General features: G+C 35.9%; 49 protein-coding genes (1 of these 49 running past the window's edge). 28 read left to right on the forward strand and 21 right to left on the reverse strand.

The window, feature by feature from the left end; all coding sequences use genetic code 11:
• Positions 1-296 precede the first annotated feature (296 nt).
• Positions 297-1,223 (reverse strand): tyrosine-type recombinase/integrase, encoded by a 927-nt coding sequence (locus ACLHG9_RS11850; protein WP_410221712.1) that lies wholly within the window; start codon positions 1,221-1,223, stop codon positions 297-299.
• Between the two features lie 471 nt (positions 1,224-1,694).
• Positions 1,695-4,184, reverse strand: a complete 2,490-nt coding sequence (locus ACLHG9_RS11855) for a M14 metallopeptidase family protein (RefSeq protein WP_410221713.1) — start codon at positions 4,182-4,184, stop codon at positions 1,695-1,697.
• Positions 4,185-4,267: 83 nt separating this feature from the next.
• Here ACLHG9_RS11855 and murF point away from each other — a divergent pair, with 83 nt between their 5' ends.
• Positions 4,268-5,569 (forward strand): UDP-N-acetylmuramoyl-tripeptide--D-alanyl-D-alanine ligase, encoded by a 1,302-nt coding sequence (gene murF, locus ACLHG9_RS11860; RefSeq protein WP_410221714.1) that lies wholly within the window; start codon positions 4,268-4,270, stop codon positions 5,567-5,569.
• Positions 5,570-5,750: 181 nt separating this feature from the next.
• Here the strand turns inward: murF and ACLHG9_RS11865 are convergent, their stop codons facing one another.
• Genes ACLHG9_RS11865 through ACLHG9_RS11880 form a run of 4 tightly spaced genes read right to left on the reverse strand, consistent with a single transcriptional unit; the run spans position 5,751 to position 9,915 of the window.
• Entirely contained in the window at positions 5,751-6,935 is a 1,185-nt protein-coding gene (locus ACLHG9_RS11865; protein ID WP_410221715.1) for a thioredoxin family protein, read from the reverse strand.
• A gap of 4 nt (positions 6,936-6,939) precedes the next feature.
• Complete coding sequence (locus tag ACLHG9_RS11870; RefSeq protein WP_410221716.1) at positions 6,940-7,401, reverse strand: gliding motility lipoprotein GldH; 462 nt, start codon at positions 7,399-7,401, stop codon at positions 6,940-6,942.
• Complete coding sequence (locus ACLHG9_RS11875; RefSeq protein WP_410221717.1) at positions 7,394-8,764, reverse strand: stage 0 sporulation family protein; 1,371 nt, start codon at positions 8,762-8,764, stop codon at positions 7,394-7,396. The genes ACLHG9_RS11870 and ACLHG9_RS11875 overlap by 8 nt, the downstream gene beginning before the upstream one ends.
• A 2-nt stretch (positions 8,765-8,766) precedes the next feature.
• Positions 8,767-9,915, reverse strand: coding sequence for an ATP-binding protein (locus ACLHG9_RS11880; RefSeq protein ID WP_410221718.1), 1,149 nt, complete (start codon positions 9,913-9,915; stop codon positions 8,767-8,769).
• Positions 9,916-10,102: 187 nt separating this feature from the next.
• On the opposite strand from ACLHG9_RS11880, the gene ACLHG9_RS11885 reads away from it, so the two are divergent.
• The 3 genes from ACLHG9_RS11885 (at position 10,103) to aspS (ending at position 14,793) form a co-directional block, all read left to right on the forward strand.
• A complete protein-coding gene (locus ACLHG9_RS11885) occupies positions 10,103-10,534 on the forward strand; it encodes a MarR family winged helix-turn-helix transcriptional regulator (RefSeq protein WP_410221719.1) in 432 nt (143 codons plus the stop codon).
• A 26-nt stretch (positions 10,535-10,560) separates the two neighbouring features.
• On the forward strand, positions 10,561-12,975 hold the full coding sequence (locus tag ACLHG9_RS11890) for an outer membrane beta-barrel protein (protein ID WP_410221720.1): 2,415 nt from the start codon (positions 10,561-10,563) through the stop codon (positions 12,973-12,975).
• Between the two features lie 72 nt (positions 12,976-13,047).
• Complete coding sequence (aspS, locus tag ACLHG9_RS11895) at positions 13,048-14,793, forward strand: aspartate--tRNA ligase (protein ID WP_410221721.1); 1,746 nt, start codon at positions 13,048-13,050, stop codon at positions 14,791-14,793.
• Positions 14,794-14,846: 53 nt separating this feature from the next.
• On the opposite strand, the gene ACLHG9_RS11900 is transcribed toward aspS, so the two are convergent.
• A complete protein-coding gene (locus ACLHG9_RS11900; RefSeq protein WP_410221722.1) occupies positions 14,847-15,296 on the reverse strand; it encodes a GNAT family N-acetyltransferase in 450 nt (149 codons plus the stop codon).
• Positions 15,297-16,151: 855 nt separating this feature from the next.
• Between ACLHG9_RS11900 and ACLHG9_RS11905 the strand changes: the two genes are divergently transcribed.
• The 8 genes from ACLHG9_RS11905 (at position 16,152) to ACLHG9_RS11940 (ending at position 27,867) form a co-directional block, all read left to right on the forward strand.
• Positions 16,152-17,357, forward strand: a complete 1,206-nt coding sequence (locus ACLHG9_RS11905) for a HEAT repeat domain-containing protein (protein WP_410221723.1) — start codon at positions 16,152-16,154, stop codon at positions 17,355-17,357.
• 92 nt (positions 17,358-17,449) lie between these two features.
• Positions 17,450-18,847: a glycosyltransferase family 2 protein gene (locus ACLHG9_RS11910; protein ID WP_410221724.1), complete on the forward strand. Its 1,398-nt coding sequence runs from the start codon at positions 17,450-17,452 to the stop codon at positions 18,845-18,847.
• Positions 18,828-21,701 carry a tetratricopeptide repeat protein gene (locus ACLHG9_RS11915; protein WP_410221725.1) on the forward strand — a complete coding sequence of 958 codons (2,874 nt, stop codon included), beginning with the start codon at positions 18,828-18,830 and terminating at the stop codon, positions 21,699-21,701. The genes ACLHG9_RS11910 and ACLHG9_RS11915 overlap by 20 nt, the downstream gene beginning before the upstream one ends.
• Positions 21,702-21,704: 3 nt before the next feature.
• Positions 21,705-23,837 carry a DUF4838 domain-containing protein gene (locus ACLHG9_RS11920; RefSeq protein WP_410221726.1) on the forward strand — a complete coding sequence of 711 codons (2,133 nt, stop codon included), beginning with the start codon at positions 21,705-21,707 and terminating at the stop codon, positions 23,835-23,837.
• Positions 23,838-23,847: 10 nt separating this feature from the next.
• A complete protein-coding gene (locus tag ACLHG9_RS11925; RefSeq protein ID WP_410221727.1) occupies positions 23,848-24,399 on the forward strand; it encodes a DUF1573 domain-containing protein in 552 nt (183 codons plus the stop codon).
• Positions 24,400-24,474: 75 nt separating this feature from the next.
• Positions 24,475-26,994 carry a glycoside hydrolase family 9 protein gene (locus ACLHG9_RS11930; protein ID WP_410221728.1) on the forward strand — a complete coding sequence of 840 codons (2,520 nt, stop codon included), beginning with the start codon at positions 24,475-24,477 and terminating at the stop codon, positions 26,992-26,994.
• A 67-nt stretch (positions 26,995-27,061) separates the two neighbouring features.
• The gene (locus tag ACLHG9_RS11935) at positions 27,062-27,247 is read left to right on the forward strand and encodes a hypothetical protein (RefSeq protein WP_410221729.1); all 186 of its coding nucleotides are present in this window, start codon (positions 27,062-27,064) and stop codon (positions 27,245-27,247) included.
• Positions 27,248-27,288: 41 nt separating this feature from the next.
• Positions 27,289-27,867, forward strand: a complete 579-nt coding sequence (locus ACLHG9_RS11940; RefSeq protein WP_410221730.1) for a DUF2911 domain-containing protein — start codon at positions 27,289-27,291, stop codon at positions 27,865-27,867.
• A gap of 17 nt (positions 27,868-27,884) precedes the next feature.
• Here ACLHG9_RS11940 and ACLHG9_RS11945 read toward each other — a convergent pair whose 3' ends face one another.
• The 4 genes from ACLHG9_RS11945 to ACLHG9_RS11960 all read right to left on the reverse strand — a co-directional run bounded on the left by ACLHG9_RS11945 (position 27,885) and on the right by ACLHG9_RS11960 (position 29,967).
• Positions 27,885-28,373, reverse strand: coding sequence for a hypothetical protein (locus ACLHG9_RS11945; RefSeq protein WP_410221731.1), 489 nt, complete (start codon positions 28,371-28,373; stop codon positions 27,885-27,887).
• A gap of 5 nt (positions 28,374-28,378) precedes the next feature.
• Positions 28,379-28,960: an RNA polymerase sigma factor gene (locus ACLHG9_RS11950; protein WP_410221732.1), complete on the reverse strand. Its 582-nt coding sequence runs from the start codon at positions 28,958-28,960 to the stop codon at positions 28,379-28,381.
• Between the two features lie 47 nt (positions 28,961-29,007).
• Complete coding sequence (locus ACLHG9_RS11955) at positions 29,008-29,337, reverse strand: DMT family transporter (RefSeq protein ID WP_410221733.1); 330 nt, start codon at positions 29,335-29,337, stop codon at positions 29,008-29,010.
• Positions 29,338-29,400: 63 nt separating this feature from the next.
• Positions 29,401-29,967 (reverse strand): Crp/Fnr family transcriptional regulator, encoded by a 567-nt coding sequence (locus ACLHG9_RS11960; protein WP_410221734.1) that lies wholly within the window; start codon positions 29,965-29,967, stop codon positions 29,401-29,403.
• 148 nt (positions 29,968-30,115) lie between these two features.
• Between ACLHG9_RS11960 and ACLHG9_RS11965 the strand changes: the two genes are divergently transcribed.
• The gene (locus tag ACLHG9_RS11965) at positions 30,116-30,472 is read left to right on the forward strand and encodes a DUF6249 domain-containing protein (protein ID WP_410221735.1); all 357 of its coding nucleotides are present in this window, start codon (positions 30,116-30,118) and stop codon (positions 30,470-30,472) included.
• A 160-nt stretch (positions 30,473-30,632) separates the two neighbouring features.
• Positions 30,633-32,033 (forward strand): DUF4932 domain-containing protein, encoded by a 1,401-nt coding sequence (locus ACLHG9_RS11970; RefSeq protein ID WP_410221736.1) that lies wholly within the window; start codon positions 30,633-30,635, stop codon positions 32,031-32,033.
• Between the two features lie 8 nt (positions 32,034-32,041).
• Here ACLHG9_RS11970 and ACLHG9_RS11975 read toward each other — a convergent pair whose 3' ends face one another.
• Genes ACLHG9_RS11975 through ACLHG9_RS11985 form a run of 3 tightly spaced genes read right to left on the reverse strand, consistent with a single transcriptional unit; the run spans position 32,042 to position 34,159 of the window.
• Positions 32,042-32,470 carry a hotdog fold thioesterase gene (locus ACLHG9_RS11975; protein ID WP_410221737.1) on the reverse strand — a complete coding sequence of 143 codons (429 nt, stop codon included), beginning with the start codon at positions 32,468-32,470 and terminating at the stop codon, positions 32,042-32,044.
• Positions 32,467-32,970, reverse strand: a complete 504-nt coding sequence (locus ACLHG9_RS11980; RefSeq protein ID WP_410221738.1) for a DinB family protein — start codon at positions 32,968-32,970, stop codon at positions 32,467-32,469. The genes ACLHG9_RS11975 and ACLHG9_RS11980 overlap by 4 nt, the downstream gene beginning before the upstream one ends.
• Positions 32,951-34,159: a sensor histidine kinase gene (locus tag ACLHG9_RS11985; RefSeq protein ID WP_410221739.1), complete on the reverse strand. Its 1,209-nt coding sequence runs from the start codon at positions 34,157-34,159 to the stop codon at positions 32,951-32,953. The genes ACLHG9_RS11980 and ACLHG9_RS11985 overlap by 20 nt, the downstream gene beginning before the upstream one ends.
• Positions 34,160-34,274: 115 nt before the next feature.
• On the opposite strand from ACLHG9_RS11985, the gene gltX reads away from it, so the two are divergent.
• The 9 genes from gltX to ACLHG9_RS12030 all read left to right on the forward strand — a co-directional run bounded on the left by gltX (position 34,275) and on the right by ACLHG9_RS12030 (position 44,163).
• Positions 34,275-35,780, forward strand: a complete 1,506-nt coding sequence (gene gltX, locus ACLHG9_RS11990) for a glutamate--tRNA ligase (RefSeq protein ID WP_410221740.1) — start codon at positions 34,275-34,277, stop codon at positions 35,778-35,780.
• A 98-nt stretch (positions 35,781-35,878) separates the two neighbouring features.
• On the forward strand, positions 35,879-36,706 hold the full coding sequence (locus tag ACLHG9_RS11995; RefSeq protein WP_410221741.1) for a neutral zinc metallopeptidase: 828 nt from the start codon (positions 35,879-35,881) through the stop codon (positions 36,704-36,706).
• A gap of 210 nt (positions 36,707-36,916) precedes the next feature.
• Complete coding sequence (locus tag ACLHG9_RS12000; RefSeq protein ID WP_410221742.1) at positions 36,917-38,032, forward strand: response regulator; 1,116 nt, start codon at positions 36,917-36,919, stop codon at positions 38,030-38,032.
• 12 nt (positions 38,033-38,044) lie between these two features.
• Positions 38,045-41,608 carry a response regulator gene (locus tag ACLHG9_RS12005; protein ID WP_410221743.1) on the forward strand — a complete coding sequence of 1,188 codons (3,564 nt, stop codon included), beginning with the start codon at positions 38,045-38,047 and terminating at the stop codon, positions 41,606-41,608.
• 17 nt (positions 41,609-41,625) lie between these two features.
• Positions 41,626-41,988, forward strand: a complete 363-nt coding sequence (locus ACLHG9_RS12010; RefSeq protein ID WP_410221744.1) for a response regulator — start codon at positions 41,626-41,628, stop codon at positions 41,986-41,988.
• 1 nt (position 41,989) lies between these two features.
• Entirely contained in the window at positions 41,990-42,814 is an 825-nt protein-coding gene (locus tag ACLHG9_RS12015) for a CheR family methyltransferase (RefSeq protein ID WP_410221745.1), read from the forward strand.
• Complete coding sequence (locus ACLHG9_RS12020; protein WP_410221746.1) at positions 42,811-43,386, forward strand: chemotaxis protein CheB; 576 nt, start codon at positions 42,811-42,813, stop codon at positions 43,384-43,386. Before ACLHG9_RS12015 ends, ACLHG9_RS12020 begins: the two co-directional genes overlap by 4 nt.
• A gap of 2 nt (positions 43,387-43,388) precedes the next feature.
• Positions 43,389-43,754: a response regulator gene (locus tag ACLHG9_RS12025; RefSeq protein WP_410221747.1), complete on the forward strand. Its 366-nt coding sequence runs from the start codon at positions 43,389-43,391 to the stop codon at positions 43,752-43,754.
• 34 nt (positions 43,755-43,788) lie between these two features.
• Positions 43,789-44,163, forward strand: coding sequence for a hypothetical protein (locus ACLHG9_RS12030; RefSeq protein WP_410221748.1), 375 nt, complete (start codon positions 43,789-43,791; stop codon positions 44,161-44,163).
• 58 nt (positions 44,164-44,221) lie between these two features.
• Here ACLHG9_RS12030 and ACLHG9_RS12035 read toward each other — a convergent pair whose 3' ends face one another.
• Both ACLHG9_RS12035 and ACLHG9_RS12040 read right to left on the reverse strand, forming a co-directional pair.
• The gene (locus ACLHG9_RS12035) at positions 44,222-46,657 is read right to left on the reverse strand and encodes a TonB-dependent receptor domain-containing protein (protein WP_410221749.1); all 2,436 of its coding nucleotides are present in this window, start codon (positions 46,655-46,657) and stop codon (positions 44,222-44,224) included.
• 251 nt (positions 46,658-46,908) lie between these two features.
• Positions 46,909-48,579, reverse strand: coding sequence for a dipeptidyl-peptidase 3 family protein (locus ACLHG9_RS12040; RefSeq protein ID WP_410221750.1), 1,671 nt, complete (start codon positions 48,577-48,579; stop codon positions 46,909-46,911).
• An 83-nt stretch (positions 48,580-48,662) separates the two neighbouring features.
• Here ACLHG9_RS12040 and ACLHG9_RS12045 point away from each other — a divergent pair, with 83 nt between their 5' ends.
• Complete coding sequence (locus tag ACLHG9_RS12045; RefSeq protein WP_410221751.1) at positions 48,663-49,517, forward strand: N-acetylmuramoyl-L-alanine amidase; 855 nt, start codon at positions 48,663-48,665, stop codon at positions 49,515-49,517.
• Positions 49,518-49,563: 46 nt separating this feature from the next.
• On the opposite strand, the gene ACLHG9_RS12050 is transcribed toward ACLHG9_RS12045, so the two are convergent.
• The 3 genes from ACLHG9_RS12050 to ACLHG9_RS12060 are packed head-to-tail and all read right to left on the reverse strand — an operon-like array spanning position 49,564 to position 50,819.
• The gene (locus ACLHG9_RS12050; RefSeq protein ID WP_410221752.1) at positions 49,564-49,812 is read right to left on the reverse strand and encodes a DUF6952 family protein; all 249 of its coding nucleotides are present in this window, start codon (positions 49,810-49,812) and stop codon (positions 49,564-49,566) included.
• Between the two features lie 48 nt (positions 49,813-49,860).
• Positions 49,861-50,169, reverse strand: coding sequence for a thioredoxin family protein (locus tag ACLHG9_RS12055; RefSeq protein ID WP_410221753.1), 309 nt, complete (start codon positions 50,167-50,169; stop codon positions 49,861-49,863).
• Between the two features lie 17 nt (positions 50,170-50,186).
• Positions 50,187-50,819 (reverse strand): peroxiredoxin, encoded by a 633-nt coding sequence (locus ACLHG9_RS12060; protein WP_410221754.1) that lies wholly within the window; start codon positions 50,817-50,819, stop codon positions 50,187-50,189.
• Between the two features lie 318 nt (positions 50,820-51,137).
• Here ACLHG9_RS12060 and ACLHG9_RS12065 point away from each other — a divergent pair, with 318 nt between their 5' ends.
• A complete protein-coding gene (locus ACLHG9_RS12065; protein WP_410221755.1) occupies positions 51,138-51,638 on the forward strand; it encodes a Crp/Fnr family transcriptional regulator in 501 nt (166 codons plus the stop codon).
• A 57-nt stretch (positions 51,639-51,695) separates the two neighbouring features.
• Positions 51,696-52,256, forward strand: a complete 561-nt coding sequence (locus tag ACLHG9_RS12070) for a DinB family protein (RefSeq protein WP_410221756.1) — start codon at positions 51,696-51,698, stop codon at positions 52,254-52,256.
• A gap of 137 nt (positions 52,257-52,393) precedes the next feature.
• Here the strand turns inward: ACLHG9_RS12070 and ACLHG9_RS12075 are convergent, their stop codons facing one another.
• Both ACLHG9_RS12075 and ACLHG9_RS12080 read right to left on the reverse strand, forming a co-directional pair.
• Positions 52,394-54,763 carry a prolyl oligopeptidase family serine peptidase gene (locus tag ACLHG9_RS12075; RefSeq protein ID WP_410221757.1) on the reverse strand — a complete coding sequence of 790 codons (2,370 nt, stop codon included), beginning with the start codon at positions 54,761-54,763 and terminating at the stop codon, positions 52,394-52,396.
• Positions 54,764-54,856: 93 nt separating this feature from the next.
• The gene (locus ACLHG9_RS12080) at positions 54,857-56,026 is read right to left on the reverse strand and encodes a hypothetical protein (protein ID WP_410221758.1); all 1,170 of its coding nucleotides are present in this window, start codon (positions 56,024-56,026) and stop codon (positions 54,857-54,859) included.
• A 101-nt stretch (positions 56,027-56,127) separates the two neighbouring features.
• Here ACLHG9_RS12080 and ACLHG9_RS12085 point away from each other — a divergent pair, with 101 nt between their 5' ends.
• Together ACLHG9_RS12085 and ACLHG9_RS12090 are read left to right on the forward strand one after the other, a co-directional pair.
• Positions 56,128-57,528 carry an aldehyde dehydrogenase family protein gene (locus ACLHG9_RS12085; protein WP_410221759.1) on the forward strand — a complete coding sequence of 467 codons (1,401 nt, stop codon included), beginning with the start codon at positions 56,128-56,130 and terminating at the stop codon, positions 57,526-57,528.
• A 53-nt stretch (positions 57,529-57,581) separates the two neighbouring features.
• On the forward strand, positions 57,582-57,671 hold the 5' portion of the coding sequence (locus ACLHG9_RS12090; protein ID WP_410221760.1) for a DUF6265 family protein. The gene runs 321 nt beyond the window's last position; 90 of the gene's 411 nt are visible here — the first part of the coding sequence; its start codon is at positions 57,582-57,584; its stop codon lies off the right edge, out of view.

Here is a 57,671-nt window from a genome sequence, read left to right on the forward strand (position 1 = left end):
CTTTCTTGTGCCATTGCCGTGGTGGCAACGAACAAAAGAATGAACAAACTTTGTAGAAGTTTTTTCATAAATTAATAAAATTTAGGTTAGTTAATAATTAATTAATAGGCTAATATAAATACATTCAAGATGTAACACAAATTTTATTTAACATTTTTTAACGCAAATAAGGAGAGATTAAGAATAAAAATCAAAGTTTCTTATTCTTTTTCTTTACACGTAACTGTTAATAATGATTAGAGCATTACTAGCTCTGTCAAAGCTCTAGGTTATCTATAATATAAACCAATATGTATCTATTTTAAAGCTCTCAACATTTGATCAATACACTTTTTCTTTTGCTCTAGGTTAGGATGTACATATAAATTTAAGGTAGTGTTGATATTAGAATGCCCCAATAAAGCACTAACTGTTTTATAATCACACCTACTCTCAATACATCTTGTAGCAAAACTATGTCTCAGTCCATGGAATTTCAGATTAGGCATACCCAATTCCTTCATAAAGCTTTTGTAATAATTCATATACGTCCTTGGCTCTGTAGGCCTTGAGCTATTACTAAGTACAAAAAAAGAATTATTAATAACTTTTTTAATTGGCTTTAGCATTTTCAATAAATCCTTACTTATAGGAATATCTCTATTTGAATTTTTGGTTTTAGGAGCATCTAATATAAGCTCAGTCTTGCGAGATCCTTCTTCTATTACGTAAATTCTTTGCAAAGTTCTTCTAATTCTTATAACTTCAGCATCAGTATCAATATCCTCCCAAGTAAGTCCACAGATCTCACCAATTCGCATACCTGCACTTAAACATATATATACTCCTAAATTTTTGAATGTAAAATGTTCTTTAATATGCTGCATAATCTTTCTTTGGTTTGAACGGCTCAACACTTCAATCTTACCCTGCTCTCTTTGCGTTGGAAATCTAATTTCTAAAGGCCTACTTTCAAGCCATTTATTCTTCGCACCAAATTTTAGCACCATTTTTAAAACGATTAAAATATCTTTAATTGTTTTCTGACTCAGCCCTTCGTCTAATTTTTTTAACACAAAAGCTTGTACATGTGCCTCTTCAATATCGTACAGGTCTCCAAATTCGGGCAATAAATGATTTTCAATCAAAAGCGCATAGATAGAAAAACTTGATTTTTTCACATACTGCTTTTTGTCTGTTTTCCATAAACCGATCACTTCTGAAATTCTTTTTTGTTCATTCATAAAATCTACTTTTTAAATTACGTACTAATCTTAAAAAATAAGGAGAGACAGTTTCTTATTTATAAACGAAGATAAATAGCATTTTTAAGACATTTAAACAAACATCAAGATCCTATTATTATTTATGCCTTTATCCCTATGAGAATATCTCATAGGGATAAAGGCTGTTCTTAAGACAATGCGAACACTAACTTAATATTAAATTGTTCGAACAAAGCTTAAAGGATAATATTTTTTGAGACATTTTAAAAAACTTACAAGTGTGTAAGCAAACTAGAAAATAAAGATTTTTTTTTGTACAAACAGGACATATTATTAAGTTTTAGCAAAGATATTACTCTTTCATATCGAGAAAGAAGGAGTCATTAGCTTGTCTGACCAAAAGTTTAAGGAAAAATGATTAATTAGGTTTTTAAGTTATAACTACATTATATGGAAAGATTTCTTCATGAATTTCTATTGTTGTTCATATTAAAACAAGAATATTCCATTTGCCCATATTTGTTTGCCAGCTTCCCAGAAATTTCTAAACAAACTGTTGGTAGCCATATAAATAACTGTTCCTTTACCTACAGATTGTGTGCGATAAAGAGCTCCGCCCGAAGATAATTTATTTTTAACTGTCTGACCGGCAATACCAGAGGTATAACTGTCTGTTTTTAAAACCCCTACATTAAAGACATCATTAGAAATTTCATAGAGTTTATCGTCCGTTTTTAAAGTATAGTAGTCCTTACCTAATCCAAAAGTAAGTGGATGTGTATCGTCCATATAAACTTTATAGATAGCCCCAGGTATAGCATTATCAAAATCGTCCTGCTCTCTCTTACCATATGTAGACATACCTGTACTTTGGGTTTTATTTGTTTGAGCAACAGACTTTAGTTTGATATTATAAGGCTTTTTCTCTACAAAAGAATTAATGGCATCTTCAACAAGGACAAGCTTTCCGCCAGCATTAATCCATGGCAATAGTTGTTCTGCGATCTTATCATTATAGTTTCCATCAGGCAAAATAAGTGTATTGATATTGCTTTTATCCATATACGGCAAGCTCTGAAAGTTAACCACCAATAAAGGATAGTTAAGCTCTGTTTCGAAGAAATGCCAGATTTCTCCCAAAGATTGAGAGGTTGCCTCTGGCCCGGCTACAACAGCCACCTTAGGAGCTGTTAATAAAGGATAACCTGAAGAACCAAAATCCTTTCCTTTTTCTATGCGGCTTGACGTTAAAATATAACTACTTGCTTTATGCTCTGCAAAAAATGCACTCATAACATTATCAAGACTTTTGATGATCTTTTCATTTTCAGCTCTCAATACAATCAATGAGCCAGCCTTATGTAAAACCCCATCAGCCATAAATGCCTGTTCAGCCATCCTTACCTTAATGCCATTCTTCTGCAAAGCAATTAGTATTTTTGCATCATTGACCGACTGCCATGGCAAAACCCAGGCATAAGGCCTTTGGTCTTGTTTCTTTTCAGTTTGTTTGTTTATATATAGTTCTTTATGGGTGCCCTCTATCTTTTCTTTTAAGGCATAAGCATTTAAATTATAAGCAAATGGCAGCGCCCAAGCGGTTATATCATATGTATTAGAATCTGTTATTTTAGTTTGAGGTTCAAAAAGTACTGTAGCCAATACAGACTGTGGCTGATATACATTCACGACCAAGTCATTACGCTCAAGTTTAAAGTTCTCGCTCTTTTTAGTCCCAAAATTGTATCCGGTTAAAGATCTGTTACCGCCATAAGTAAATTCTATATGATTCTTTTTTAACAGATTGGCCAACTGCTCTAACCTGTATAAATTATCTGCTTTAATTACATAGCTTTTATAGTTGCTATTAGGGTTTGTATTATTCTTTTCAAAAAACAGCTTATATTCGGCCAGCAGCTTATCGGCATATTTAGAACTAATTTCAATGGTAGAAAGAGAAGTAGTAAAATGATGTGCTATCCGGTCTTTTAATCTAAGTGTATCACCATCATTGGTAATTACGCCCAGTCCAGCCCTAATACCTCCTTGCTCATAGGTCATCCCTATTGCTCCGTTATATAAAGGATAAGTATCGCCATAAGATGGATATAAAAGGTCAAATCTTTCTTTCGTAAAATACCTCCAGCCATTCTCATCAAAGTATTTAGCGTTGTTCTGTCCCGCAATAACCTGAAATTCTTTTTGCCAGCTGGTAACCTGTTCATGTACCGGTTCTGCTGCCGGGGCAAAATAATAGGGTTCATTAAAGCTCTGTTCGTGAAAATCAACATGAACCTGGGGCAACCACTTATGGTATTGCATCAGCCTTTGCTGAGTCTCTTTTTGTGTTTGCCATGACCAGTCTCTATTTAAATCAAAGTAATAATGATTGGTACGTCCTCCCGGCCAAGGCTCTGTATGTTCTCTTGCAGAAGGATTTAGGTCTGGTGGAGTAGAGCTTACACTATTAAAATAATTCACATAACGTTCACGACCATCAGGGTTTAGACAAGGATCTATGATTATAACCGTATTCTGAAGCCAGTTTTTAATTTGCGGGTCTTTTGCTTGCACTAAAGTATAAAGCACTTTCATTGCCGTTTCTGTTGAACTGGCTTCATTTCCATGGACATTATAACTTAGCCAAACAATCACAGGCTGTTTTTTATTAGGAGCGATGGCGCCTTTTTGAGTTAAAGAAAGGTTTTGCTTACGAATTTCTTCCAATCTGTCGATGTTTTCTTTGGACGAGATATAGGTTAAGATTAAGCTTCTTCCTTCATAAGTCTTCCCATAATCTTCTACTTTTACGTTTTCTGCGTTTTTAGCCACATATTTAAAATAATCGACCACCTTTTGATGGTTCGTAAAATGTTCACCTAAATGATATCCCAGAAAATCATCCGGACTTTGCATCTGGGCACTGGCAACATTTGCAATAAAAAGCAGGGAAACCGAAAACAGTAAAATAGACTTCATAATTTTTTTGTTTATCAATATTACTAAAAGAATATTTTATTTCTTTGCTTCATTTGTAATTTTACCGTATCAAAAACTCTAACATGCACAACATTACATCGCTTTATCAGATTTACCTGAAACATCCAAAAATCTGTACAGATACCAGGCTTATTAGCGAAAACTGTATCTTTTTTGCCTTAAAAGGAGAAAATTTTGACGGAAATACCTTTGCAGAAAAAGCGCTGGAAATGGGTGCAGCTTATGCGGTCATTGACAATCCTGATTTCAATAAAGGAGAAAAATATTTCCTTGTAGATGATGTGCTCTCTGCGTTACAGGAATTGGCAAAGCATCACCGCAATCAACTGAACATTCCGGTAATTGGTTTAACGGGCAGCAATGGCAAAACCACTACAAAAGAATTAATTAACGCGGTTTTAGGCCAGAAATTTAAAACATATGCCACTAAAGGCAATCTTAACAATCATATTGGTGTTCCCTTAACGCTTTTGGCTATTTCAAATGAAGTAGAAATCGCTATTGTAGAAATGGGCGCAAACCACCAAAAGGAGATTGAACAGTTGTGTGAAATTGCCAGGCCAAACTTGGGGCTGATTACAAATGTTGGCATGGCTCACCTAGAGGGATTTGGAGGCTTTGAAGGCGTAAAAAAAGGAAAGGCAGAGCTTTATGCCTATTTAAAGAATCATAATGGTACAGCCTTTATAAACAAGGATAATGAGCATCTGGTTGAGATGTCTGAAAAACACCACTTAGATAACAAGGTATATTATGGCAAAGAGGCAGCTAATTATGTAAGCGGCTCTTTAAAAGAAGGTCATACATTTCTTGAGATTGAATGGACACATGATAATTATACTTACCATGCCTCTACCCATTTAACCGGAAAATATAATTTTGAAAATGTGCTGGCTGCAATATGTATTGGAACATACTTCAAATTAACTCCTCAGGAAATTAACCGGGGGCTTGAAAATTACAATCCCGTAAATAACCGTTCTCAGGTTACAAAAACCGAGAAGAACACCGTTATTTGTGATTATTACAATGCCAACCCAAGCAGTATGATTGCAGCGTTGGCCAACATAAAAACATTGGATGCCGGTAAAAAGCTGATTATTTTGGGCGATATGTTTGAGTTGGGCTCTGAATCTGCCGCTCAGCACAAAAACATTATAGAAACTGCATTACAAAGCAATGCCGAGCAAGTTATATTTATTGGCAATAATTTTTATGCCTTTAGAGACAGTTACAATGCTTTATTTTTTACCAGTCCTACCGAAGCCGCTGATTTTCTAAATAAAAATCATTTCAAAGACTTCTTAGTATTGTTAAAAGGTAGCCGGGGCATGGCTTTAGAACGATTATTTCCATTGTTATAATTCTAACAATAACCCCAAAAAGAGCTCTCTAAAAAGTCTTTAAATTCGTCATTCTGAGCTTATTTCACGATCTGAATATGAACAGAGTCTAAAAATTACTGCGTAGCTTTCCGCTTCGCTACAGGTCAGGGTGACGACCTACTTTTTAGACAGCTCTTTTTGACACTTACATATAAGTAGTCTATTTCTTATTCAAGTATTGCTCTATAATAAACTTTACATCTTTAGGTGTTTTATCACTCTTCAAGATATTATCAGCCACCGTTTTAAATTTATCCTGTTGTTGGGTCTTATTATAAACCACTGCTTTTGTAAAATCTTTTAAGTAAGCTAAATCTTTTTCGCTTTCGGGCACTGGTATGCTGTCAAGTTTTTTAAAAGTTTCATCTAACTGCCCATTTTCAAAAAATACAGGCCCTAAAGCCATTACGGCATTACAGATTTGAGCGTAGGTTGATTTTGAAGGATTATTTAAAATCTGGTTTACCGCATCCATTGCCGGAGCTACTTCTTTGTTTCCAAGAAAATATTGCGCCCTAAAATAGTTATAGATAAAAAATGAGCTCTGTGGCACATATTTATCCAATAGACTTTTCACGATATCAAAATCAAGTTCATCTGAAAACTGAACCTTACTTGACATAGCGTATTGCAATGTTAAATCTACCAAACGGCTTTCAAAATCAGCTTCGGTATAAATGCCCTCTCTTAATATCCTGCTTTTATTATCCGCAAAATATTTAAGGTTCTTTTCATCGCCCAATGCTGGCAGGTATTTCATTACCAAGTTGATTAAATCGGCATTGGCTAAAATATCCGGTTGTTTGGCCAGATAGCTTTCCCCTATTTCAAAAAGATCATCATCTTCAAACTCCATGGCTTTTTCAGCAAAAACAAGGAACTGTGCATTAGAAAGTTCTAACGCTTTCTTTTTTAAGGTATAATATTGGCTTTCCGGATTTTTGGCTTCTTTACCCAAAGCAACAAACTCTTCTGCTTCTTTAAATCCAACCGCCTTGTGGAGCATCGCTCCATCTGGATTAATAAAAACTAAATTTGGATAAGCATTTACATAATACCTGTCAGCAAGCATCGCCCCCTCACCCTTTTCCATATCAATCTTTACATTAATAAAATTGGCATTATAAAAATCGGCCACTTCTTTCTTAACATACACATCTGTTTCCATTTGTTTACATGGTCCGCACCATGTAGCATAGGCATCCAAAAAAATAATTTTATTTTCTTTTTTGGCTTTTTCCAATACGGTTTCCCACTTAGGGTTATCCATAAAGTTAATTCCCTGAGCATTAGCATTCAGATTAACCAATAATGCAAACAATACTATATAAATTCTTTTTATCATAATGCTAATTTTTAACCACCTGTACCCCTACATCACTAATTCCTACAAGCGGGTTATCTCTCATATTTTGTTCTATCGTTATTGTATACGGGCCTTTATGTTTAAAGGGAAAGTCTTTCAATAACGTAAATTCTTTAAAATAAATATCTCCCGAGCCCTTTCCCAGCCATTCTCCTGTTTGTGTAGCCAGCTTTAACTCATATCTTATTTTTTTATTGACATCTTTACCATTTACAGTCATCAACACAAATAAGTTAGAATAACGGTAATCTACCGTATGTCTTAAGTTAAATTTTACCGCATAGGTTTTTAGGGTATCGGCAATTTCAAACTGTACTTTTGCCGGATTATTATACATCCAGTTATTCTCTGAAACACTTTGCGTGTTATCTGCAACTGTATTGAGATTACAGGCCGAAAACCCTGCTGAAACAATAAAAAATAAAAGGCAATAAATTTTATTCATTATTTGATGGAGAAGAATTCTGAGAATTAGACCTGTTTCTACCTCTGCTGCGATTTCTATTGCGATTGTTCCTATTATTCTTTTTTGCCGGGTTGTTATCCTGCTCAGTTGTTGCTGAATTTGGTTGTGCCTGTTGCTGAGCTTTAGGTGCATTTTGTGGCCTGGCCTGAGACTGTTTCGGTTTATGGCCCTGCTGGTTTTGTGAAGCCTGTACTGGTTTATTTTTATCACCTCTTTTCTTATTCCTGTTTCTGCTTCTCCCTTTGTCGTCCAAACGCGTTAAACTATCCTGACCAACCACATTCTCATAATCATGTACAATTTCAGCTACTGCCGAAGTTTTGATTTCAACAGCTTCATCTTTAAGATCAGAAGGTTTGTCTCCTTTCTTATTCATAGCCATGATTTCTTTAACACGATCAACTTTCAAAGGAATCCAATCTTCTTGATTCGAGTAGCTAAACCACATCAGTTTCTTGAAAATATCTGTTTTTTGAAGTCTGGCTACTCCTGTTTCTGTAATTAATGAATCTACTTTTTCAGGAATATCCTTTAAGGCATCCAAATAAGTATCTAGTTCATAGTTTAAGCAACATTTTAACTTACCGCACTGACCTGCCAGTTTTAAGGTATTTAAAGATAGATTTTGATACCTTGCCGCAGCCGTAGAAACCGTTTTAAAATTGGTAAGCCATGTTGAACAACACAATTCTCTCCCGCAGGAGCCTATACCGCCTAAACGTCCGGCTTCCTGGCGCATACCTATCTGGCGCATCTCTATACGGATACGAAAAGCCTCGGCCATCCGTTTGATCAACTCCCTGAAGTCTACTCTGCCTTCTGCCGTATAAAAAAAGGTTGCTTTGGTTTTATCACCTTGGTAATCCACATCGCTGATCTTCATAGAAAGGTTCAAATCAAGTGCAAGCGTTCTTGCCCGGTGCATGGTTTCCCACTCTAAATCTTTGGCCTGTTTCCATTTTTCTACATCAGCTTCTGAAGCTTTTCTGTAAACTTTACGACTTACCTGATCTATATGTGTCTTTTTTCTTTTCAGTTGAGTTCGTACCAATTCGCCTGTTAAAGAAACATGACCTACGTCATATCCTCCGGTAGGCCCCTCTACTACTACCAGCTCGCCTATCTCCAGGTAAATGTTGTCACTATTTAAAAAGAATTCTTTTCTTGAGCCTTTAAATTTTACTTCTATAACTTGAAAAGGTATATAATTAGAAGGCATATCCAAATCAGACAGCCAATCGTAAACTTCCATTTTCTGGCAACCGCCTGTTAGGCAGGAGCCATTACTTTTACACCCGGCCGGAGCGCAACCTCCGCCCGATGAACAACTTCCACATCCCATATTTAATTGTATATATATTGATTCCCTTGCGGGAGTGTTTTAAACTTAATAATTTTTACCAGCTGTAAAGATACATCTAAAAACAGAATTTTCGGATTCGCGTTTCTTTCTATATGGTAATGTGCCTTTTCCAACTCTTCAACCAATGCTTCTATCATGGGCATACTCAATACATGTGCAGAAAGCTTTTGTGCCACTTCCAGAGTACTTTGTGGTAATTTTACCAGATTTTCTGCCCCACTTAATATCAAACTGCATTCTCTAAGAAAATTAATCCCGTACCTTAAAAAGTTCTTTTGGTTCTCCCTGCCCCATGATGCGGCCGTTTCTGTAAAAGCAATCATTGCGCTTACTTTGTTGCCATAACCCATTCTCAACCATTCTGCAAAATAGCCTGCATTGTTATTAGAAACATCATTTACCAGCGCATTGGCCTCTATGAGGTTGCCATCTGCCAAAAAACTAAACTCTTCGGCAAGGTTTTGCGAAACACCTGCCTTTTGCATAAGATAATTTGTAATATCATTATCGGTTAGTTTAGGTATTTTAACCAATTGTGTACGCGATAAAATTGTAGATAAGATCTGCTCTTGGTTTTGTGCCACAAGTATAAAGAATGTATGTGCAGGCGGTTCTTCAATTATTTTAAGCAGAGCATTCCCCTCTTTATCCAGATACTCCGGAAGCCACATGATCAGCACTTTTGTTTTTGCCTCAAAAGCTTTAAAACTCAGTTTTTTAATAATATCGTGGCATTCGGCCATATTAATATTGGCCTGCTTGTTATCGGCACTGAGCTGAGACCGCCAGATGTCTAAATCAAAATATGGGCTTTCCAACAGCATCTGCCTCCACTCTTCCAAAACATCTGTAGCTACTTTTATATCTTTTGATGCAAAGAATGGATATGAAAAATGCAGATCGGGATGGATGTACTTTTCGTACTTACGACATGATGGGCAGGTACCGCAACTATCTGTCTCTGTTCGCTCCTCGCAGTTAATGTACTGGGCGTAGGCAATAGCCAAGGGTAAGGCTCCGCTCCCTTCGGGCGAAAGGAATAATTGTGCATGGCTTACCCTGTTCTCAGCAACCGTTTGCAATAAGTGCCGCTTTACCTCTTCCTGTCCAATGATATCTTTAAACTGCATTGGTGCAAAATAACAAATTGATTTGAATTATGGGAGATTTGGGAGAGAGGAATTGGTAGAATGGCAAGATAAGCCACCTTAACCTCATTGGCGGCTCTTAATCCTCTTTCATTGAAAAGGCAGGAAATGTAAAAAAATAGTTGATATATCAAATATATGCAATCTATATATCTATATTTGGATTAACATGGAGAAATTAAACAACACCCTACTCTACACGCTCGATAAATGCTTTAGAACTTACAATCAGTTCTCACAGAGAAATGTGATAAAAGCTGGCTATGACCTCACCATTGATCAATGGCTGATTTTAAAAAGTTTGTCTGAGGAAAGCGATTTAACACAAAGCGATATAGGTAGAGTGCTATTTAAGGATGCGGCCTCTATTACACGGATGGTGTTTCTTTTAGAAAAAAAAGGCTACATAACACGAAAGGTAAACCCAGCCGATAGACGGAAAACAGTATTAAAGCTCACGGAAATGGGTTTAAAAACAACGATTGAGGTGAACGAGGTAGCTTTAAAAAACAGGGCAAAAGCCTTAAAAGGTATTTCTCCAGAAAAAATCAATGAAATGAAAACCTTATTACACCAGATTATGGAAAACTGCAAATCCTAAAACATACAAATAAACCACACACACAAATGAGATCAATTTTAAAATTAATGGCGGTCATAGCTATGCTATGGCCTGCTATCGCTGTTGCCCAAAATGCAACCGGCAATCTTCAGGTTTTGATTAAACAGACCAATAATCAACCCGTTCCTTTTGCTTCTGTTGAGCTTAGAAAAGCATCAGACCAAACCCTTGTTAAAGGAGCTTTTGCCAATGAAAATGGACATGCAAGTTTTAACAACATCAGCAAAGGCAGCTACATCATAAAAGTGTCTGCTATGGGTTATACTCTAAAAACATCTGAAGCATTTAGTTTACCGGAGAAAAAGGAAGTAGAAATAATACTTGATCATGACAGTAAACAACTTAAAGAAGTTTCTATTAACACCTCAAGGCCTTTTGTACAGCGTAGCGAAGGCAAATTACTGGTTAATGTTGATGCAACAGCAAGCAATGCCGGATCTACCGTACTTGAAGTGTTGGAAAAATCGCCGGGCGTAATGGTTGATCGTAACGGAGGCATCAGTTTACAAGGCAAAAACAGCGTATTGGTAATGATAGATGGCAAGCAAACCTATTTATCTGGAGCAGAATTAAATGCATTGTTAAGCTCCATGAACGCCAGTCAGGTAAATCAAATTGAATTGATAACCAGTCCTTCTGCAAAATATGATGCCAACGGAAATGCAGGAATCATCAATATCAAAACCAAAAAGAACAGCCAAGAGGGCATTAATGGAAGTTTACAGATAGGTGGCGGTAAGGGTAAAAATTACAGGAACAACAACTCTGCACAACTTAACTACCGTAAAGGCAAAATAAATGCCTTTGCTAATTACGCCTTCAATTACAACACCAATTTCATGGATATCTATGCAGACAGATCGTATTTTGACAACACCAACCAAAGCCATTTGGAACAACCTTCTTACCTTTCTTCGTACGCCTATATCCAAACTTTAAAGACAGGTTTAGACGTTTTTGCTTCTGAACGATCTACGGTTGGCTTTACGCTTCAGGGCACATTAATTAACCGGTCAAATAAAAACCATGCAACAGCCTTATGGCTAGATAAAAACAATGCACTCGATTCGCTTATATATACAACGGGCAACGCTCCTCTAAAATTGAGAAACGGTGGGGTAAACTTGTACAGCAGGCATAAATTAAATAACAAGGGTGAAATTGGGTTCGACATTGACTTTTTAAAATACAGGAATAAAAGCAACCAGTATTTTAACAATAGCAGGAATGATGATATTATGGTTTATGAACGGCAATCAAGGGGAGAAATTCCTTCAAAACTCAATATATTTTCTGCTAAAACAGATTATACATACCCTTTAAAAACCGGAAAAGTAGAAACCGGTGTTAAGTTTTCAAACATTAATGCTGATAATTTTGCTTCTTATGAACTCAACAACAATGGTATTTGGGTAACCGACTTTAATAAAACCAATCATTTTGTGTACAAAGAAACCATTTCATCTGCCTATGGAAGTTTCGATCAAAAATCAGATAAGCTCAGTTATCAGTTAGGCCTAAGGATAGAAAACACGCATTATTCAGCAAATCAGCTTGGGAATGAACAAAAAGCTCCAAGTGGTTTCAGTAAAAATTATTTCAATGTTTTTCCCTCTGGTTACATAAGTTACAATGCCGATAGCTCTCATAATTTTACTTTAACCTTTAGCAGACGCATTGACAGGCCTCCCTACCAAAAGCTCAATCCTTTTGTGCTCATTATCAACAAATATACCGTACAAAAAGGAAACCCTGATTTTATGCCCCAGCGAACCTGGAATTTTGAACTAAGCCATACCCTGAGCCAATTCTTAACCACAACACTAAGCTATAGTTTGACCAAAGATTATTTCTCTCAAATATTTATCAATGAGCCTGATGATATCTTAGTTTATACAGATGGCAATGTAGGTAAGGCACACAACTACGGAATAGGATTAACGCTACAGCTTAAACCCTTTTCATGGTGGGATGCAACTATTCAGAGCAATTTCAATCATAAACGCTTAAATAACTATAACAAGCTCCAGTTTAAATCAAATATTAACCAGTTGCATACCAGTATGAACAGCCAGTTTAAGCTCAGTAAAACATGGAATGCAGACCTTTCTGGTTTTTATACCACAAAAGCACGAAACGATTTACAAGAATTATTGTATCCTAACGGACAGGTATCTGCTGGATTGTCGAAATCTATCTTTAAAAATGCCGGGAGCATCAAGTTAGCATTACGTGATATTTTTTATACCCAAGCTATGGAAGGGTTAACTACTTTCCCTAATGCGCAGGAATATTTCAGGTGGCAATCAGACTCTCGTATAGCCGTTATAACTTTTTCTTATCGCTTTGGTAAAGCCCTTAAACCAACCAAAAGATCAAACGGCAGTGCCAGCGAGGAGATGAACAGGGCAGGTAATTGATAGAAAATAAAATTGAGCGGCACGAAATGGTAAATCATTCGTACTTTTGCAGCATTAATTTTTAAAGTAAAGATGTTAAGAACAACGACTTGTGGTGCTTTACGCCTTGATCACTTAGGCGAACATGTAACCTTATGCGGCTGGATGCAGAATTCGAGAGATTTAGGTGGCATGACTTTTATTGATATTAGAGACCGATACGGAATTACTCAGCTGGTATTTAACATGAATGATGATGCCGATCTGTGTAATGCGGCTCGCAACATGGGCAGAGAATATGTAATCAAAGTAACAGGTACTGTTGTTGAACGTTCAAACAAAAATAAAGATATACCTACTGGCGATATTGAGATCAAAGTATCGGCTTTAGAAGTTTTAAATGCTGCAAAGTTACCTCCTTTTCTTATTGAAGATAAGACAGATGGAGGCGATGACCTGCGCATGAAATACCGCTACCTTGACCTTAGACGTAATCCTGTACGCAATAACTTGGTTTTACGCCATAAAATGGCGCAATCGGCACGGCGTTATCTTGATGGATTGGATTTTATAGAGGTTGAAACACCTGTACTGATGAAATCAACACCAGAGGGTGCCCGCGATTTTGTTGTACCGAGCAGAATGAACCCAGGCGAATTTTATGCACTGCCTCAATCTCCACAAACCTTTAAGCAATTGTTAATGGTTTCGGGTTTTGACAGGTATTTCCAGATTGTTAAATGTTTCAGAGATGAGGATTTAAGGGCAGACAGACAACCTGAATTTACACAGATTGACTGTGAAATGAGCTTTGTAGAGCAAGAGGATATCCTAAATATATTTGAGGGACTGGTACGCACGTTATTTCAAGAAATCAAGGGCATTCACCTGCCTTCGGTACCTCGTATGCAATATGCTGATGCCATGCGCCTGTATGGATCTGATAAACCTGATACCCGTTTTGAAATGCTGTTCGTAGAGCTTAACGACGTGGTTAAGGGCAAAGATTTTGCTGTTTTTGACAATGCAGAGCTTGTAGTTGCCATCAATGCAAAAGGATGTGCTCATTATACCCGTAAACAGTTAGACGAGCTTACTGACTTCATCAAACGTCCTCAAATCGGTGCTACCGGACTGATTTATATGCGCCATAATGAAGATGGTTCTTTAAAATCGTCTGTTGACAAGTTTTATAATGAAGAAGAGCTGAAAAAATGGTCGGTAGCGATGCAAACTGAACCAGGTGACTTAGTTTTGGTATTAGCCGGAGAGACAGATAAAGTACGCAAACAATTGAACGAACTGCGTTTGGAAATGGGAAGCCGCTTAGGCTTACGTGATAAAGACAAGTTTAGTGCACTTTGGGTATTAGATTTTCCACTCTTAGAATGGGATGAAGAATCTGGTCGTTACCATGCCATGCACCATCCTTTTACCTCACCTAAAGCCGAAGATATTGATTTGTTAGACAGCAATCCTGGAGCAGTTAGAGCTAATGCTTATGATATGGTTATTAACGGAACCGAAATTGGTGGAGGTTCAATACGTATCCATAACAAAGAATTACAAGCATTGATGTTTAAACATTTAGGTTTTTCTAACGAAGAGGCTCAAAAGCAATTCGGGTTTTTAATGAATGCTTTTGAATATGGCGCTCCTCCACATGGAGGCTTAGCCTTTGGATTTGACCGTTTGGTTTCAATTTTCGCAGGCTTAGACAGCATTAGAGATGTGATTGCTTTCCCTAAAAACAATGCGGGCAGAGATGTGATGATCGAGAGTCCAAGTACAATAGATCAGAAACAGTTAGATGAGCTTAAAATCAAATCAACAATATAAAAACCAAAAATAAAAAAACAGAAAAGGGCATTATATAATGCCCTTTTCTGTTTTTATGAATTGTATAACATCTCTACATGAGGAATACCGTCTTCTAAATAGGGCTCTCCCTGTGCCGCAAAACCCAGTTCTTCATAAAATCTCTGCAAATAGCACTGAGCGCTTATTCGTATGGTTTTAACGTGAAAAAGCTCTTTTATCTGATTTATGCTTCTTTTCATCAGTTCTTTTCCAAAGCCATATCTTCTATACTTTACATGGCTTAAAACCCTACCTATACTGGCCTCTTGATATGAAATCCCTGGGCGCACTAATCTCGTATAAGCCACAAGCTCTTCCTTATCCCATCCCATTAAATGATAAGAAAACTGGTCTTTATTATCTATATCGTGATAAACACAGTTTTGTTCTACTACAAACACTTCTGACCGTTGTTGTAATATTTTATAAAGTTCGATTACCGTTAAATCTTCAAATTTTTTACAAGTCCAATTTAATTCCATATAATTCAAGGCATTCCATTTTAGAAATGAATATCAAATATAGGCAACCTAATAAAGAGTTATTTAACACATTAAAAATAAGAGCATTATTTTTAGGAAACGAAAACCATTTGAATTATAAATCATATAAACCAAAATTACATATTAAAATAATTAATTTATTTATAATAACCAAATTATAATAATTTTATAAATAATATATTTAAGTATTAATTATATATAATTTGTATATAAAGTTTTATGTAAAAAATCAAAACATATGATATAAGTAAAAATAACATATAAAATTTAAACTAAAGGTTTATATAAAAAATACAAATGTTTTATAATAATGTATTTAAATAATTTTTTTAATAAAATTTAAACCATAAAAACATTTCTATATACCGGCTTGCAGTATTTTCTTAAATTCATATTTATATACGCTAATTCTTATTTAATCTAGCTGAGAATTAACCAATAAAAACGCATTGATTTCAGAGAAAAAAGCTTTGGGAATTTTGTACTGCACAAGGATTATAAATTTTGAAATCTCGTATAGATTAACTACCTTGTACTCATTAAAGGTTTAACAAATCTTTTAAAAGCATTTAAACGCTGTATAGCGTATGCAAATTGTTAATTTTTTGGGATGAACTGCCCCTGCTGTAAAGTTGGGGCAGTTTTATTTTCATCCGTTTTACGCAATCAACGGGAAATACATTCCACATTTTTACACACAAAAAATCCTATTTAAAGCATAAACAACAGCTCAAAACGCTTTTAAATCACTTTAAAGCTAAATACTAAATAATTAACACATTGGCCTTCTTTTTGTCTCTATACCAGCAAACCTAAACTACAATTAATAAAATTATGGCCTTATTAAATTATATAGACCGTTATTTAGATATTATGCTGAGCTACCCTTTTGTAATAAGGGTTGCAATGATTTTCATATTAATCAATGTTTTCGCCGCGCTTATATTTTTTGCTACCTTGTATTTTACCGTAAGAAACCGCAAGAAATTAGAAAAAGAGATCAAAACAGTGTATCCTGAACAAAGAAAATTTTTCTCTGAGATATTGAGTTCTGCCTCTTTCATTCCTGATTTTGAAATACATAACCAATTTGTAGAGAAATTTGGAAAGCTTAACAACAGATCTTATATCCCCGCCATTACTTCTCTTCAAGATCTGGTAAAAGAAAACCCCGATTTAATTAAAGCAAAAAACTACCGTGCTGTTATCGATGGTTTAAAGATAGATCGTCATTTAGAAAAAAGATTGGATTTTTCGAGCACCAGAGAGCGTTTAAGAACTTTTCAAACCTTGTCTATATTAGATTTAACCATTTCTGATTCTAAAATATTACCTCACACATATAGCAGGAATATTTCTTTGAAAAAAGAATCACGTAACTCTTATGTGGGTATCAGCAGTCACGATCCTTTCAAATTTTTTGAGCACACAGATAATAATATCAATTATTGGGACCAGATCAACCTGATTAAACAGCTTGAAATACATCATAAAAACCATTTACCCAATTTCAGTAAATGGATTAAATACTCTAAAAACATTTCTCAGCAAACCTTTATTATAAAAGCCGTTGCTTATTTTAAACAAAGATCTTCCATACCTGCTTTAATAGAACTGTTAGATACATCTGACCATACCGTAAGAAAAGAAGTGATTTCTGCTTTAGGAACCATGCAGGTAGAACAAATTGAAGATCGTTTAATCAGCATTTACCACGATCAGCCACAGGCTTGTCAGGATGCTATAGTAGAAGCCCTTTACACCATAAACTCGGGAAATTGTCTGGAGTTTTTAAAAGAAGCTTATACTTTTTCAAGCAACATGGAGTCTAAAAAATTAATCGCAGAAGTTATTTACAGATATAACGAGGCCGGAAAACACTTTATCGAAACCTTATCTCAGCAGGAAGATGGATTTGAAAAATTAATTTTAGAACATGTTAAAAATCCTCTTATTCCTTCAAGATTATCATTAGTTAGCCGTAAAACTGCTAAAGATTATGCAACAAACAACCTTGATAATTTAAGTTTTTCCATTTAATATCCTCAATCATTAGAGCAGATTTTTACCTATTTTAGTTTATGCAGGCTACCTTTGATTTTTTTGAGTACTTTGTTTTTTTCTACTCCACCATGCTTTTTTTGTTGTATGGCGTATTAGGAGCTTTTGCATTCATTAACATTATTCGCTATAAAACATACAACTCAAGACTTGATGACGACTATTTAATGAATTCTTCGTTAACGCCGGGCATCTCTATTGTGGCTCCCGCCTACAATGAAGAAAAAACCATTATTGTTAACGTAAACTCGCTCTTAACCTTAAAATACCCGCTTTTTGAGGTAATTATTGTTAATGATGGAAGTAAAGATAAGACTCTTGAACTGTTAATTAAGGAGTTTGAGCTTGTAGAAACACCTTACGCTTATGTTGAACGTATCAAAACCAAACCATTTAAGCGGATATTTAAATCTACCAACCCTAAATATTCTATCTTAACCGTAGTAGATAAAGAGAATGGTGGTACAAAAGCCGATGCTTCTAACGCAGGGATTAATGCAGCTCAATATCCATACTTCTTGTGTACAGATGTAGATTGTATCCTTGACCGTAACACCATGTTACGGATGATTAAACCTATTTTAAACTCAAAAACTCTTACTATTGCCGTTGGAGCTACTTTACGCATGTCTAACAGTTGTGATGTGGAAGATGGAGTAATTAAAAGAGTTAGACCACCAAGAGGCCTTGTGGCTCGTTTTCAGGAGCTGGAATACCTTAGAGCGTACCTTTTTGGTAAAATGGGCTGGAGCCTTATCAATTGCGTTCCCAATATTTCTGGTGGCTTGGGCCTTTTTAATAAGGAAGTTGCGATAGATGCCGGTGGGTATGATGGAGAATCGCATGCTGAGGATATGGACCTTTTAACTAAAATGGCCTCTCACATGATCAATAACAAGAGAAATTACCGCATTCAGTATATTCCTGTGTCTTGCTGCTGGACCGAAGGACCGCCCAATCTAAAGATTTTGTCAAGACAACGTGTTAGATGGGCAACGGGATTAGCACAGCTATTTCTGGTGCATCGTAAAATTCTATTCAATTACAGATTTAAAAAATTAGGCCTTGTAATTTTTCCATTTATTTTTGTTTTTGAGTTTTTAGCTCCTATAATTGAATTATTGGGCTTTATTTGGTTCATTTTATTGGTACTGAAAGGCGATGTAAACTGGCATACAGCAGGCTATATATTTTTATATGCTTATTCATTTGCAGTTTCTATTGGAACTTTAGTTATTTTATTTGATAATTTTGTACAAAGACAATATAAAACGTTTTATGAAACCTTAAAACTTTGGATCTTGATATTTCTCGAAGGCTTCATATATCACCCTCTGCTTATTTTCTTCTCAATTAAGGGATATTTCAACTATTATACCTCAAAAGAAGTAAAATGGGGCACAATGACCAGACAAGGTTTCGACAACAAAAAACAGGCTAACAAATCCAATGAACAAACATCTATATAATATTTTAAAAGTTGTTATCATCTGTTGTATTACGCTGATACAGGCTGGTATCTTATTGGCGCAAGATTCTTCAGATGAATTTTACACGTTGGCAAGGGCAGCCGGCGAAAGGGGGAAATATACCCAAGCTTTAGAATACTGCGAAAGGGGATTGAAAAAATCGCCTTTAGACATGGACCTGCAAGAATATTTAGGTAAATGTTATATGGAAATTGGTCAGTTAGATAAAGCCCGGATTATCTTGCTCGATGTATTGAAAAAAAGCCCTAAAAGAGTTGATGCCAGACATTATCTAATCAATATAGAAACGCAGACCAAACGTTATTATAGTGCTGTTTGTTATGTAAACGAGCTTTTAGAAATTACACCTTACAGTAAAACCCTTTGGTTAAAAAAGATTAATCTGTACAACCTCATGGACAACAAGATAGAGGCTAACCGCTCGGCAAAAAGGCTCTATCAGATTTTCCCTAATGATAATGATGTAAAAAGCATCTATAACCAGTATCTAAGAGAAGACGCGTTAAAATTAACCCGGGAGAGGGATTTATTTAGAGCTTCTAATCAATATGAAAAAATTATTGAACTCGAATCTAACGACCCTGATATTTATTTAAATCTGATCAATACCTATTTAAAACTGGGGAATTATGTAGAGGCTTTGACCATTGCCGACATAGGTTTACAGAAACTGCCCAACAGTAATGCGCTTTTTGACAAAAAAATAGGCATTTTAGAAGAACAAAATGAATATCAGAAGGCAATTGACCTGTTACAGGCTAAATTAAGAAAAGGAGAATCTCCACAATATCGCCGTGCTTTAAACTATTTAACCACAAGGGCTGCTGAATATTATAAAAACACTGATCCCTATGTGTTATATGGTAAGGTATATGCCCAAAACCCAGGCAATCAGGATGCCTACAACTTCTTAGTAAATACGGCCATTACGCGTGGCTATACACAAGATGCGGAAGAGCTATTGAAAAAAGGGTTAAAATCTAATCCTAACTCAAAAATATTGCTTACAAAGCTGTTGACTGTATATGAAATTCAGAAAGACTGGGAAAAAATCGGAAACATTGTAAATAAGCTTTATACCCTATACCCTAATGATACCGATATTAAAGAAAGTTACTATGCCTGGTCTTATCAGAAAGCAAAATTAGATTTCAGCGAGCAGAACTACAAAGAAGCGCTTTGGGGCTTCCTTAAAGTATCGCAATCGCCAGAATACAAACGCTATGCTAACCAATATATCTTTAACATCCATGCACAAAGAGGTAATTATGATGATGCGCTAAATACCATAAATGGCATGATCAAAGCCTATCCGCAAGAAAGCCAGTATGTATTAAATAAGGTTGATTTACTCATGAACATGGGCGAAAGCGAAGAAGCTTATAATCTGGCCAAATCGTATCAAAAAGAATATCCTAACAGCCCTGAATACGCACAAATGGCTAAAGATGCGGCTGTAGGCTTTATCAAATACCTTAACAACAATCAAGATTTTGCTCGGGTTAAAACTGTAGCAGATGAGCTTATAGCCTCAGATCCTAACAATATACAGGCTTATAACTATGCTGTAGGCGCAAGAGTAGCCATGAAGAATTACAACGAAGCATTGGATTTACTGCAAAAAACCATTGTTTTATATCCTTCATCAAAAGACCTTAAGTTAAAATTAGCTGGTATTTATGCCCAAACAGACAAGCATGAGGAGGCAGCGGGTATTCTTAAAGATTTGAGGATAAAATATCCTTATAACGATACGCTTAAAAACAGCTTGGTAGAAGAACTTATGCTATATGCTAAATCTACGGACGATAAAAAAGAGTTTGATAAGAGCAAGCGGCTTTATGGAGAAGTAATCTCTCTTGAGAAGAAAAGTCAGGATGCGGCCATTAAATTATCTAATATTTACTTAGATGAGAACAAAGCCGATAGTGCCATGCTGGTTGTTGATAATAGTTTAAATAACAATCCCGATTACCCTGATCTGCTTTTTCAAAAAAGTGTGATATATGAAAAAATGGGCGATTACAAGCAAGCCCGAGAATACCAGGCACGTTTTGTTGCGCCTATAAATAAACCTAAACAACATTTAGAAAGACTTGATGAATTAGAGGGTAAGTCACTTGATAATCAGGTAAATATAAGTTACCTAAGAGCACATACAGACTCCGCCATGTTCAATACCTCTGTGGCATCATTAGAATACCTGAGGGCAACAAAAAATAAAATGAATACTTATGTTGCAAGAGTTAACTATGCTGCAAGAAATAATGGGGTTGGCTTACAGGGAGAAGTAGATTGGTACCATTCGTTTAAGAACAAGTCTAACTTTTTGGCCAATGTAGGTGTAGCAAATCAGTTCTTCCCGAGTTTTAAAGCGGCGTTTTCTTTCTATCAGCCTTTTGCTAAAGTTTGGCAGGCAGAAATTGGGGCCCGTTACGCACGCCTTCCAAATAACGACAATTTTATTACCGGAATTGTGGGCTTAGAACGGCAATTTAACAATGTATGGCTAAATGGAAAGCTACATGTAATGAGCGATGGCAACAAGTTGTACAATAATATCTTGGCGCAATCGAGATTTTATATGAAAAATGAAAAGAATTACATCATGACCATGGCATCGGTTGGTAACGCTCCTGAGGATCCTCGTTTAGATTTTCAGGTAAAGACCTTCCTTTCGTATGTAAACACAATGGTAGGAGCCGGGTATTTCCATTATATAAATAACAAAACATCTATTGGAGCCATCGGAAACTGGTATAATTATAAAACTACACCAAATTCATACCTTAATCAGTATAACATATACTTAACGGTCAGAACTAAGTTTTAAAAGATGTTCAAAAAATTATTGTTCTTATTGCTTACCCAGCTTTTGCTGGTTGGTTGTGCAAATTCAAAAGATTTTGTGCTTTACAAGAACAACAGCGCTTTACCTTTAATAATTGCTGTAACCCAGCATGAATTAAAGGCTGCTGCACGGTTCCAGCAGTTTTTTAAAATCGCGACTGGAAAGAACATTGAAGTAAAAAACAATGGAACAAACAACCACGAAAGAAAAAATATTGCACTTGTTATAGATCGTGATATTAACTCCGATTCTTTTCATATTTATACCGAAGAAAGCACACTTTATATTAAAGCCGCTAATTTAAATGGACTTTTAACCGGAGTATCGAACTTTTTCTCAGACTATGTGGGCCTTACACAATTTGATACCGCAAAATCTTTTTCTTCCCTTACAGAAATTAAGGTAGATCAAAACTTAAATTATACGACTAAGTATGATTTTGAATATAGGGAGCCTTATTTCGCCCAAAATTTCAACCCTGATTTCAGGTACTGGAACAGCACCCACAGCATAGAAGATAAGTGGGCTTTATGGGGCCATAACCTAGTTAAAGCAGTTAAAGTAACTCCTCAAATGCTGGCTAAAATAAACGGCAAAACCAATGATGAGCAATTTGATTTTAGTAGTAAAGAACTCGAAAAAGCCTTAACTGAATATATTTCGCAAAAATTAGAGTATGATTCTGATGTAAATTATTTTATGATCATGCCTAACGACAATGATATTGTCTGTTTATGCGATGCTTGTAAAAAAGAGGGAAATACAGAAAATAATGCCAGTCCGGCTGTTTTCGCCTTACTTAATCGCTTGGCAGATAAATTTCCTCAAGCCGTTTTCTTTTCTTCGGCATACATAACCACACAAACTCCTCCAAAAACAAAGCTAAAAGCCAATACTGGAGTTATGATCAGTACCATGTCTTTTCCAAAAGGGGTTATTATAGAGAAAAGCACTAAATTCGCTTCAATTAACCGTATTTTTGAAGATTGGAAGGCCTTAACAGATAAAATATACCTTTGGGATTACGCTATTAATTTTGATAATTATTTCGAGTTCTATCCTACCCTACTTATTCAGCAACAAAATCTTAACTATTACAAGAATAAAGGTGTTAATGGCATATTTATGCATGGTAGTGATGAAGGTAGCTTCACCGCTTTTGGAGATCTGAAAGCCTATATTTACGCCAAGCTTTTTAAAGATGTAAAGACAGATGTAGAAAAAGAAATCAAGTTATTCTTTATTAAAGAGTATCCTAAAACAGGAACTATTCTATCTGATTATTACCTCAATGCTGAACAGGCAAGCTACAAATCAAATAAAATCATTGATATTTACGGAGGAATACAACAGTTTAAAAATAAATATCTTAACTTAATTGACTTAAATAATTTATATAACAAAATTTCTACTCTTTATTCTTCTGCAAGTGTTGAAGAACAGAAAAAACTGAACCTGGTTCTGGCCTCTGTATCTTTTCAACAACTGGAAATCATGCGCACAAATGGGGTAAGTGAAAATGGCTATGCAGTTCCAACAAATGGCTCATCCGCTACTATAAACGAACAATCAACATCAGCATTAAAAAGTTTCAAAGAATATTCTACCGCCGGGGGAATAAATACTTATAATGAAATTGGTTTATTGGTTTCAGATTACCTGAAACAATGGCAAAATCTGCTTAACCAACCTTATAAAAATCTATTGTATGGAAAAGCTTTAAAAGCGCTTTCAAAATTAGATGAAGACTATCCTAACATTAAAGTTTTAAATGATGGAGCTTTGGGTTTTACAGATTATTACAACAACTGGCTCATTGCAACTATTGAACCCCTTAAAGTAGAAATAGCTGCGCAAGACATTAAAGAGGCATCATGGCTGGAAATGCATTTTTTAGTTGATAAAAAACATCGTATTTATGCGCCTGAAAGTATAGTGCTAACATTAGACGGGAAACCTCAAGAATATAAACTTAAAGAAGACGCTTTTACAGGTATACAGAAAATAAGGGTTCAGGTAAAAATCCCAAAAACCACACAATCTGTAATTTTGAGTGTTAAAAAGAAACCAGAATTTGAAAAAAGGGCAATAGCCTGCGATGAAATCATATTTAATTAATCTTACAACAATGGCCTTATCTCATTTAAAAAATATAAAATTCAATCTACCCGGTTTTCTGGTGGTTTTAATTGTACTTCTGCAAAGTTGTGCGCCTAAAGATCTGCCACTAACCACGCTTAAGATTGAAGACCCTGTAAGAAAATACTATCCCATTTTGCAAGGACAAAAACAACAAATTATTGTTAAGGTTACCAATACAGGTAAAAATCCCTTAAAAATCTATGATGTGTATCCTTCCTGCGGATGTACTATAGCCAAATATCCTAAAAGAGCCATACCGGCCGGAGATACCGGAACAATTGTATTGGAATATGACAGCAATAAAAACATTGGATATGTAGGCATACATACCACTTTAAAGACCAACACCAAAGAAGGGTGGCAATCTTTCTTTTTTGAGATCAATGTGGTGCCAGATCCTCACTACACACCAGATTATGAAGAGCTTTATGCCGAATACCAGAAAAACAACAGAGATTTGGTACAACAACTGGTTGATGGCAAAACCAATGAAAGAGGCTACGAAGTTCCGGGCAGCGAACGCAGTAAGTTTCAATAATCCTCATTTCTTCTTCAAAAATCCCGGTTTGTAAAAAAAGCCTATATTTATTGGCTTATACTATTACGAACCACAATGAAGAAAAAATTATTGTATACTTTCTGTATTATCGGGTTGCTTACTTTAAGCACAGCTTTAACCTCAAAAACGAGATACGAAGATAAAAGCTGGATAAGAATAAATCTTTTGGGCTATAAACCCGACGGTATTAAAGTAGCGGTTTGGGCTACAAAATCCGACTTTATTCCGCAGCGTTTCGAACTGATAGATAAAAATACCGGCAAAACGGTGTACACCTCGTCTAAAATCAAAAATTTCGGCAACTATGGCCCTTTTTCTCATACTGCCCGCTTAAATTTTTCTGATTTTAAAACTCCAGGACGTTATTTCTTAAAAGCAGGAAATATAGTTTCTCTTGAAATTATTATAGACAAGGATGTTTACAAAGGTGCAGCCGATTTTACGTTACGTTATATGCAGCAGCAACGTTGCGGTTTCAATCCTGTGTTGAAAGACAGTTGCCATACACATGATGGTTTTATTGTTTACGGCGCTAAGGGGGGACTAAAAGACAGCACACATTTTGATGCTGTAGGCGGGTGGCACGATGCGAGCGATTATTTACAATATAGCACTACCACTGCAAATGCAGCTTATCACCTTTTAATGGCTTACCGCGATTTTCCTCTTGCTTTTCAGGATACAAAACAGGCAAACGGGCTGGATGGCAAAAATAACATTCCCGATGTTCTCGATGAAGCCAAATGGGGATTAGAATGGATGGCAAAAATGCATCCTAAACGCAATGTCATGTTTAATCAATTGGCAGATGACCGCGACCATATCTCTATGCGTATTCCTAAAGAAGATAACCAATATGGCAAAGGTTTTGAGCGCCCTTTGTATTTTATTGACGGAGAAAAACAACAGCGTGGAAAATTTTTAAACGATACAAAAGGCACCAGCTCTACCGCAGCTAAGTTTACCAGTGCATTTTCTTTAGGCAGCACTCTTTTCAAAGAAATAGACCCGATTTTCTCTGCTACATTATCAGAGAAATCTGCTTCTGCTTATGAATATGCAAATATCAAAAAAGGAGTTACACAAACAGTATCTGTAAAATCGCCTTATATTTATGCAGAAGACAATTGGGTTGACGATATGCAACTGGCCCTTGCCAATCTCGGTTTAAAAGCCAGCAATTCTGTTCAAAAAAAGAAATATCTCGATTCTGCTTTCTACTATGCGCAGCAGGAAAAAATAACACCATGGTTAGTTAATGATACCGCCGCTCACTATCAATGGTATCCTTTTATCAACTTAGGACATTATGAATTGGCCAAACAATCTGAAGGAGACCGTAAACAACAGCTGATCAGTTTTTACAAGCAGGGAATTGAGCATGTTTGGAACCGTGCCCAACAAAACGCTTTTTATCGTGGCATCCCTTTTATCTGGTGCAGCAATAATTTAACCGTATCATTTGCCATTCAATGTTTCTGGTACAACAAAATAAGTGGCGATCATACTTTTAGTGAACTTGAACAGGCCAATTTCGATTGGATTTTTGGATGTAACCCCTGGGGAACCAGCATGGTATACGGTTTGCCTTCGTGGGGCGATACGCCCAAAAATCCTCACTCTGCCTTTACACATTTAGGCGGGTATCCGATAGATGGCGGATTAGTTGATGGTCCGGTTTACACCACTATCTTTAAAGGGTTAATAGGTATACAGCTTACCAAAGATGACGAATATGCCGATTTTCAGAGCGATTTAGCTGTTTACCATGATGATTATGGAGATTACAGTACCAACGAGCCCACTATGGATGGAACGGCTTCGTTGATTTATCTGCTGGCCGCGCAGGATCAAAAAGCTAAAACCGAATCTATATATGGTGCTATTACCCGTGGAGATATTAATAGTAAAAAACTGGCAATCGTATTTACAGGAGATGAATTTGCTGATGGGGGGGAAATCATTCAAAAAGTGCTGCAACAACATAAAGTACAGGCCTCTTTTTTCCTTACCGGAAATTTCTACCGCAACCCAAAGTATACATCCTTAATTAAAAAACTAAAAACAGATGGGCATTATTTAGGCCCACACTCAGATTATCATTTGCTTTATAACGATTGGAAAAACCGCGACAGTACGCTGGTTAACCGTACTGAGTTTGACCATGATTTAAATGCGAATTACGCCGAGATGAAGAAGTTTGGCATAGATAAAAAAGCTGCGCAATATTTCCTTCCTCCTTATGAATGGTATAACCAAGAGATAGCGGACTGGACCAAGGAACAAGGTTTACAATTAATTAATTTTACGCATGGCACTCGTTCAAATGCAGATTATACTTATCCTGAAATGGGGAAATCTTATGTAAACAGTAACGACATCATGCAATCTATTGTCAACTACGAGCAAAAAAATGCCACCGGCTTAAATGGATATATCTTATTACTGCATATAGGTACTGACTCTCGAAGAAAAGATAAATTTTATAATAAGCTACCCGACTTATTGCAGTATCTTAAAGCTAAAGGCTATAAACCGGTTACCATAAACCAGTTATTGGGCTCCGCAAATTAAATTTTTAGATTAACCAATATTAAATTAAATAGTTACCTTTGCTCAAAATTACATTACTTTAAATAAGATGAGTTCACAAGAAAATAACAAAAACAACTTTGATTGGATTTGGTATATTTTAGGTATGATTACCTTTGTACTTGCATTTTCTGCAGTAACACTACACATTGGTTATTTATTTTTAGCTGCAATTTTAGGTTTGATTTTTGGCGGAGTTTTCCTTGAGAAAATAGTTAAAGGCCGTCACTATTAATTTACACTAAAAAGGCTGTTAAAACGTTTTATTTTCATTGTATGAAAAAACTTTCGTTTTTAGTTGCACTAACATTTAGTGCATTAGGCTTGTTTGCCCAATCTCCAAAAACAGGTAGCGAAACAATAACCTTTCCGCAAGTTGACAGTAGTCCTTTAGATGTTGTTTACTATCCTTTAAACACCACCAAAGCAAAAGAAAATACTGATCCGGTTATACGTGTTTTTTATTCCCGTCCATTTAAGAAGGGGAGAGAAATATTTGGTGTTTTAGAACCTTTTGATAAAGTTTGGCGCTTGGGAGCTAATGAAAGTACAGAAATTGATTTTTTTAAGCCCGTGTTTATTAATAATACCAAGGTTAAACCGGGACGTTACAGTTTATTTGCCGTTCCAGGAAAAGAAAAATGGATTTTAATTGTAAATAAGCAAACGGATAAATGGGGTGCTTTTTCTTATGACCAATCTAAAGATGTGGTAAGAATAGAGGTTCCTGTTGAAAAGCCAATTAAAGTAGTTGAAGCACTTTCAATGACCTTTAATGAAAGTGAGAATACAGCAAATCTTGTTATAGCATGGGATAACACACAAGTATCTTTACCCATTAAGTTTAAGAAATAATAAAAAACGGGAAGTCATTAGCTTCCCTTTTTTTGTGTTATATTTTGTTTAAGCTTGCCATCTATAAAAAACAAGATAAGACCCGCTAAAGCTAAGCTAACGGTACAAATAACCACATTTGTAAATATTCCATTTAACTTCGAAAAATCAAAATTTATACGGAACAACGGAGCGGAATCTTCACTGGTTGAAGAAGATATCACGCCATAAATTAGCCAGCCCGATAATGCAGCCACAAAAAAAGCAGCGATACCATAAATAATTCTGGCATCAAGTTTAGTTTTTAAGGGTGCGGGTAAAGTTTGTTCATTAACTTCTTCCATTACATTCCTTAGAAAAGACATAGAAGGTTCTTCTAACTCCATACCCTTAAGTTCTTTATTAAGACTAAACAACTCTTCATAAAGCATTGCTGCTTTAGGGTTAGTTTGCAAAAGGATTTCAACCTCTGCCCGCTCTTCAGCAGATAAAGTTCCATCAATATAACTCCAAATTTTTTCTTCCATTGCGATCATATCAAGTCCTCCACCTCATCGCCTAATGCTAATTTCAGGCGCTCTTTTAATCTTTTTCTTGCTCTATGTAATTTAACCTTAACTGTATTTGCATGCATTCCTAACGAAGCTCCGATTTCTTCCAAACTTTGTTCTGCTTTATAAAACAGCGTAAGTATGGCTGCATCATCAGGTAAAAGAGCCTGTATACTTTCTTCTAGCAACATACTGATGTTTTTACGTTCGATTAGATTTGAATCAAAACTGCCATCAGGATTTGCGATCTGTATATATTCTTCTTCTCCGTCTATAGAGTGCGTGTCTAATCTTTGCTTCCGTAAAAAAGTCATAGCGGTTGTATAGGTTATAGTGTACAACCAGGTAGAGAATTTAGCTGTTTTCTTAAATGTACCTAATGCTTTGTATGCTTTAACAAAGCAATCCTGTGCTATTTCCTCTGCGTCTTCACGTTTTTTCACATACCTTAATGCCAAAGAAAAAACAAGCTTTTGGTGTCGTTTAACCAAAATAGCATACTTTTTCGTGTCTCCCCCAAGTACGGCTTCTATCAATTCTAAGTCTGTTTCAATATGCGGCATAAGATGTGTATATGACGCGGCAAAGCCTTATGAGGTTACACCTAAAATTATGCACCCTTTGTTTCGGCAAAAAATTTAAGCCCGGCAATAGAGAGAATCAAAGTCGAAATAAAGAAAACACGCCAGAAATTTACCGGTTCTTTAAAGAAAAAAATTCCCACCAAAACCGTACCCACGGCACCTATTCCAGTCCATACGGCATAAGCTGTACCCATAGGCAATATTGTAGTGGCTCTATTCAGAAAAACAAAACTCATAGTTGCACAAATAAAAAAACCTATTGCCCATTTAACATTACTAAAGTTATTTGAAAGTTTTAAACAGGTTGTAAAACCTACCTCCAATATTCCTGCTATAATCAAATATATCCAAGCCATTTTATTTATTTTTTTGCAAAAGTGAAGCTTAATTCTCTCTTTTCTTTTAACAATTGATAAATTTTACCTGATACCTGCCCTGATCCTGCTCAAACTTACTTGTGTTATGCCCAAATAAGAAGCGATATACCCCAGTTGTACTCTTTTAATCAGAGAAGGATGCCTTTGTAACAATTCTTCATATCGTTCTGTAGCCGTTTTAAACAAATAACCAATAAAACGCTCTTCTGTATTTAAAAGCTCTTGTTCTGCAAATTTACGCCCCCAATTAGCCAATAAAATATTATTAGTGTAAATCGTGTTCAGCTCAGTATTGGATATTCTGTATAAAATGCTGTCTTCAAGCATTTCTATATATTCATAGCCGGGAGCATTTTTAAAAGAGCTCATAAAAGATACCATTATGGTTCCCTCCTCTCCAAACCAAATCGTTTGCTCTCCTTTTTCGGTATGGCAATAAGCTCTGGCTATGCCCTTTTCTATAAAATAAACATATTTTTCTACCTGGTCCGCTCTGATAACAACTGTATTTTTATGAACTTCTACCCGTTCCATTGCGGCCAAAAGAAGCTGTTCTTCTGCTAAAGGTAAAGAGGCTACCTGCTGAATGCTTTGTATAATGTTTTTCAAAGTAAGATCATGGTTTAAATTACAGCGTTAAATTTACGTGATTATTTTTTTGTTACCGGGTGTAACCTAATTTTTTATGGTGTTGTCATAACCCTCAGAACGACGTTCATAACAAATAACAGATTAACAATTATAAAAAATTAATATTATGCCTGGAGAATTAATACCTATAACCCTTTTCTTAAGCATAGCCATTGTTGCTTTTGCTTTTAGATACTTTATAAACCGTGAAAAAATGGCCATGATCGAAAGAGGGATAGATCCCGGAATAGCCAAATCTATTCCAAAGCCATTTTTAAGCTTAAAGACCGGTCTTCTTTTAGTAGGCTTAGGTTTAGGACTACTGGTTGCCATGATTTGTGTCAGAGTAAGCTTCGGATCTTCTTTAAGCGGTCAGGAACCTTTACAGGTTACGGCCATTTACTTCGGTTGCGTACTTGTTTTCGGCGGTTTAGGTCTTATTGTATCTTACGTTGTAGAGAAGAAGTGGATGGATAAACAATAATTATATTCACTTAAACGGGTTGAGGCAAAATGGCTATGTAAGTTTGCTTACACAGTAATTTTGCCTTTTTCGTTATAGAATATATCGACTTTAATAATGTATTTTTGGTTTAATATAAAGCACATTACAACTTAAAAACATCCATCCACAATATAAAAGAATGAGATTAATTACAACCTTATTTTTGAGCTTTTTTACTTTCTTAGCTTTTGCACAGAAGCTTACAACTCTAGAAAAGCCAAAAGTTGACGAACGCATTGAGCTTTTAAGTATCGTTTTCAGACTTGCGGATAGCGAGGAGTATAAATCAGAGCGATTTAAGCTTTACACCGATAAAATTCAAGCTCATTATAATTCTTTTAAAAATCACGAACTGATTCAATTCATTAAAAATTTAAGGCGCAAAAAAGGTGTTGGATATGATGCCGTAATGAGTATGGCTATTTATCTTGATAATGATTTAAACCCAATAGGTAATTTTACTAATGAGATTCCTGACAAACGCTGGGGAAAAGATAATGCCTATGAGTTTGCTAAGCTCTTGAAACAATTTTACAAAGACAGCAATAGCAAGCAATTTTTTGAATCCAACCAACAACTTTATGCAGAAGCAAGTAAACGTTTTCTACCCGTATATGAACATCTTGATTTGAATTGGTACACAAAATTTTATGGAAAAGAGCCTGATGAAAAGTTTGTAATTATAAACGGGCTTGGAAACGGAGGAGGAAACTATGGCCCCTCTATCACTTTACCAAATGGACAAAGAGAAGTTTATGCCATTATGGGGACTTGGAAAACAGATAGCTTAGGAATGGCAGATTTTACAATCAACAACTACTTTCCTACCTTACTTCATGAGTTTAACCATTCATTTGTAAACTACCTTTTAGATAATGATCCTAAGCCATTTAGAAAATCTGGAGAAAAGATATACAAAACCCTAGCTAAGGAAATGCAAAGCCAGGCCTATGGAACATGGGAAACAATGCTCAATGAAGCGTTGGTAAGAGCGGCTGTTATTAAATACATGAAAGACCATAAGTTTACTGAAAAAGAGGTTGAAGAAGAAACTAATGTGCAGTTAAATCGGGGTTTTATATGGATTGAAGAATTGGTATCAGAGCTTGAAAAATACGACCATGAAAGAAATCAATATCCAACTTTAGAAAGCTATACACCCAAGCTCATCAATGCTTACCAGGCTTACGCAAAAAATATAGACACCTACGTTGAACAGCTTGATGAGAAACGACCAAAAGTAATTTCAATCAACGAATTCAAAAATGGAGATCAGAACGTTGATGCTGCATTAAAACGAGTTACCGTTAACTTTGACCGTGCTCTTTTAGGGAAAGGACGTTCCATCAATTATGGAAATGATAAAAACACTTTCCCCAACTTTAAAAATGTTACTTATACCGAGGATAAAAAATCCATCATTATTGAATGGGATTTAGAAAGTAACAAGAATTATGAATTTGTTTTAACAGGTTTAGCCTTTAAATCGCCAAAAGGAATATCGATGAAGGATTACAAAATAAGCTTTAAAACCAAATAATAATCGGATCAACCTTGAGGTTTAGGCAAAATTGCTGTTGTAAGTCTGCTTACACAGGTAATTTTGCCTTTTTCGTTATATAGCTTTATATCCCAAACATGTGTTTTTGCGCCAATATGTAGAGGTTTGCAAACACCCTTAACATAACCAGAGCTTACTGATCTTAAATGATTGGCATTTACCTCAAGGCCTACGGCAATAAATCGCTCAGGATTTATGCACAGATAAGAAGCTATACTACCCAATGTTTCGGCTAGTACAACCGATGCTCCCCCATGTAATATCCCAGCAGGCTGATGTGTACGTTCATCTACCGGCATGGTAGCGCAGAGATAATCCTCTCCTATTTCTGTAAAAACAATATCCAGCAACCCACCAATATGATTTTTGGGTCGATTATTCAACTCTTCTATGGTAACCTGTTCAAACCAGATCATAAATACCTTTCTTCAATGATATTCTTGTGATGAATAAGATGTCCCGCTATAAAATATACCAGAGCTCTTGGCGTAATGGGCACTCCATTAGCAATGCCTGTTCTGTTAAGCTCCTCCTCATTTAATGATTTGATCAGATATAGATTTGCTGTACGCATGGCTGCAAACTCTTCTCCTAAGCTAAACAGGCTTCTATCCTGAAAATGTGCATTGCTTACATAAGCATCTTCATCAAAGCCCGGTAAGGCATTTTTATCTCCGCGAACAAAACAAAGCATTCTGTATGCTAAGATGCGCTCGGTATCTATAATATGCCCAACCAATTGTTTAATGGTCCACTTTCCTTCCGCATAAGCATAATCTCCCTTATCTGTAAGTGAGTTTATGAAATTAACAAAGTCTTTTGCTTGTTTTTCTAAGGTAATTATAATATCCTCTTTCACTAAAGAGATATAAACATCTGCCCATTTAGGGTATTCATTAATTTGAGGTCGGTTCATAAGTTATACTACTTTTTAATATTATCCTGAATGTTGTTCCTTTTCCCGGTTCAGAATCTTTAACAAAAATCTGTCCGTTGTGGTAGTTCTCTACCATTCTTTTGGTTAACGATAAGCCTAATCCCCATCCTCTTTTACGGGTTGTATATCCCGGTTGAAATACGGTATCGAACATGGCTCTTGGTATGCCTTTTCCAGTATCACTAACATCTATGAATACTTCTTCTTTTACCAGGTTTTCAATAATGTTTACCGTTATTGTTCCTTCATTATCGATGGCATTTACTGCGTTTTTAAGTAAATTTTCAATTACCCAATCAAAAAGTGGCACACATAACATAGCTCTTACCTGTTTGTCGCCCTCTATAATGAAATTAATTTTATCAGAAGTTCTAATCCTGAAATAATTGATGAAATTTTCTACCACAACATAAACCACATGATCTTCAAGTATAGGTTTAGATCCTATTTTGGAAAAGCGGTCTGCTATGATTTCCAACCGGCTGATATCATTCTCCATTTCCGCTATTAACGAATCATCCTGTGCATTATATCTTGTTTTAATAATTTCAACCCAAGCCATTAGAGAAGATATTGGAGTGCCCAGCTGATGGGCAGTTTCTTTGGCAAGGCCCACCCAAACCTGATCCTGTTCGGCCTTACGTGCAGCACTAAAAGCTACATAAGCCGTAAGCAAAAACAAAGCAATCACGCCCAATTGTATATAAGGGAAATAACGCAACTGGGTTAAGATGGCAGAATCTTTATAATAGGCTATTAAAGGTTCTCCATATATTCCTTTCATCGCGGTTGGCAAATGCTGCTGCTTCATGATATTCAGCTGCTTTGCAAAATACAATGAATCATATTCTTTCTGCTTGTTATCCGGATAAAGCGTTTTGGTAGAATCTAGGCCATCCCAAAGATAAATTGCGCCATCTGCTTTGGTAATGATCACATCCATTTTATTGTTTTTCTTGATAGTCTCAAAAACCTCTGCCAGCATTTCGTTATCATACATCTTCATGCGCTGCTCGGCTACTTTTACCCAAAGCTTAAACTGAGTAGCCTCTTCACGCTCCATTTTCTTTACAAAGAAATCTGAATACAAAACCGAAGCGCTGCCAATTACAATGGCAAAAACCAAAAGAAAAATCTTCCACCTACGCTTTTTTTGATACGGGTTCATTTTTATACCTGCCAATTTACAATATCAAAACGTAAAAATTACAAAAAACCTATCTTTGCAACATTAATGCTTTTGTCTTGATGATCTTAAGACAAAACAATTAACATAACAGCTAATGAATAGACCAGTAAGAGTTAGATTTGCTCCAAGCCCAACAGGCGGATTGCATTTAGGTGGCGTAAGAACAGCTTTGTTCAATTATCTTTTCGCTAAAAAACATGAAGGTAAGTTTATTTTAAGAATTGAGGATACAGACCAGACACGCTTTGTTGAAGGTGCTGAAGAGTATATCGCTTCATGCCTTAACTGGTGTGGGCTTAATCCGGATGAAAGCCCTGAAAATCCAGGCAGTTTTGGCCCTTACCGTCAGAGTGAACGCAAATCTTCTTATCGAAAATATGCCGAGCAGCTTGTTAAAGACGGCTTTGCGTATTATGCTTTTGATACCCCTGAAGAACTTAATGAGAAAAGAAATGAGATAGCTAATTTCTTATATGGCCAAAAAACACGGATGCAAATGCGAAATTCGCTAACCTTAACCGAAACAGAAGTCGATGAACTTCTAAACTCAGGTACACCTCACGTTATCCGTATAAAAATGCCAACCGATGAACAGATTTCATTTAATGATATGATACGCGGTCATGTAAGTTTTGACACGAACTTGGTTGACGATAAAGTGCTTTTGAAAGCTGACGGTATGCCAACTTATCATTTAGCTGTGGTAGTTGACGATAAAGCTATGGAGATAAGCCACGCATTTAGAGGTGAAGAATGGTTGCCTTCTGCGCCTATCCATTTATTGTTATGGAAATATTTAGGCTGGCAGAACGAAATGCCTGAATGGGCTCATTTACCTTTAATATTAAAACCCGATGGTAATGGTAAGCTAAGCAAACGTGACGGCGACAGATTAGGTTTCCCGGTTTATGCCATGAATTGGACAGATCCAAAAACAGGTGATTTGACCAAGGGATTTAAGGAATTAGGGTTTATGCCCGAAGCTTTTGTAAACATGCTGGCCATGTTGGGGTGGAATGACGGAACAGATACCGAAATTTTTACCTTAGAACAATTGATGGCATCTTTTTCTATAGAAAGAATAAGCAAAGCAGGCGCAAAATTTGATTTTGAAAAGGCAAAATGGTTCAACCACGAATGGATTAAACGCAGTTCTGCTCAAAATTTATGGCCTCAGCTTCAATCCCTTTTAAGCGAATATGGTGCTATAAACAACGAGTTTGCATTTAAAGTAATAGATCTTGTAAAAGACCGTTGCACTTTATTGGGCGATTTTGCGGTACAGGCAGGTTATTTTTTCAGTGCGCCACAAGTATATGATGAACAAGCCGTAAAACCAAAATGGAATACAGAAAAAGCAGTATTTTTTGAAGCCTTTTGCAAAGTAATAAACGATGACTTAAACGCACAGGAAGCAGAAAGTCTTTTTAAAGAACTGGCAGAAAAATACCAGTTAAAGGCCGGCGAAGTAATGCTTCCATTAAGGGTTATGCTTGTTGGCGGAAAATTTGGCCCTGGAGTATTTGATATTGCACAATTGTTGGGCGCTACCGAAACTATTTCGAGAATCAGAAAAGGAATCGCTCATTTTAATACATAATTTGTTTGCGTTAAAGTTTAGCGTATATTTATAATAACCTAATCAACTTAAAATACGGGTTAGGGAAACTTCATTTCAGACTATAAATTTGAACCTATATGCAGTGGAAAGGAAGACGAGAAAGCGACAACGTTGACGACAGAAGAGGAAAAGGAGGATTAGTATTGGGCGGTGGTGCAGGCATTATCTTAGTAATATTAGGATTAATATTTGGACAGGACCTTACTGGATTGGTTAACCAGGTAAGTACAGACAACCAGCAGACACAGCAAGCTCCACCTATAAATGATGAGCAAACCAGATTTGTAAAAGTTGTGTTTGCAAGTACCGAAGATGTTTGGGAAAAGGAATTTGAAAAGATGGGGGAAACTTATAAAAAACCTATTTTAACTTTATTTACCGGTGCAACAACCTCTGCTTGTGGAAACGCATCTTCTGCTATCGGGCCTTTTTATTGCCCGGCCGATGAGCGAGTTTATATAGACCTTTCTTTTTATGATGATCTGAAAAACAAATTTGGTGCTCCTGGCGATTTTGCCCAAGCTTACGTGATTGCCCATGAGGTAGGACACCATGTACAAAACCTTTTAGGAACATCGGCAATGGTTGATAAGGCCAGAAGGACACTGAGTCAGGTTGAATACAATAAACTTTCAGTTAAATTAGAACTACAAGCCGATTTTTATGCCGGCTTATGGGCTTATCATGCCAAAAACGATTTAAAATTAGACCGTAATGATTTAGAAGAAGCCTTAACCGCCGCCAACGCAATTGGTGATGACAGGCTACAAAAACAGTCACAAGGAGAAGTTGTCCCTGATGCCTTTACACATGGTACTTCTGCCCAACGCATGTATTGGTTTAAAAAAGGCTTTGATACCGGCGATATAAGACAGGGCGACACATTTAACACTAAAAACCTGTAATCAAAAGAATTAATAAAAACCCCGTATGTTTTAAAGACATGCGGGGTTTTACTTTGTTATCAAATTTTAAAACTATAATACATCTTAATTGTTTAAAAATATTCCGGATCTAAAGTTTACATTTTTAATTTTTATATTTAGTCTTAAAATTTTTGCAGCATTTAAAAGAGTTAATTTATAGGCAGATCCAAATCCTTTAATCCGTAAATAATGATTTTATTAGTAGATGATACCCCAGAGAATCTCATCTCTTTAAAAAAAGTTTTAGAAAGCCACAATTTTGAAGTAGATACTGCTTCATCAGGCAAAGAAGCCTTAAAAAAAGTTTTAAAAAACTCCTACGTTCTTATCATTTTAGATGTACAAATGCCCGAGATGGATGGTTTTGAAGTAGCCGAAGCCATTTCAGGGTACAGCAAAGCTAAAGACACCGCTATCATATTTCTTTCGGCAGCCAATACCGATTTTAAATTCATTGAAAAAGGCTATTCATCGGGTGCACTGGACTATATCACCAAACCCGTATCCATAAACCTTCTTTTGCTAAAAATAAAGACATTTTACCGCATTTATGAGCAGAGCCGTAAGCTGAATGAAATGCAGAAAACACTTTTAGCAGAAATCGAAACACGAAAAAATGCCGAAAGCAAAAAGGACGAGTTTATGAGCATTGCTAGCCACGAACTTAAAACACCACTAACCAGTATCAAAGGTTATATGCAGCTACTCGAAAGAAGCATAGATAAAGGCGATATAGAAATTGTAAAGAAGCATTTAAATAAGGCCAAATCGCAAATAGAAAAACTCAATGGCCTCATCGCCGATTTACTGGATGTGTCTAAAATAGAAAGTGGCAAACTCAAATTTAATAAACAGCTCTTCTCTGTAGATACCCTTACAGATAACATTCTGGAAGTTATACAGCAATCTAATCCTTCTTTTAAAATAGAAAAAATTGGAAATGCCAATTGTGAGATTTTTGCGGATGAAATGCGGATAGAACAAGTTATCGTGAATTTTCTTACCAACGCCATCAAATACTCACCCAATGCAGACCGTGCGCAGTTAAGGGTAGATGTTGTTGATGACAAACTCTTTGTAAGTGTAAAAGATTTTGGATTGGGCATGCTGCCTGAGCAGCAAAAGCAGGTTTTTGAAAAGTTCTACCGGATCGAAGAAACATCACATAGATTTCAGGGCTTAGGAATAGGTTTATATATCTCTGCAGAAATCATCAGAAGACATGATGGTGAAATTGGTGTGAAAAGCGAATATGGCAACGGCTCCGAATTTTATTTTAGCATTCCTATAAATCAACCACAATAAAAGTTTATTGTTATGTCATTATCTTTAAAAAATAATTTACGCCTAGGCTTAGGGCTATCCTTACTTTTATTGTTTATTACTTCTATTGCTTCTTATATGAGCATTGTGGCTTTAACCAGAAGTACAGACATGGTTATAGCGAGCAATGAAAGGATTTCAGATATTAACGACGTATTATCAACCGTTAAGGATGCCGAAACCGGACAAAGAGGATACTTACTAACTGGTAATAACGCTTTTCTGCAACCCTATATTGGGAGCCGAGAAAAAGCGCTTTCAACGCTTGACAAAATCATTACAGAAACCACTGATGACACGTTTCTGCAGCGAAAACTAAAAGAACTCAGATCTACCCTGATTAAACGATTCGACATATTAGAAAACAGCATCAATTTCAAAAACCAGAAAGCAACCCTATCAAATGAACTCTTAATTACAGGCAAAGCCTATATGGATAATGCCCGTGAAATAATTGATGAAATTAAACAGGAAGAAAGGCGCCTATCTAATCAATATACTACCGATGCTCAAAAATTATCAGAATACACCCCTTTATTAACTATTATTGCTTCAATATCTGCTATTTTGGTAACGATCTTTTTTTACAGGCGTGTAATTAAGGGATTTGACACTACAACAGCTCTACATAAACAACTTGAAGAACTATATACAGAAACTGAAGAACGCATAAATGGCATTCAAGATCTGGCGGCACAAATCTCTTCGGGCAACTACGAGATTAGGATGAATGATGAGAAAAAAGACGGCTTAGGTATTCTTTCAGGCTCACTCAATAAAATGGCTCAATCGCTCCAAAACTCATTTACCAAATTAGAAAATAAAGAATGGATGCAATCTGGTATTGCTAAACTGAATGAAAAAATGGTAGGAGAGCAAAATATAGAAATCCTTACCTCCGAAATTTTACGAGAGATAGTTAGTCGCACCAAAAGTATTGTGGGTGCATTTTATCTCGTGGGCGAAGACCAGCTTTTACACTTAAGCGCATCCGTATCTCTAAAAAGTAATTTATTAAAACAAACGCTTTTACCCGGCGAAGGACTGGTTGGAGAAGTTCTTAAATCAGGTCAGATTATACAAATCAATGATATCAAACATGATGAGCTTACCGTAAGCTATGCAACCGGAGAAACCAAAGCCAAAAATATACTTGCATTTCCTGTTTTAAGAGACAAAAATATTATAGGAGTGATAGAAGTAGGTTCGGTCAATGATTACCCAGAACGTAAGGTAACCTTTGTAAGAGAAGTCTCTCACAGTATCGGTACTGCAATTTATGTGGCCCAAAACCACAAAAAAATGCAAAACCTTTTAGAAGAAACACAAGCACAGGCCGAAGAGCTACAAGTGCAGCATGTCGAGTTGGAAAAACTGAATGAAGAACTGGAGATCCAAACCCATCGTTTGCAATCATCTGAAGAAGAATTACGCGTACAACAAGAAGAGCTGTTACAAAGTAACCAAGAGCTGGAAGAAAGAACAGGTCTGTTAGAAGAGCGTAATGAACTGATCAGAGAACAAAATCTCAGGATAAAAGAAAAAGCGGCTCAATTAGAGCAAAGTACCCGATACAAATCAGAGTTCTTATCTAACATGAGCCATGAATTAAGAACTCCTTTAAATTCTATTTTACTTTTATCGGGTTTAATGTCTGAAAGCGATGAGCTGAGCACTGAATTTAAAGAATATTCCTCGGTAATAAACAGTTCAGGTCATGGTCTTTTAAGTCTTATTGACGAGATTTTGGATCTTTCCAAAATCGAAGCAGGAAAAATGACCCTTGAAATCGGAGAAATTTGTATAAACGATATTATAAAAGACCTTAAGGGACTTTTCATGCCTGTTGCCAAAAGCAAAAACCTAGAACTCGCATTTGATATTGATGAAAATGTGGGGCAATTCATCTCAGATCGTATGCGTTTAGAGCAAATTCTCAAAAACCTCTTATCAAATGCCCTTAAATTTACTTCTAGCGGCAAGGTTGGTCTTAGCGTAAAACATTTGGACGACCATCATATTGCATTTAACGTATATGATACCGGTATTGGGATTCCTAAAGAAAAACAGGCTCTCATATTTGATGCCTTTCAGCAGGCCGACGGTTCTACCCGACGTAAATTTGGCGGAACAGGACTAGGACTTTCCATCAGTAAACAGTTAGCCAAACTTCTAGGCGGAGATATTGACCTTCAAAGTGAAGAAAACGTAGGCAGCAAATTTACACTCACACTTCCTAATATTTACAAAGAAAATACCGAACCTCATACAGTATATCCTTTAATTACGGGAGAGCTTGAACCTGAACAACAATCTGTTAGGTTAACTACAGAACGTATTCCTAATGAAATTGAAGATGACAGAGCTACTATACAAGATAATGACAGGGTAGTGCTGATTATTGAAGATGATACAGATTTCGCACAAACACTGTTAAAGTTTACCCGCCAGCGAAAATATAAAGGTATTGTTGCCGTAAGAGGTGATCTTGGTATTGAAATGGCTCAGAAATACGAGCCTGTTGCTATTCTTTTAGATATACAGTTACCGGTTAAAGATGGCTGGGAGGTTATGGAGGCCCTTAAATCAAATCCTAAAACACGACATATCCCGGTACATATTATGTCTTCTTTAGAAGCAAGAAAAGAGAGCTTGCAAAAAGGTGCTGTAGATTTTATTAATAAGCCCTTTGCTCTTGAACATATGAAAGATATGTTTGAAAAACTGGAGGAAACTTTTAGCAAAAACCCTAAAAAAGTACTTATTGTCGAAGAAAATGAGCAACATGCAAAAGCGCTCAGTCAGTTTTTAAGCCAGGCTAACATCCATACTACAGTTACCAATAGCATACAATCCAGTATTAAAGAGCTACAAAAAAGAGAAATCAATTGTGTGGTTTTAGATATGGGAATACCAGATAAAAATGCATTCGAGGCTTTAGAATCCATTAAAAAGACCGAGGGCTTAGAAGGTCTCCCTATTATCATTTTTACCGGAAAAAATCTTTCAAAAGGCGAAGAAAACAGAATACAGCAATATTCAGACTCTTTTGTGGTAAAAACTGCGCACTCATATCAGCGCATTTTAGATGAAACAGCTATCTTTTTACACCTTGTAGAAGAAAAGACAGATGAAAAAGGGAACCAGAAATCATCGCTAAACAAACTGCAGGATGTGCTGGCCGGAAAAACCGTATTAATTGCAGATGATGATATGCGTAACATCTTTTCGCTCACAAGAGCACTTGAAAGCCATAAAATGAATGTAGTTATAGCTACAGACGGCAATGAGGCCTTAAAAGCGCTAAAAGAGCATAAAAACATAGATATTATACTAATGGATATGATGATGCCAGAGGCAGATGGTTATGAAACCACACGAGCCATTAGAAAAGATGACACTTATAAAAATATGCCAATCATTGCCGTAACCGCAAAAGCAATGTTGGGCGATAGGGAAAAATGTATTGAGGCAGGGGCTTCAGATTATATATCCAAACCTGTAGATATCGACCAGCTTACTTCTCTACTTAGAGTTTGGCTGTATGAAACCTCATAATCATTAATCGCATCTCTATGAAAAAAATCTTAATTATTGACGATGATGGCAGAAACATTTTTGCTCTCACAGCTGTTTTAAAAGCTAAAAAGTACAACTGTATTTCTACAACTTCTGCCGTAGAAGGGTTAAAGCTGCTTAAAACAGATTCTGATATTGCTTTGGTATTAATGGACATGATGATGCCGGAGATGGATGGATATGAAGCTATGGCAAAAATGAAAGCAGATGAGACGTTAAAGAATATTCCCGTAATCGCTATAACTGCACAGGCTATGGCAGGCGACAGGGAAAGGTGTTTAAAAGCTGGTGCAATTGGCTATATATCCAAACCGGTTAACATAGATAGATTAATAGAACTGTTAAAATTATACCTGTAGTGTGATTATTGCGAATCAAATATCTGATCAGGAAATCGAAACTCTATTGGAAGAGATTCTGACTTACCATGGCTATGATTTTACAGAGTACGCCAGAGCTTCTATAAAACGCCGTATCATGCGGATTTTCTCTTTAGAAAAATTTGAAACTTTCTTACAGCTGAGGAATAAGGTAATTAACGACAGGAAATTTTTTAAACGATTTGTAGAAGAAATTACGGTAAACGTAACAGAGATGTTCAGAGATCCTAAATTTTACAAGTGTTTACGCAGCGATATTTTTCCAAAACTGACAGCTTATCCTTTTATAAGAATCTGGCTGGCCGGTTGCTCTACGGGTGAAGAGGCTTATTCTATTGCGATTTTACTCAAAGAGCTGAACCTTTTAGACAAATCTTTAATATACGCTACAGATCTGAACCCTTTAGTGCTTGAAAAAGCTGAAAGTGGTATTTTTTCATTATCACAAATGAAAACCTATTCTAAAAATTACATCGAATCAGGAGGCATCAAAGATTTTTCTTCCTATTACACCGCCACTTACGATTTGGTAAAATTTAACCGCGACCTGAGAAAAAAGATGATCTTTTCTACCCACAATCTTGTTTCTGACCGTTCTTTTAATGAATTTCAGCTTATTCTGTGCCGCAATGTTTTTATTTATTTTGACCGGGATCTGCAACATAAAGTACTACAGCTATTTGATGCGAGTCTAGAAAAAAATTGCTTTTTAGCTTTAGGAACAAAAGAAACCATTGATTTTTCTCCTATTGCCCGTAAATATGAGCGGGTTCAAAACCAAAAGATATGGAGGAAATTACAATGAAAACAAAATGTTCGGCATTAATTATAGGAGGCTCTGCAGGCAGCTTAGATGTACTGTTAAACGTTATACCAAAGCTCAATGAAGATATAAATTTTCCTATTATCATTGTTCTGCATCGTAAAAAGGGAACTGATTCACTTTTAACCGAACTTCTGGCCTCAAAATCGGGCCTTAAGGTTAAAGAAGTTGATGAAAAAGAAAAACCCTTGTCGCGAACCGTTTATATAGCGCCTTCAGACTATCATCTATTATTTGAGAAAGATGGAAGTTTTTCACTTGACTATTCTGAAAAAGTGAATTATTCGAGACCTTCTATAGATGTTGTATTTCAAAGTGCTGCAGAAGTCTTTACTAAAGGATTGGTCTGCCTCTTATTATCGGGCTCAAATGCCGATGGGGTAAACGGGTTGGAACAAGTAAAAACATATGGAGGAAAAGTATGGGTTCAGAACCCTAACTGTGCTACTGTACCCTACATGCCCCAACAGGCTATAAATATGGTTAAAACAGATAAGGTATTAACTATTGAGGAAATGATATACAATATAAACGCTCTGGATAACACCGCATGACCATGGAAGCTAAAAAAGTATTTATTTTTGATGACAACTCTGATATTCTAGAGCTGTGCACATTTATTCTTGAAGATGCTGGGTATGAAGTAAGAACATCCGAATCTTCAAACGATATAGAACAACAGGTTCTTAATTTTATGCCGGATCTGATTTTTATGGATAACTGGCTGCCAGATATTGGCGGCATAGAAGCCACGCAGAAACTTAAAAAAAATCCTTTGCTCAAAGGCATTCCTGTTGTTTATTTCTCGGCTAATAATGATATTAAATCACTATCTGAACAGGCGGGTGCAGACAGTTTTTTATCCAAACCTTTTGATATCAATATACTGGAAGAAGTGGTACATAGCTACTTAAGGAAATAACTAATATTTAAATTAGAAATCTTAATAATTATTCATGAAAAAATCAATTAATGCTTTTCTACTGTTTTTTACATTTACCTCCTTAATGATGGATGTAAAAGCTCAAACAACATCAAATGATTTAAAATACGGCAAATATGGATGTACCGTTTCTAAATATGTTGGTGGCACCTATCAATATACACCCAAGGGGTCTTTTACCATTAATAAAGATGGAACATATTTCTATGAAGGTTTTAAACAAAAAAGTAAAGGTACTTTTAAAGTGGATAAAGACGGAAACTTACTATTTACAGGTGGATATTTTAACGGAGGTAAAGCAGAAAAAATAGACAGACCTAATAAGTTTTTCCTCACTTTTCCCGCAATTCCTGATTATCGCTGGACTTGTGGATATGTAGATAAATAACGACAAGAAAAGGGTATAATCAGTTTTTAATCAACCAATTTATACCCTTTTAATTTTCTTAATTTTTCATTCTTCCCTGCTCATCTTCTGTACCCGTTGTTCGTCTGCGTGCAGGCTTAATTTCATTTTTGCCAAACCTGTAATTGAAACTCAATCTTACCACACGGCTTTCATTTTTCTGATACAGATCGTAGCTTAAGCCCGGATATGCACTTTTTAGATTGGTTTCCGAGATATTGAACAAATCTGATACCGCTAATCTTAAACTGGCTTTCTTCTGCATTAGACTTTTGCTAAAGCCTATATCAAAAGAATATCTTGATTTTAAGCTTAACGTTCCATAATCAACCGGCGATTCGTAATTGGCCATTGTTTCTGCTGTAAGTCCATCTACAATGATAAAATTATTTTGCATGCGGTACTGGAGCGCTGTTTTTCTATTCTCTAAATTCTTTCCTCCCAAGTTTGGTGATTTAAAGATGATATGAAAAGTATTCAAAGTGTTGTTCATATTCCACCATTTGGCAATTTTTACCGGGACATATAAATTAACTCCGTACACAACATTTTTGGCCAGATTGGCATTGGTTTGATAAAGAGCCTTTTTCTCTTCATCAGGCAATAAAACCTGTGTAATTGCATCATTTACTCTGCTGTAATGAGCCGTTAAAAGATATTTCTGCTTGAAGGTATAATTAAGCTCTATATTATGCGTGTACTGAGGATTTAAGAAAGGGTTTCCTTTATTGTAAGCATATTCATCAAGATAATAAATAAAGGGGTTCAAAGCATCGTAACTTGGACGGTCTATACGCCTTCCATAAGAAAGCCCTAACTGATTATCTTTATTAATTGTTTTCTGTAAATATACCGTAGGGAAAAAATCCCAGTAACTTCTTTCTACTACATTATTGGTTGTAATGAGATTTCCCTTAGAATTGGTTTGCTCCATACGTAAACCTGCCTGTACGCTAAAACCTTTAAATTCCTTATTGATACTTGCATAAACAGCATTCACATTTTCATCATAAACAAAGCGATTACTTCTTCTCGCATCGTTCTGCCAGTCATTGTTTTTTAGCTCTTCTGCAATCAGGTTATTATCTGTTTTTACCCAGCTACTTTTTACACCCGCTTCAAGTTTTGCAGTTTTACCCAAAGGCAATGCGTAATCAGCTTTAAAGGCTTTGATTTTGATATCAGCAGGAGTGGAATTTCTGATGTAATTTATTGGCCTTATAAAACTTTGGTCTGCATATAAATACCTATTGGTATAATAAGTAGAATTATTCCCTGTATAGTTTGAGTAATCAAGGTCTACAGAGATTTCCTGTCCTACTGTATCCAATACCGATTTGTAATTTACATTATAGGCAAAGTTATTGTATTTGCTTTTTTCTTTACTGTCTGATACCAATAATGAATCTGTCTGCCCAAAATGTTTCCCCATATTGGTATTGGCATCCCCATTTTCTTTAGTATTGTTCAGATATCCTGTTACCAAAAATCCAATGATATTATTTTTATCGATATAATAATCTATTCCTGCTTTAAAATTATTGCTATTATTAGACCTTAGGTTTGTGGTTTTTTGAGAGAAATATACATTGGGAGTTCCGTTTGCAATCCGATCTATAGATAAAAAGTTCTCTCTCTTTACGTTCCCATAATTATAGTTACCAAAAACATTGATATGTTTATTTCTGTAATTAAGATTTAAACCGGTATTCATTCTAAAATTTTTGCCATAACCCGCTCCAATATTAAAACTACCGTTAGCACCTGCATTTTTATTACGTTTGGTTTTAATATTGATAATACCGGCATTACCCGCTGCATCATATTTTGAAGAGGGATTGGTAATCAACTCTATAGATTCAACTTCAGAGCTCTGCATATTTTTTAGCAGATTGGCCACATCAGCATTACTCATGTAAGTAGGTTTACCATCCAACATAATTAATACGCCCTGTTTACCTTGCATGGTAATATTTTCATTTTGATCTACTGTTACACCTGGAGCTTTTTGCAATACTTCAAAAGCAGTTGATCCAACAGCTGTACTACTGTTTTCAACGTTCATGACTAATTTATCTGCTTTGCGCTCTAAAAGAGGTTTTACAGCAGTAACGTTTACAGTCTTCAGCGTATTGCCAACCTGTTTCAATGCTATTGCATCCATGTTCAATATCGGCAAATTCTCAGCCACAGTAAACGATTTTCCTAAATAAGGCTGGTATCCCATCATATTTACTTTTATGTAATAAGAGCCCGCATTTATGGCCAAAATCTGGAATTTACCATCGGGAGTGGTAAAAGCGGTTTTTACCAATGATGAGTCTGAGGCTTTAAACAAACCAACTGTAGCATATTCCAAAGGTTTTTGCTGTTCATCTGTAAGGTGCCCGTTTATGGTTGTCTTCTTGTCATTTACCTGGGCATTGGCCACATTAAGACAAATTAGAGAAAGTAAGGTTAAGTAAATTATTCTCATGGTTTCATTTTTTATAAAATTTAAGGCAATAAAATTTCAGCACCTTAAAAGGCGTATTTTTTTCATTCCCTTAAATTTTAGTTTAGTAATTAAAGAGGCTTGCTCTTATCATTTGTTTGTTTTCTTATAGACGAACGTTAAAAGCAAAAGGTTACAAGATTTTTTAATTTTTTATATTTTAGAATCCAAAAACCATTAAAAAAGCCCCTTAAAAACAAATTTAAGAGGCCTTTTCCTGTTTAAAACAATCCTTATTTCATTCCTAAAACATCTACACCTTGTTCAAAAATCACATCAACAGGTATACCCTTTTTGCTCAAGCGATCTAAATCTGCTTGAAGTTCAGGCTTGATGATTCCTTTTTCTTTTTGGGCTTTTTCTACTGCGCTCTTATCACCATTACCCTGTAAGGTAAGTATAACGTTACTTAGGTCATTCATCGCTTTTTCAAATTTTTCGAAATTCACCCGATAGGTTCCTTTTGCAGTTCTTTCAAAAGCACCTTTTTCCTGAAAAAAGTTAAAACACTGCATATTGGCTTTTCCATGTGCACTTGATGCACCAAAACGCACAGATCTTAGTATCCCGGCCATATAGGTAGTATAGTATTCTTTGATATCTCCTTTAAGTTCGCCTTTTTTAAGTAAACCTGTAACCATATATAAACCTAAAACATCTGCTTTTCCTTCTTCTAACCATGAATATTGTTCTTGTAACGCTGATCTTACCGTTCCTTTACCGGTTACGGTATTTTTAATTCCTAAACCATGGGCAACCTCATGAAACATTACATTGGCAAAGAAAGAATCAAATTTGATATATTGTTGCTGTTCAGGATCTATCAGCTCTTTAGCAATAGGCACTAATATTTTATCAAATTTAGCTTTCATTGCATTTTTTAACTGCGAACGGCGTGTGCCTTTTTCCTGTTGTATTTTTTCGTCATTAGGCAAATTTACCGCGATGGTTTTTGATCCGGCATTACAATCCCCTGCATAATATACCACATCATAAGCATTCAGCTCAGAATCTGTTCCAGGTACTTCTTTTTTATATTTGGCATCTACCGGAAGGCCTTTTTGCAACTCCGGTAACATAGCCACATATTTTGATAATTTTTTGCTCCACTCTTTATCTTTAACCAAAACATAGCTTTCAAATGATGCGCGTGCATTAAACAACTTATCTTCATAGTTCTCAATAGGACCAATAATGATATCGAGACCGTTTGTTTTCATATCCAGCCAGGCATAATCACTTGCTGTATAATCATCATTAACCAAAGCATCAGCACGTAAATTCAGGTATTTTTTAAAGCCTGCATCTTCGGTTAATAATGCCGCTTGTTTTAACAGGCTACTTGCTTTTTGAAGTTCTGTGGCATAAAAAGTATGATAAGGAATAGAAACCAGTTTTCCGTTTTCACGTCTGATTACAGAATAAAGACCTGTCTTGTCTTTTACATCAGATTTTTCCAATTCTTCTTTCGTCATATCCAAAGGGTAAAAAGTACCACCCAAAGGTTTTTCACCAATGCCCGATACAAAAGGTTTATCCCCATTTAGCCTGTCCCACGGGCCATAATTAATCTCCAAAAATTCACGGGTTTTTTCATCTTTAATGGTAGCAAGCAAACTGTCTCGTTGGGGGTATGCCTGTTGCCAAAAGAGTTTATCCATAATTTCTGCTGCCTGAATTAGCAAAGGCAGCACTTTACGCTCATTAGCCGTAAGCAGGTTCAAGTCTGTGGTAAGTTTTACCTTTTCATAAATAGGTAAACGGTTGGCCACATACTCCTGCAATGAATCCAAGTTATGTTTGTCTTTTACCTGTTCTGTATTATTATTTGAAGATGTGCAGGCTGCAATAGACCCCGTCAGTGCTGCTCCTAACATTATTTTTGCAATAATTTTAATACTCATTTAGTAGCTGATTTTTTATTTTTATTGCACTAAATTAGTAAAAAATATAGTTCAAGTAATTTTACGTTATTAATTAACTTTTCATGTTTACAAAAAACACTTTTTTTAGCTTGTTAAAGAAAAACTTTATAGCTGTTAATGGATTAGTCCTAGCTTTGTTTATTATCTCTTGCAGCACCAGTAAATATGCCGCTACCGACAAGGTTTACAAACAAAATGCAAAAAATTTCAGTAAGATCATTAAAGCTACACCACCTGAAAACCAGCGTATCGATTCTTTAAATGCCAATCAATATTTTGCAGGAACAACAAATATGGGTATCAGGAAGCCTAACTTCGTAATTATTCACCATACCGCACAAGATTCTCTGGCCCAAACAATCCGTACATTTACACTTCCCCGCACCGGAACAAGCGCTCATTATGTGGTTAGCCGTGATGGTTCTGTAGTGCAAATGGTTAACGATTATCTGAGAGCTCAACATGCCGGAGCTGGTAAATGGGGTAATGTTACAGACATGAACTCATGCTCAATAGGCATAGAAATGGATAATAATGGCACTACAGATATTTGGACAGATGCACAAATCAACAGCTTATGTACCTTGTTAGCGGGATTAAAGAAAAAATACAGCATTCCTACGGCCAACTTTATAGGCCATGCCGATTTTGCTCCAGGCCGCAAAAATGACCCTAAAAATTTTCCGTGGAAAAAACTTGCCGAAAAAGGATATGGATTGTGGTTTGACGATGTATTGGAAATCCCTCCTGCTGATTTTGACACCACAAATGCACTCAGGATTATCGGCTATGATGTAAGAAAATTGAACTATGCTATTGAGGCCTTTAAAATTCACTTTATTCAAACGGATATTACTCAAACGCTGACAGACTATGACAAAAGCGTTTTATATAATCTTTATAAAAAATACATGTAATAAAAAAGGGAGCATAAATGCTCCCTTTTTTATGGGTTTTTAAATTCTACCGATCTATAGATCCTAAGACCTTTTGCGAAAACGCATTTAATGCCTCTCTTTCTCCAGCACCGTTTTTAACTTGTTCATGTACTTCCAGAGCTCCACAAATATTTGTAATTAGCTCTCCGGCAACATCAACTTCCGAATCATGAACACCTCTAAATTCACAAAACGCTTCTAAAACCTCCAATGTGGCTTCTAATTTTTCAGGAGCAACATTTTCGAATAATTGTCTGATGATTGGAACTTTCATTTTCGTTTATTTTTAGGGTGCAGATTCCATTAGAAGCACCCTTGTTTTTTATTTTATTTTATCAAAAAGCTGGGTTAAAACCTCTGCTTTATTTGTTTGCACCTGATCTACCAAAAATCCGTTTTCAAATGCAGCAAATGTCGGCAAATTATCAACTTTTGCCAGTTTTCTCGATTCCGGAAATTTCTCAGCATCAACAATCAGGAAAGCAACATCTTCATTTTCTGAAGCCAGTTTTTTAAATTTAGGCTTCATAATTCTGCAATTGCCACACCAAGTTGCGGCATACTGAACCATTACCTTCTGATTTTCAGCAACGTATTGTTGCAAGTTATCAGCTGTTAATTCTAAAAACATAAAAACTCCTTAATTTATTAATTAGCACTTAAGTAAGCAGCAACACCTGCTCTGTCGGCATTCATTGCTGTTTTACCTTCTTCCCAGTTTGCAGGACAAACTTCACCATGAGACTGAACGTGAGCATAAGCATCAATTAAACGCAAATATTCTTTTACATTTCTACCTACAGGCATATCGTTTACGCTTTCATGGAAAACTTTTCCTGTTTCATCAATCAGGTATGTTGCACGGTAAGAAACATTTGAACCGTGGTAAGTTTCGTTTCCTTCTTCATCATATTCTACTTCCTGATCTAAAATACCTAAAATGTTAGATAGTTGTCTGTGCGTATCAGCTAAAAGAGGATAAGTAACACCTTCTATACCCCCATTATCTTTTGGTGTATTTAACCATGCAAAATGTACCTCATTAGTATCGCAAGATGCACCGATAACTACTGTATTTCTTGATTTAAATTCAGGTAATGCCGCTTGAAAAGCATGCAATTCTGTAGGACATACAAAAGTAAAGTCTTTTGGATACCAGAATAGTAATACTTTACTGTTGTTTTTTACTGCTTCTTCAAAGATGTTTATCTTTAAATTGTCGCCCATTTCAGAAATCGCATCAATAGCAATACTTGGAAATTTTTTACCTACTAAACTCATAATATTATAATGTTTAAAATTTTCGATATACAAAGGTACGCTTAATAACTCTGCCTAACAAGCTGATCTTAATCACTATTTACTATATAGATATAGATAAAAATTATAGTTAAGAAAAAACAAATTAGTTTAATTCTATAGGATTTAGCTCTAAGCGTAAGAAACTCAGATTCTATGTATTGCTCGACTTGGTTGTTATATTTCAATTACGAAAAATCAATATAGGTTTAGATAAAAAGCAGCGCTTAACCCTTGCAAAACTTATGCAAAGATTTTAAATCATATCTTTGAGTAGTATAAGTATCCCAATACATGATAATGAAAGAAATTGTAGCCCTTTCAGACAAGGAAATCACTATCGATAGAAACGAATTCCTAAAAGTAAAAGGCAGCATTGACAGAAATGTATACTACATTGTAAGTGGAAGTTTAAGAGTTTTCGTTTTAGACGATTATGAAGAGCAGACCATCAGATTTGGCTATAAAGATAATTTAATTGTATTATTAGATTCTTTTTTAACGGGTAAACCCTCCCTACTTTATGTACAAGCCATCAAAAAAACAGTATTAAAAGTTATCACTAAAGAACAAATTGAAAAATTTTTAGAAAATAACAGGAATGCGTGGACACAAATTTTAGAAAATTTGGTTATTCAGCAAATGGACCGGGAAATCGATATTCTTACCAATTCTCCAAAGGAACGATATGAAAGAGTTTTAAAAAGAAGCCCGCAGCTTTTTCAAGAAATTCCCCATAAACATATTGCTAATTATTTAAGAATGAGTGCTGAAACCTTATCTCGATTAAAAAAGTCTTGACTTTAATCAAGGATTATGAAAAATGCTTTTTTGACCTTTGTATAAAAAAATTAAGAAATGGATTCCGAAAGTTTAATACAATCGCAAATTGAGCAGACAAGAGAAATCATTAATCAAGTTGAAAAATTAAAAGCCACTAACTTAAAGGCTTTAACCTGGAAGCAACATGCGGCTTCTTGGAGTATTTTAGAATGTTTAGAACATTTGAATTTGTATGGCGATTTCTATTTGCCAGAAATAGAAAACAAAATCAAAATTTCAAAAACACGAAGTGAACCCGAATTTAAAAGTGGATTTTTGGGCAGTTACTTTGCAAAAAGCATGCTGCCAAAAGAAAGTTTAAACAAGATGAAGACTTTTAAAGATAAAAATCCTCTGAATGCTAATCTTGATAAAAAGGTAATTGATCAGTTTATTCAACAACAGGTAAAGTTATTAGATCTACTTACTCAATCCAGAAATGTGAGTTTAAATAAGGTGAAAATTCAAACTTCGATTTCAAGCTTAATAAAACTTAAATTGGGTGATGCTTTTCTGTTTTTCATCAATCACATAATCAGACACCTTAGTCAAGTAGACAGAATACAAATTGCCATGAAAAGCTCAGTACCTACCTGATCCGTTAACAGACACCATAGAAATTAAAAAGGAGCCTAAATTCCTTTTTTTCATTTCATTAAAGATTCCATCTTTAATTTCCTGAAACAAGTTCTGGATAAAGGCAGGAATTTAGGCCACTTTACAGTATTGCTTTCTTATTTTTTCAACGTTGTTTCAAACAATTTGAAAATGCGTTTGTACTCATCTGTCCAACTGCTTGGTTCTACAAAGCCATGGTCTTCTACCGGATACACAGCCAGCTCCCAATTATCTTTTCCCAACTCTATTAATCGTTGCGATAAACGTACAATATCCTGAAAATGTACGTTTACATCAACCATTCCATGCAACATCAATAAATCACCTTTTAACCTATCTGCGAAGTAGATTGGAGAACTCAATTTATAAGCATTGGGGTCATTGTAAGGTTCATTAAGAATATTTGCGGTATAACCATGATTATAATGTGCCCAATCTGTTACCGATCTTAATGCAGCTCCCGCCCTGAATACATCATTTTGATTAAATAAAGCCATTAAAGTAATAAAGCCCCCGTATGATCCGCCGTAAATACCTACATTTTTAGGATTAACACCGTATTTATCAACCAATAATTTAACGCCATCTGCCTGATCGGTAAGGTCTTTTCCACCCATATGTCTGTATATACCTGTACGGTGGTCTCTACCATATCCTGAACTTGCTGTATAATCAATATCAATTACAGTATAACCATTATCTGCAAGCAGGTTATTAAACATATATTCTCTAAAGTACTGGCTCCACCAGTAGTGCACATTTTGAAGATACCCGGCTCCATGTACAAAAACAACCGCCGGTTTATTTGGGTGAGGATTCGCAGCCGGATAAACTCTTGCATAAACATCCGCACCGTAACGGTTTTTAAATACCTCCATAATTGGTTCACGCCATTTATAGCTATCAAATTCTGCTGAGGTTGATTTGGTAATCTGTACCGCTTTAGCGCCGGGCTTATTGGCTTGTATATAAAGCTCCCAAGGCTTATTCATATAAGAATAATTAATAGCCAGCCATTTTTCGTCGGGCGACAGTGTAACCTCATTACCTCCTTTCATAGAAGTAATTTGAATCAGATCTCCTCCATTTACACTCATTTTATAAAAATGCGTTATTCCGGGATGTTCCTTATTGGCCGAAATATAAAATGTACTTTTATCTTTTGACAGCTGCACACGTTGTACCTCCCATTTCCCAGAGGTCAATTGTTTTTTCTCGCCTGTAACAATGTTGTAAACATATAAATGAGAGTAGCCTGTGGCTTCACTCTGAAAATAGAACCGATTGTTATCTATCCATTGCACATCTCGCCCTACGCCGGGGCCTCCGATCCAGGCTTCATCGCGTTGGCGGTCAATTAAACTTACATTACCTGTAGCTGGGTCCAGCTTTAATATCCAGAAATCTTTATTATCCTGAGATCTTGCCGTAATTACCGCAAAAGTTCCTGTTTCGTTCCAGTTTGCAACACCTAAATTAACTTTACGGTCTTCGTTCTTTTTTGTGCGCTCTTCTAATTCTTTAGGGTAATCTTTTACATAATCAGGCAGATCTTTAATACCTGGTATTTGCGAAGTGTTTATTGCATATAGGGTATCTCTAATTACATCATACAAAAACGTTTTATAGGTAGAAAGAGTTTCACCTACTTTAGTGCGCCCGTTAATATCTTCGGTATAACCAGAAGCGGTTACATAATTAGGAACAATTGTATTTTTATTGTTTGCGGACGGTGTAATAAGACGATAACTTACGTAATGCGCATCGGGGCTTGCAACCACACCCGAAAGGAAATTATCTTCTAGATAAACCGGTTTAATGGTACGTTGTTCACCACTGTTAAATGCGCCTCCTCTACCTCCAAATCTTGTCCTGTTTGCTCCTGCCGCATTCCGGCTTTTCAACACGTCAAATAAAGCCATCTGATCATTGCGCAACCATGTATCTTGTTGTGTAGGCATTACTCTTGGCGTTTGCTGATTGGTAGGTTTACCTTTAATAAAATTGGTAAGCTGTTTTAATTCTCCTGTTACCAAATTGTGCAGGTACAAATTATCTCCACGTTGGTAAACCACATCATTATTAAACAGAAAGCGGGCACCACTTTCACGATCCAGTGTGTTGGTTAAGCGGGTTTCTTTATTACTTTTAAAGTTAAAAAGATAAATATCTCCTCCCTTTTCCAATAACCCTAAAGAACGATCTTTGTTGTAAGTATAGTTTAAAGGCGCAGCTTTATCTGCCTCTTTATCCTCGGCTTTATCTACTTTATTGTTTGAGATACTGACTTTATAGGGTTGTATTTTATCTTTATTTTCAGGGTTCCAGTTAAAATAAACCGTTTTACTGTCGGCAGACCAAGTATAGTTTTCAGGAGAAGTTCCCATCCATTTTGGGTCACGCATAATCTTGTTTACAGTTAATGGCGCAAGTTGCGCATGTACTGTTGAGCCAAACAATAAAAAGAGAGATAAATATTTTTTCATTCTGTTTAGGATTATTTTACGCAAGTTATTTAAAAATTGCTTTCTCTCAGCCTAAACACATTTAAGGTTTTACAAATGTTACATTAAAGCGTTTTAACGTTGTATATTTCCTTCCTTATCTGTGGTTACTAAAAAAGGAGGTGAGAAATCTTGTAAAAGAACTGCCAGCTCCTGACGGGTAACCGTTTTATTGAGATCAAAGTCTGTTTTGAAACCGTATGTGATTTTCCATTTCTTTTGCGCCTCTTTTTCTGAGCTTTCTCTTGCTTTATTGCCGATATAGCAAACCAAATCCAATGCATCATTTAAGGTGAGAAAGGGTTTTGTATGGTCGTCAAACCAAATCTGTGCTTTATAGAAATGATCTTTTAATGGTTGCTTTATCTCTTCTGTTGTAATTTCTTTTTCAGGTATAAAGTACAACTGATTATCTTCAGTTTGTCCTTTAATTACCCCCATCACTCCTGTTTTTTGTATTGCGCCCCAATTAGGATTGTTTATCGGAACATCTGCGAACGGGATAAGGTTCAGTTTAAATTTAAGGAGCTCTCCCTGTATTTTCTTTACATCTACTTGCGATAATTTTACGTTAAAAAAAGCACCGTAGGCCGCTATAGCTCCCGCAGCTTGTCCGCTTAACATACTATTATCTGCAAGCCATAAAAAAGTTTCCTGTTGAGGGATTAAAAAGCGATATAGTGAAGCCTGTGTGATATTGCTGTTATTTACCCTTTTACCGGCGGCGATGCTTGTTCTGTAAATATTATTTAAATAATCTACTGTTTGCCAAAGCTGCCTTTCCGGTACATTGAGCTTCAATGCATTATTGAGTTTTATATCGGCTGTGTTGATTAAAATCTTGGCTTTAATGGTTTGACCATTAGACAAGGTAAGACTCCAGCCATTACCAGATTTATTTGCCTTTATCCAGTTTACATTTTTGATTATCGTTAGCTTTTTAAGGCTATCTGTCAGAAGAGTTAATGCAGTATTTGCATCTTGTTTATTAAAAGTCTCTTTAGCAGTTAGTTTATTTATAAAATTAAGCTGTATACCCGAATTAATATCTTTAACAACAGGATCAATATCAAAACCTCCGGCCTGTAAAAGCAAGATAACTTTTACATCAGACTGAACGGCCTGTATTGCGGCAGCTGCAGCGGCATTGTTGTTACCAATAACCAGAACATCTGTTTTTTGAGTCTGGGCAAACACTTTAAAAGTGAAAAACAAAATCAACGTAAAAACGGACAGTTTTTTCATTTTATCTTAATTTTGGTTGCAAGATGCAGCATTTAAATGTATTTTTAATAAAAACTAACCGGGTTTAACTATATTTAACTAGGCCCCCCATCAAATGTCACATGAACTCAAGAGCAAATTTGATTTTTGAGCAGCAAAAAAAGCATCATCCCACGGTCAAAAAAACCAATGCACTTCAACGAATACATAAACTAAAAACGCTCAAAGAAAGTATCAGAAAATACGAAAGCCAGATTTATGATGCTTTAAGTAAGGATTTAGGTAAAAGTTCTTTTGAGGCAGCAGTTACCGAAGTTGTTTTAATTAACGGAGAAATAGATTTTGCCATTAAAAACCTGAAAAGCTGGATGCATCCTAAACGGGTGGGTAAAACCTTGAGCAATCCCTTTGCCAAAAACAGGATTTATTATGAACCTAAAGGCGTATGCCTAATTCTATCACCATGGAATTATCCTTTTCAACTGGTTATGGCTCCCTTAATATCCAGTATCGCTGCCGGAAATTGTACCATTATCAAGCCTTCTGAACTGAGCCCGGCAACCAGCCATATCATCAGTAAAATTATTGGAAGCATTTTTTGTGAAGAAGAGGTTGCCTGTATTGAAGGCGATAAAGATACCGCAACCCAATTATTAGCTTTATCTTTTGATCATATCTTTTTTACGGGCAGCACAGCGGTAGGAAAAATTGTAATGGAAGCCGCCGCTAAAAATTTAAGTTCAGTAACACTTGAGCTAGGGGGTAAATCACCCACGATAATTGATTCTACTGCCGATCTTAAAAAAACAGCACAAAAAATTGCCTGGGGAAAACTGGTTAATTGCGGGCAAACCTGTATTGCTCCTGACTATGTATTGATACATGAGCAAAATGCCGACGAATTTATAGGGCTATATAAAGACTTTGTTCAAGCAATGTTCTTTATAGGGGATGAAAAAATCAACCCTGCTTCTTATGGTAAAATTGTAAATAAACCTCATTTCCATCGTTTAAAAACCCTTGTAGATCAAGCTATAACAGATGGGGCAAGAATAGTTTTGGGAGGAAAATTTGATGAGAAAGCCTTAGTGATCAATCCAGTGGTTTTACGTCAGGTAACTCCTAAATCGGCCGTAATGACCGAAGAGATATTTGGCCCTGTACTGCCTGTGCTTACTTATAAGAACTTAAATGAAGCTATTGATATCATTAACCAGAAGCCGAAACCTTTGGCCTTATATATCTTTAGCCAAAGCAGGAAAAACATTAAAGATATTTTAAGCAGGACTTCTTCTGGTGGTGCCTGTGTAAACGATGTTTTAATCCATATTGCAAATCCTAAGCTTCCTTTTGGTGGAGTAAACCATAGCGGACTTGGCAGCAGCCATGGTTTTTTTGGATTTAAAAGCTTTTCTCATGAAAGAGCTGTAGTTATACAATCTAAAATTGATTTTAGTTCTTTGGTGTACCCGCCTTATGAAGGAAAAAGTCGCATACTGAATTTATTAAAGAGAATTATTTAACCGTGAGAAGTTTAGCCCTGCTTTCTTTGATATTTCTTGGCTCTGTTAACTGCATGGCTCAGAAAATTAATGACTTTAAGTTTTTAATTGGGTCATGGGAATTTGAAAAAGGAAAAGGAAAAATCATTGAAAACTGGAAAATA

Origin of the sequence: Pedobacter sp. (assembly GCF_046462515.1) — a bacterium.
Classification (GTDB): Bacteria; Bacteroidota; Bacteroidia; order Sphingobacteriales; family Sphingobacteriaceae; genus Pedobacter.

What these genes read in the sequence shown, in the direction of transcription:
- ACLHG9_RS11850 (WP_410221712.1), bottom strand. Translation starts at nt 1,223, where the DNA reads ATGAATGAACAAAAAAGAATTTCAGAAGTGATCGGTTTATGGAAAACA.
- ACLHG9_RS11855 (WP_410221713.1), bottom strand. Translation starts at nt 4,184, where the DNA reads ATGAAGTCTATTTTACTGTTTTCGGTTTCCCTGCTTTTTATTGCAAAT.
- murF (WP_410221714.1), top strand. Translation starts at nt 4,268, where the DNA reads ATGCACAACATTACATCGCTTTATCAGATTTACCTGAAACATCCAAAA.
- ACLHG9_RS11865 (WP_410221715.1), bottom strand. Translation starts at nt 6,935, where the DNA reads ATGATAAAAAGAATTTATATAGTATTGTTTGCATTATTGGTTAATCTG.
- ACLHG9_RS11870 (WP_410221716.1), bottom strand. Translation starts at nt 7,401, where the DNA reads ATGAATAAAATTTATTGCCTTTTATTTTTTATTGTTTCAGCAGGGTTT.
- ACLHG9_RS11875 (WP_410221717.1), bottom strand. Translation starts at nt 8,764, where the DNA reads ATGGGATGTGGAAGTTGTTCATCGGGCGGAGGTTGCGCTCCGGCCGGG.
- ACLHG9_RS11880 (WP_410221718.1), bottom strand. Translation starts at nt 9,915, where the DNA reads ATGCAGTTTAAAGATATCATTGGACAGGAAGAGGTAAAGCGGCACTTA.
- ACLHG9_RS11885 (WP_410221719.1), top strand. Translation starts at nt 10,103, where the DNA reads ATGGAGAAATTAAACAACACCCTACTCTACACGCTCGATAAATGCTTT.
- ACLHG9_RS11890 (WP_410221720.1), top strand. Translation starts at nt 10,561, where the DNA reads ATGAGATCAATTTTAAAATTAATGGCGGTCATAGCTATGCTATGGCCT.
- aspS (WP_410221721.1), top strand. Translation starts at nt 13,048, where the DNA reads ATGTTAAGAACAACGACTTGTGGTGCTTTACGCCTTGATCACTTAGGC.
- ACLHG9_RS11900 (WP_410221722.1), bottom strand. Translation starts at nt 15,296, where the DNA reads ATGGAATTAAATTGGACTTGTAAAAAATTTGAAGATTTAACGGTAATC.
- ACLHG9_RS11905 (WP_410221723.1), top strand. Translation starts at nt 16,152, where the DNA reads ATGGCCTTATTAAATTATATAGACCGTTATTTAGATATTATGCTGAGC.
- ACLHG9_RS11910 (WP_410221724.1), top strand. Translation starts at nt 17,450, where the DNA reads ATGCTTTTTTTGTTGTATGGCGTATTAGGAGCTTTTGCATTCATTAAC.
- ACLHG9_RS11915 (WP_410221725.1), top strand. Translation starts at nt 18,828, where the DNA reads ATGAACAAACATCTATATAATATTTTAAAAGTTGTTATCATCTGTTGT.
- ACLHG9_RS11920 (WP_410221726.1), top strand. Translation starts at nt 21,705, where the DNA reads ATGTTCAAAAAATTATTGTTCTTATTGCTTACCCAGCTTTTGCTGGTT.
- ACLHG9_RS11925 (WP_410221727.1), top strand. Translation starts at nt 23,848, where the DNA reads ATGGCCTTATCTCATTTAAAAAATATAAAATTCAATCTACCCGGTTTT.
- ACLHG9_RS11930 (WP_410221728.1), top strand. Translation starts at nt 24,475, where the DNA reads ATGAAGAAAAAATTATTGTATACTTTCTGTATTATCGGGTTGCTTACT.
- ACLHG9_RS11935 (WP_410221729.1), top strand. Translation starts at nt 27,062, where the DNA reads ATGAGTTCACAAGAAAATAACAAAAACAACTTTGATTGGATTTGGTAT.
- ACLHG9_RS11940 (WP_410221730.1), top strand. Translation starts at nt 27,289, where the DNA reads ATGAAAAAACTTTCGTTTTTAGTTGCACTAACATTTAGTGCATTAGGC.
- ACLHG9_RS11945 (WP_410221731.1), bottom strand. Translation starts at nt 28,373, where the DNA reads ATGGAAGAAAAAATTTGGAGTTATATTGATGGAACTTTATCTGCTGAA.
- ACLHG9_RS11950 (WP_410221732.1), bottom strand. Translation starts at nt 28,960, where the DNA reads ATGCCGCATATTGAAACAGACTTAGAATTGATAGAAGCCGTACTTGGG.
- ACLHG9_RS11955 (WP_410221733.1), bottom strand. Translation starts at nt 29,337, where the DNA reads ATGGCTTGGATATATTTGATTATAGCAGGAATATTGGAGGTAGGTTTT.
- ACLHG9_RS11965 (WP_410221735.1), top strand. Translation starts at nt 30,116, where the DNA reads ATGCCTGGAGAATTAATACCTATAACCCTTTTCTTAAGCATAGCCATT.
- ACLHG9_RS11970 (WP_410221736.1), top strand. Translation starts at nt 30,633, where the DNA reads ATGAGATTAATTACAACCTTATTTTTGAGCTTTTTTACTTTCTTAGCT.
- ACLHG9_RS11975 (WP_410221737.1), bottom strand. Translation starts at nt 32,470, where the DNA reads ATGATCTGGTTTGAACAGGTTACCATAGAAGAGTTGAATAATCGACCC.
- ACLHG9_RS11980 (WP_410221738.1), bottom strand. Translation starts at nt 32,970, where the DNA reads ATGAACCGACCTCAAATTAATGAATACCCTAAATGGGCAGATGTTTAT.
- ACLHG9_RS11985 (WP_410221739.1), bottom strand. Translation starts at nt 34,159, where the DNA reads ATGAACCCGTATCAAAAAAAGCGTAGGTGGAAGATTTTTCTTTTGGTT.
- gltX (WP_410221740.1), top strand. Translation starts at nt 34,275, where the DNA reads ATGAATAGACCAGTAAGAGTTAGATTTGCTCCAAGCCCAACAGGCGGA.
- ACLHG9_RS11995 (WP_410221741.1), top strand. Translation starts at nt 35,879, where the DNA reads ATGCAGTGGAAAGGAAGACGAGAAAGCGACAACGTTGACGACAGAAGA.
- ACLHG9_RS12000 (WP_410221742.1), top strand. Translation starts at nt 36,917, where the DNA reads ATGATTTTATTAGTAGATGATACCCCAGAGAATCTCATCTCTTTAAAA.
- ACLHG9_RS12005 (WP_410221743.1), top strand. Translation starts at nt 38,045, where the DNA reads ATGTCATTATCTTTAAAAAATAATTTACGCCTAGGCTTAGGGCTATCC.
- ACLHG9_RS12010 (WP_410221744.1), top strand. Translation starts at nt 41,626, where the DNA reads ATGAAAAAAATCTTAATTATTGACGATGATGGCAGAAACATTTTTGCT.
- ACLHG9_RS12020 (WP_410221746.1), top strand. Translation starts at nt 42,811, where the DNA reads ATGAAAACAAAATGTTCGGCATTAATTATAGGAGGCTCTGCAGGCAGC.
- ACLHG9_RS12025 (WP_410221747.1), top strand. Translation starts at nt 43,389, where the DNA reads ATGGAAGCTAAAAAAGTATTTATTTTTGATGACAACTCTGATATTCTA.
- ACLHG9_RS12030 (WP_410221748.1), top strand. Translation starts at nt 43,789, where the DNA reads ATGAAAAAATCAATTAATGCTTTTCTACTGTTTTTTACATTTACCTCC.
- ACLHG9_RS12035 (WP_410221749.1), bottom strand. Translation starts at nt 46,657, where the DNA reads ATGAGAATAATTTACTTAACCTTACTTTCTCTAATTTGTCTTAATGTG.
- ACLHG9_RS12040 (WP_410221750.1), bottom strand. Translation starts at nt 48,579, where the DNA reads ATGAGTATTAAAATTATTGCAAAAATAATGTTAGGAGCAGCACTGACG.
- ACLHG9_RS12045 (WP_410221751.1), top strand. Translation starts at nt 48,663, where the DNA reads ATGTTTACAAAAAACACTTTTTTTAGCTTGTTAAAGAAAAACTTTATA.
- ACLHG9_RS12050 (WP_410221752.1), bottom strand. Translation starts at nt 49,812, where the DNA reads ATGAAAGTTCCAATCATCAGACAATTATTCGAAAATGTTGCTCCTGAA.
- ACLHG9_RS12055 (WP_410221753.1), bottom strand. Translation starts at nt 50,169, where the DNA reads ATGTTTTTAGAATTAACAGCTGATAACTTGCAACAATACGTTGCTGAA.
- ACLHG9_RS12060 (WP_410221754.1), bottom strand. Translation starts at nt 50,819, where the DNA reads ATGAGTTTAGTAGGTAAAAAATTTCCAAGTATTGCTATTGATGCGATT.
- ACLHG9_RS12065 (WP_410221755.1), top strand. Translation starts at nt 51,138, where the DNA reads ATGAAAGAAATTGTAGCCCTTTCAGACAAGGAAATCACTATCGATAGA.
- ACLHG9_RS12070 (WP_410221756.1), top strand. Translation starts at nt 51,696, where the DNA reads ATGGATTCCGAAAGTTTAATACAATCGCAAATTGAGCAGACAAGAGAA.
- ACLHG9_RS12075 (WP_410221757.1), bottom strand. Translation starts at nt 54,763, where the DNA reads ATGAAAAAATATTTATCTCTCTTTTTATTGTTTGGCTCAACAGTACAT.
- ACLHG9_RS12080 (WP_410221758.1), bottom strand. Translation starts at nt 56,026, where the DNA reads ATGAAAAAACTGTCCGTTTTTACGTTGATTTTGTTTTTCACTTTTAAA.
- ACLHG9_RS12085 (WP_410221759.1), top strand. Translation starts at nt 56,128, where the DNA reads ATGAACTCAAGAGCAAATTTGATTTTTGAGCAGCAAAAAAAGCATCAT.